This is a genomic window from Cohnella xylanilytica (genome assembly GCF_014212175.1).
GTDB classification, from domain to species: Bacteria; Bacillota; Bacilli; order Paenibacillales; family Paenibacillaceae; genus Cohnella; species Cohnella xylanilytica.
The window spans coordinates 1-56,991 of sequence record NZ_JACJVR010000063.1; the positions used below are offsets into that span (position 1 = coordinate 1).

Below are 56,991 nucleotides of genomic sequence, written 5' to 3' on the forward strand. Positions count from 1 at the left end.
ATTCAAAGCACCTGCGCCTGCAAGCGGGGTCTCCAATGCCGAAAAAATCGGCATTCAAAGCACCTGCGCCTGCGAGCGGGGTCTCCAATGCCGACGTCCCCTGCCCCAATTACTTGCATTACGCGGACTTGACCGTCTCCCGGACGATGGCCACGACCAGTTCGCTGACTTTGACCAGATCGTCGGCCTTGATCCGCTCCTTCGTCGTATGGATGTCCTTGTAGCCGACGGCGAGATTGACGGTCGGCACGCCTTTGCCGTTGAACACGTTGGCGTCGCTGCCGCCGCCGGACGAGAAGGCGCGCGGCTTCTCCCCGATCGCGGCGATCGCCGCCTTCGCGATTCTCACGACCTCGTCGTCCTCTCCGAAGCCGAAGCTCGGATAGACGATCCGGCTCTCGAACTCGACCGCCGCCCCGTATTCTTTCGCGGCCGCCTCCGCCGCTTCCCGCATCGAGGCGACCTGCCGGTCGAGCTTCTCCTGCGCGATGCTGCGAGCCTCGGCGTCGATCTTCACGTAATCGCAGACGACGTTCGTCGGTCCGCCGCCTTCGATCTTGCCGATGTTCGCCGTCGTCTCGTGATCGATGCGCCCGAGCTTCATAAGCGAGATCGCCTTGGAGGCGACCTCGATCGCGCTGATGCCGTCCTCCGGATTCACGCCCGCATGGGCGGACTTGCCGCGGACGACGATCGAGATCTTGGCTTGCGTCGGTGCGGCCGTGGCGATGTCGCCGATCTGGCCGTTGGAATCGAGCGCGAAGCCGAACTTGGCCTTCAGCCGGTCGGCGCTCATCGCCCTCGAGCCGACGAGCCCGGATTCCTCGCCGACGGTGATGACGAACTGGATCGGCCCGTGAGGGACGTTCTCCTCTTGCATAACCCGGATCGCTTCGAGCATGGCGGCGAGCCCGGCCTTGTCGTCGCTCCCGAGAATCGTCGTTCCGTCGCTTCGTATGTAGCCGTCGTCGTCCAGCCTCGGCCGAATGCCCCGGCCCGGGGTCACCGTGTCCATATGCGAGGTGAACAGGATGGGCGGAACGCCCTCGCACCCTGCCGTCGCCGGGAGCCACGCGAACAGGTTGCCCGCTCCGTGGCCCGTCGCCGCCGCCGCGTCGTCCTCGGTCACTTCCAGGCCGAGCGCTTCGAACTTGCCGCGCAGAACGACGCTGATCTCCCCCTCATGCCCGGTCTCGCTGTCGATCCGGACCAGCTCCATGAATTCGTTCAATATTCTCTCGCGCGCCGCCATACCGTTTCCTCCCCTGTCCGAAATGCGTTACAATAACCGTATAGGTCTTCCCATAACCCGATGAAGAAAAGGATGAATCCGATGAACAAACGCTGGTTCAAAATCGTCGTCTACGTCATGCTGTTCGCCATGATCGCTTCTACGATCCTTGCTTCGCTCGGCTCCCTTCTCGGCTGACGACGCCGTCGTAGCCGAATACGCGCGCGAAGTGCGGCAGCAGCCGTTCCCCGATGGTCTCGACGTCGAGCGTCTGCCCGGTCAGCGTCTCCAGCGAGGTGACGCCGTATTCCGTTATTCCGCACGGAATAATGCCTTGGAAGCCGTCCGCTTCCACGTTCTTCTTCACGTTCAGGGCGAAGCCGTGGCTTGTCACGAATCCTCGCCTCGTCCTCGCCCGGTTGAACTTCACTCCGATGGCGGCGATCTTCGCGTCGCCTACCCATACCCCCGTATACTCGGGCTTCCGGCCTCCGGCGATGCCGAATTCGGCCAGCAAGCCGATAATCGCTTCCTCCAGCGAGCGCAAGTAAGCGTGCAGGTCGAGACCCGCGGCGTCCAGGTAGATCAGCGGATACCCGACCAATTGTCCGGGACCGTGATACGTGATATCTCCGCCGCGATCGATCTGGTATACCCGGATGCCGCGCCGCTCCAGCTCCTCCGGCCCGTAGAGCAGATGCTCCGGATGACGGTCCGTCCCGATCGTGTAGGTGGGCGGATGCTCCAGAAGCAGAAGCGTGTCCGATCTCTCCTCCCGGCCGATCTCCAAGACGAGCTCCTTCTGCAGCTCCCATGCTTCCCCGTAATCGATTCTCGACAAGCGAACGGTCTCCAGCGTGCGGGTCATTCCCTCTCCTCCTCTAGTTGTTCCGGCCTCTCCCGTGATTCGTTCCTCTTGATTGTAGCTCACCTGCCCGGCAGCCGCAAACGCTAGGAGATCGGGCGCCGGAACGGATCCGCGTCCTAAGGCCTTCTCTTTCCTCCCGTTCTCTCTTGGATAAACCAAAGATAGAACGCCCGGGACAACCAGAAGGTAATCAACAGCGTGATCCAAGTCCAGTACCATTCCCAATGAATATAATCGATGAGGCGGGTCCGGTCCTCGATGAGCTTCTCGATGGCGGTCATCCAGCTCGGGAAGAACAGATACCACAGAATCCCGCGAACGATGCCCTTGGTCTGCGGATATCTCATATTGAACACGACGCAGATGGCGGGATAGATAAAAAACTCGAACGAAAAGCTGCTTCGGGTAGCGTAGGAAAACTCGCGAACGGGGTATTCGATCAAGCGGTACTGCGCGACGAGAAGTCCGAAGAACCAGGTCAGCATCTGCATATACAAAAAGACGACAAGCGCTTCCCGGATTTTCCGCCGAGGAGTCGAGAGAACGACGAGCGCGCCGGAGACGATCCAGACCGCGATCACGATGATTATTTCCTTGGTCATAGAAGAACGGAACCTCGATTGATTGGAGTAGCCACAGTATCGGCTATTTCGCAGTCTTACAATCGTCATTCCCTTGCGAAAAAAACCGCCCGAGGCCGGCGGCGATAGCGCGCCGTAAGCCTGGGCGGTCCGGTTGGTTCGATAGGACGAAGCGGCCGGTCGAGCCGGAACGTCAATACAGCTTCGTATCGAGATTGTAGCTCTCCAGGTTCTCCTTGACTCGCTGCAGGAACCGTCCGCAGATGACGCCGTCGAGAATCCGGTGGTCGAGCGACAGACAGATATTGACCATCGACCGCACGCCGATCATGTCGTTGATGACGACCGGCTTCTTCACGATCGATTCGAAGGTCATGATCGCCGCTTGCGGATAGTTGATGATCGGCTGGCTCAGAATGGAGCCGAACGCGCCCGTGTTGTTCACGGTGAACGTGCCGCCCTGCAGGTCGTTCAGCTTGATCTTGCCCTGACGCGTGCGGGTGGCCAGATCGTGGATCTCGTGCGCGAGGCCCGCGATGTTCTTCTGGTCCGCGTTCCGGATAACCGGCGTGATGACCGAGTCCTCGGTGCCGACGGCGAGCGACAGATTGATGTCGCGCTTGACGATGATCTTGTCGGTCGCCCACACGGAGTTCATGATCGGATAGTCCTTGATGGCGTTGACCGTCGCCTTGCACAAGAACGGCATATAGGTCAGGTTGATGCCTTCCCGGCGATTGAACTCTTCCTTGAGCCTGTTCCGCAGCAGCACGAGATTCGTCACGTCGACCTCGATCATCATCCAGCCGTGCGGAATCTCGCTGACGCTCTGACGCATCTTCGTCGCGATCGTGTTGCGCATCGGCGTCACGTCGATGAAGTACTCGCCGCGTCCCGGAAGCTCCTGCCCTTCGACCTCGACCGTCGGAATGCGCGGCGTCTCGGACAGGTGCAGCCCCGTCGAACGTACGGGCACTTTCGGGTCCATCGGCGTCTTCGGCGCTTCCCTCTCGGCCGCCGACGCGGCCGCGGGAGCCGGCGTCCCCGCGGCGGCGAAGCCCGCGGTTCCCGTCGCCGCCGCTTCCAGCACGTCCTTGCGCGTGATGCGTCCGCCCATGCCGGTGCCGCGCACGCGGCCGAGGTCGATGCTGTGCTCGGCGGCCAGCTTCTGGACCGCCGGCGAATAGCGGTGCCGCATCGGCGCGTTCGGGTCGAAGGCGGCGGGCAGGAGCGGCGCGGACGAACGTTCGGGCGCCGAAGAGACGCTAGCTGCCGGCGCCGCCCGCTCCGCTCCGGCGGATCCGATCGCTGAAGCGCCGCCGGCATGCCCGCCGGACGCGCCGGCTTCCGGCGGGCCGGCGTCGCCCGATGCTTCCGTCTCGATCAAGCACACCGCCGTGCCGACGTCGACGGTCTCCCCGGCTCCCACCAGAATCTTCACCAGCGTTCCCTTCGCCGTCGAAGGAAGCTCCGCGTTCACTTTATCCGTTATCAGTTCGCACAGCGGCTCGTACATGTCCACTTGATCGCCCGGCTCCTTGAGCCACCGATCGACGGTGGCCGACACGAGCGATTCCGCCAACTTGGGCAGGACGATCTCTATCGTTTGCTTAGGCATCGGCTTCTCTCCCTTCGGGCCGTTAATATCGGGCCAAGTCCAGCATGGCGGCCTTCAACTTGTCCTTGTTCAACATGAAGTGCTTCTCGCCCGGAGGATTGAATACCGTCGCCGGCACGTCCGGTCCGCATACGCGGCGGATCGGGGCGTCGAGATCGAACAGCAGCTCTTCCGAGATGATCGCCGCGACCTCCGCTCCGACTCCTCCCGTCTTGTTGTCTTCGTGAACGATCAGCACCTTCCCCGTCCGGGCGGCCGCCTCGAGAATCGCTTCCCGGTCGAGCGGCTGAATCGTGCGCAAGTCGAGGATATGGGCTTCGATTCCTTCTTCCCGCGACAGCTCGTCGGCCGCCTGCATCGCGAAGTGCAGCGGCATGCTGTAGCCGATGACGGTGATGTCGGAGCCTTCGCGCATGACGCTCGCCTTGCCGATCGGAACGGTGTACTCCCCTTCGGGCACTTCGTCCGCGATCAGGCGGTAGCACTTCTTGTTCTCGAAGAACAGGACGGGATCCGGGTCGCGGATCGCCGCGAGCAGCAGTCCCTTGGCGTCGTATGCCGTAGCCGGCGCGACGATCTTCAGTCCCGGCGTGCCGAAGAAGACGGATTCCGGGCACTGGGAATGATACAGGCCTCCGAACACCCCGGCTCCGATGGGAGCGCGGATGACGATCGGGCAATCCCAGTCGTTGTTCGAGCGGTAGCGGATCTTCGCCGCTTCGCTGATGATCTGGTTCGTGGCGGGGAACATGAAGTCGGAATACTGCATCTCGGCGACCGGGCGCATGCCCGCCATCGCCGCCCCGATGGCGACGCCGGCGATCGCGGACTCGGCCAGCGGCGTATCGAGGGAACGCATCTCGCCGAACTGCTGCTGCAGTCCCTTCGTCGCTCCGAAGACGCCGCCCTTCAGCCCGACGTCCTCGCCCAGGACGAACACCCGGCTATCCCTCTCCATCTCTTCCTTCATCGCGGTTCGGATCGCTTCGATATATTCAAGAACCGGCATTCTAGCGCACCTCCCCTGCTTCGTCCGTCTCCGCGTACACGTAGCGGAACGCGTCCTCCACGGACTGGAAGGGAGCGCGCTCGCCGTATTCGGTCGCTTCGTCGATCTCCTTGCGGATGCGGGCCAGAAGCTCCTGTTCCTTCTCGTCGTTCCACAAGCCGATGTCGGTCAAATACCGGCGGTACGCCGGGATGCCGTCCTTGGCGCGATGGTGCTCGACCTCTTCCTTCGTCCGGTACGCCAGGTCGTTGTCCGACGCGGAGTGCGGAGTGACGCGGTACGTCACCACTTCGATGAGGGTCGGTCCTTCCCCGGCGAGGGCGCGGTCGTGGGCTTCCTTGAACACGCGGTAAACCTCCAGCGGATCGTTCCCGTCCACTTGGAAGCCGGGGAAGCCGTAACCGAGCGCGCGGTCGCTGATGCGGCCGGCCGTCTGCTTCGAGAGCGGGACGGAGATCGCGTACCCGTTATTCTGGCAGACGAAGATGACGGGCAGCTTCATAACGCCGGCGAAGTTGCAGCCCTCGTGGAAGTCGCCCTGGTTGCTCGACCCTTCGCCGAAGGAGACGAGCGAGACGGAATTCTCTCCGCGCATCTTGGCGGCCAGCGCGAATCCGACGGCATGCGGCACCTGCGTCGTAACCGGGCTCGAACCCGTCACGATGCGCAGCCGCTTGCTTCCGAAGTGGCCCGGCAGCTGCCGGCCCGCGCTGTTCGGGTCCTCCGCCTTCCCGAAGAGCGCCAGCATCAGCTCCTTCACGGTCATTCCCACGGAGAGCACGAAGGCGTAATCGCGATAGTAAGGCAGGAACCAATCCCGCTCCGTGTCCATCGCGAAGGCCATGGCCACCTGGGACGGCTCCTGGTTGATGCCCGAGATGTTGAAGTTCACCTTGCCTGCTCTCTGCAGCAGCTGGCCGCGTTCGTCGTACTTGCGGGCGAGCTGCATCAATTCGTACATGCGGACGGCTTGTTCGTCCGTCAAGCCTAGCGCGGCGTGACGGGTATGGTTCTTCACGGAGCCCGATTGGGTCAAGGCGCGTCCCTCCTGGCTATGGTTTAGTGTTATAACCTGGTCTTAATACTTGAACTTAACGACTATTATACTCCGACCCGCGGCAAAAAGAAACGTCCAACCCGGGGACGAACGAACTTCTTCCCGGATTGGACTCCCTTCTATCGATTATCAGCCGTGGCCCGCCACGCCGTCCAGCGCCGCCATCACTTCCTGCAGCGCCTCCGACAGCGTCGGATGCGGATGGATCGCCCTGCCGATCTCCCACGGAACCGCGTCCAGCAGCTTCGCCAGGGAGGCCTCCGCGATCAGGTCGGTCGCCCGCGCGCCGACGAGGTGCACGCCGAGCAGGTCGCCCGTCGCCTTGTCGGCGACGACCTTCGCGAAGCCGTCCGGCTCCCCGTGCACGAGCGCCTTGCCCAGGACGCGCAGCGGAATCCGCGCCGTCTTCACGTCGAGCCCGCCCGCCTTCGCTCCCTCCTCCGTCCAGCCGATCGAGGCCGCTTCCGGACGGGAGTAGATGCAGCGCGGAATATCCCGGTCCGCCGCCCGGACGGTGCCGTCCGCCCGGCCGAGCAGATGGTCGACCGCCACCGCCGCTTCGTGCATCGCCGCGTGCGCAAGCTGAACGCCCCCGATGCAGTCGCCGATCGCGTAAATATGCGGTTCGCCGGTCTGCAGCGTGGCCGGATTCACCTTGACGAAGCCGCCTTCCGTCCGCACGTCCGTGTTCTCGAAGCCCATGCCTTCCACGTTGCCCTGCCGCCCGACGGACACGAGCATCCGCTCGGCGGACAGCGCCGCGGTGCCGCCCTTAACGGCGATCTCGACCCGGACGGCTCCTCCCTCTACCTTGCAGGAGCCGACGTCCAGCTTCGCGCCGACGTGAATCTCCACGCCGCGCTTCTTGAGCAGCTTGGCCAATTCGGCCGACACGTCCTTGTCTTCGCCCGGCACGAGCCGCTCCGCCGTCTCGACGAGCGTCACCTTCGTCCCGAAGTCGCTCAGCATCGACGCCCATTCGACGCCGATAACGCCGCCTCCGACGATGATCGCCGATGCCGGCAGAGCCGGCCATTCGAGCGCTTCGTCGCTCGTCGCGACGAATTCGCCGTCGTAAGGCAAGCCCTCCAGCCGGCGCGGCCGGGAGCCGGTGGCGATGATCAGACTGCGGGGAACGACCGTCTCCGACTCGCCGTCCGGCAGGTCCACCGCCACGGCTCCGCTGCGCGGAGAGAAGATCGTCGGCCCCATGATCCTTCCGTTCCCGCGAACGACCTGAATCCGGTGCTGCGCCATCAGCGCCTGCAGCCCTTTGTGCAGCTGCTCGACGATCGCGCTTTTGCGGTTCGCGACGCCTTCCCACTTCACGGAGATTCCCTGGCCGGGCACCTCGATTCCGTAGGAAGCCGCTTCGCGGATCGTCGCGAAGACTTCCGCGCTGCGCAGAAGCGACTTCGACGGAATGCAGCCTCTGTGCAGGCAAGTGCCTCCCAGCTTGTCCTTCTCGATGATCGCGACGGTCTTGCCGGCCTGAGCCGCCCTCACCGCCGCCGTATATCCTCCGGGTCCGCCGCCCAATACGGCGACATCCACCTCGATTGGCATGTTCGTCTTCCTCCGATCGTCGCACTTCACTGCTCGACTATGTACCTACGTTCTCTATTCTACCTTTTTTGGACCGTCTCAGGCAAAGTCCCTCGGCCCTTGAATCTTCCGTCCCGCCTCGTTCCCGGCTGCTTGCGATTTGCTGCATGATATGGACAGATTCCGCCAAAATCGGTATGATATAAGGAATGGAAGGAGGGCCGCTTTTGTGAAGCTTGTCATTTCCCGCCTGATCGCCATTCTTTTGCTTGTCATTCCAGGGCTGCTCGCGGCATACGGTTTTCTCCTTATGAAGGATGCCCTGTTCGATTATTTCGCGCAATTGGGCAACGTCGAATTGCCGACGCCCAAGTTCGCTTGGCTCGATTTCGCCCTCGGATTCGTCCTCTTCCTCGTCGGCGTCGGATTCATCGGAGGCTGGATCTTCTTCCGCGACCGCAAGCATAATTACTTGTCCTCCCGCTTCCGCCCCAAGAGGCCGAGGCCTCCCCGCGCCACGAACGGCAACGGAGGACCGGCCGAATAACGGAACAGACGGCGATCCCGCGCTTATTCGAACATCCTCCGCGATTCCGCCGGCCGGCGGAACGCGCCTATCCGCTACGAATCGAGATCCCTTCCCGCCGACGGCGAGAAGGGCTTTTTTGGCATGTCCGGGTTGCTTCCCGCCGCGCCCCCCTCCGCTCCGCGAATGCCGGAAGCCCCGGGATCGGCCGCCTTCCGGGCCGAACGGCGGTATTCCGAAGGGCTGCAGCCGAATAAGGTCCGGAACGATTTGCTAAAATAGCTGAAGTTGTCGAAGCCGGCTTCGGCCGCCGCTTCCCCGACGGTCCGGTCCGATTCGGCGAGCAGCGCCGCCGCGTGCCGAAGCCGGAAATGATGGACGTATTCGACCGGCGTCTTGCGCATGAACGACTTGAACATGCGGCTGAAGTGCCCTTCGCTCATGCCGGCTTCGGCCGCGAGCTCCCGGACGGTCAGCTTGCGGCCGAAGTGGGTCTCGATATAGGTGAGGGCGTCCTTCAGCCGCTCGATCGACCGCAGCTCCGCGGGAGAGGCCGTCTGGCGCGCGTTCCACTCGCCGGAGGACCAGATCTCGGCGAGCAGCAGATACAGCCCTCCCTTGACCCTCATCTGGCGGGCCGGGTCGTCCGAATGCTCCAATAAGACGAGCCGTTCGAGATGCTCGATCGCCGCCCCTCCCGCCGTTCGCCGGGTGATCGGATTGCTTAGCCCGATCCGTCCGCGGAGGAGCGGCTGCAGGAACCTCGACGAGATGCCGTCCCGCGCGTCGATCAGCCAGTCGAGATCGAACACGATCGCCCGGTACGAGCAAGCCTCCCCGTCTACCCCGAAGGCGCCGTGCAGCTCTCCGCCCGCGATATAGATCGCTTCTCCGGCCTGAAGCTCGTATTCGGCCAACCCGACGCGGAACAGCGCCCGGCCGCCGTCCACGAGCAGGAATTCCGCCTCCTCATGCCAGTGGCTCTCGAGAAGAGGGTCGCCCGTCTGCCCTTCCATGGAATAGAGGCCGACCGGGAAATCCGGCGTTCCGTGGCTGCGGTTCTCGCGAAGATGTCTTCTATCCATGAAATGGCCCTCCGAATATCAGAATCGTGTTAAATGTAAGCGTAATTCTGCAAGATATTCAACATCAGCATCATTATACTGATAGTGTATAGCGATTTTCGACCCTTGCCAAGAAAGGATGTCCGATTCCCATGAAATTCAGCGACGGCTATTGGATGACCCGAGAAGGTTACCAGCTTCTGAGCCCTTACGAAATTCACGACGTGCGCGTCGGCGCCGACTCCATCACCGTGTTCGCGACGCACCGCCATCTCGAGCACCGCGGCAACACCCTTAACGAACCGCTTATGACGATGGAGTTCTCTTCTCCGATGAAGGACGTCATCAAGGCGAAGTTCTACCATCATAAAGGGCGCAAGCGCTCCGGCCCGTCCTCGTTCCCGCTTCTGACGGAAGGCAGCGCGCCGGTCTCGATCGAGAACAACGACGAGTTCGTCAGCCTGACGAGCGGGGATACGACCGTCAAGATCACGAAGGCGCACCCCGTCTCCATCTCCTACACGTACAAGGGACGCGCGCTGACGGGCAGCGGCACCCGCCAGACGGCGTTCGTGAAGGCCGACGACGGCAACCATCACTTCCGCGAGCAGCTGAACCTGGCCGTCGGCGAGACGGTGTACGGCCTCGGCGAGCGGTTCTCCGCCTTCGTCAAGAACGGCCAAGTCGTCGACATCTGGAACCAGGACGGCGGGACGGCTTCCGAGCAGGCGTACAAGAACATCCCGTTCTACGTGACCAACCGCGGCTACGGCGTCTTCGTCAACCATCCGGAGCTCGTCTCGTTCGAGGTCGCTTCCGAGAAGGTGTCCAAGACGCAATTCAGCGTCGCGGGCGAGATGCTCGAATACTTCCTCATCGGCGGCGGCTCGATGAAGAACGTGCTGTCCAATTACACGGCGCTCACCGGCAAGCCCGCTCTCCCGCCGGCGTGGTCGTTCGGCCTGTGGCTGACCACCTCGTTCACGACGAACTACGACGAAGAGACGGTCAACAGCTTCATCGACGGCATGGCGCAGCGCGACCTGCCTCTCGCCGTCTTCCACTTCGACTGCTTCTGGATGAAGGAATACCAATGGTGCGACTTCGAGTGGGACGAGCGCGTCTTCCCCGACCCGAAGGGAATGCTGGAGCGTCTCAAGGCGAAGGGCTTGCACATCTGCGTCTGGATCAACCCGTATATCGCGCAGCGGTCCCCGCTGTTCGACGAAGGCATGGAGCACGGCTACCTGCTGAAGCGTCCGGACGGCAGCGTCTGGCAGTGGGACATGTGGCAATACGGCATGGGCATCGTCGACTTCACGAACCCGGCGGCCTGCAAGTGGTTCGGCGACAAGCTTCGCGTCCTCGTCGACATGGGCGTCGATTCGTTCAAGACCGACTTCGGCGAGCGCATTCCGACCGACGTCGTCTACTTCGACGGCTCCGACCCGATGCAGATGCACAACTACTACACGCAGCTGTACAACAAGGTCGTCTTCGAGGTTCTCGAAGAGAAGCGCGGCCGCGGCGAAGCCGCCCTGTTCGCCCGCTCCGCCACGGCCGGCGGCCAGCAGTTCCCGGTTCACTGGGGCGGCGACTGCGAAGCGACGTACGAATCGATGGCGGAGAGCCTCCGCGGCGGCTTGTCCCTCGGCCTGTCCGGCTTCGGATTCTGGAGCCACGACATCGGCGGCTTCGAGCAGAGCGCGACGCCGGACCTGTACAAGCGCTGGGTCGCGTTCGGCCTGCTGTCCAGCCACAGCCGTCTCCACGGCAGCACGTCGTACCGCGTGCCGTGGCTGTTCGACGAGGAAGCGGTCGACGTGCTTCGCCGCTTCACGAAGCTGAAGCTGCGCCTCATGCCGTACCTGTTCGCGCAGGCCGTCCAATCGACGCGGCTCGGCATCCCGATGATGCGCGCGATGGTGCTCGAATTCGGCGACGATCCGACCGCCGATTACCTCGACCGCCAGTACATGCTGGGCGATTCGCTGCTCGCGGCTCCGATTTTCAACGAGGAAGGCTCCTCTTCGTACTACCTGCCTAAGGGAACGTGGACCCACTTCCTGACCGGCGAGAAGGTCGAAGGCGGCGTCTGGCGCAACGAGCGTTACGACTACATGAGCCTGCCGCTGTTCGCCCGCGAGAACTCGCTGATCGCGGTCGGCGCCGAAGAGAACCGGCCCGATTACGAATACGCGGACGGCGTCTCCTTCCATCTGTTCGAGCTGCAGGACGGGGCTGCCGCCCGCGCCGAAGTTACCGATACGAAGGGCGCGGCGAAGCTGACCGCGACGGCCACGCGCACGGGCGGCGAGATCGTCTTCGCCACCGAAGGATCGTCGAGCGGCGTCCGCCTGCTGCTTCGCGGCATCGCCTCCGTCTCCTCCGTCGAAGGCGGAACGTACGAAGCCTCCCAAGACGGCATCGTCGTCGTTCCGGCTTCCGTCGGCTCCCAGGTCCGCATCAAGCTGTAAGGCTGCAGACTCTCTCTTAGCGAATAAAATGCAACGGCCCCGGGCCGCTTCCTTCGAAGAAGCGCCTAGGGCCGTTTTTTTCCAGGTTTGCGTCCTTCGCATTCAGACTTGCGATCGGGGCTTTAGAGTCGCTTACCTTTGGGGAGAGCGTGTCGCGTTTGCCGCGGCTCTCCGCGCTTCTTGCTCCGTGCATCTCCGCAGGCGCAAGCTCCCGCGGGCTCCTCTACGGATTCGACGGAGGCCGCTCTTCGGCCAGCGGCAGGCGAACGCGGAAGGTCGTCCGGAACGAATCGCTCTCCGCTTCGATCCGGCCTCCGTGCAATTCGACGAGGCTCTTGACGATCGCGAGCCCGAGACCCGAGCCTCCGCTGTTCTCGGAACGGGACTTGTCCACCCGGTAGAACCGGTCGAAGATGTGGGGCAGATCGGTCGAAGGAATCGGTTCCCCGTAATTGGACGCCTCCGCGATCGCCATCCCGTCTTCCTTCCGCACGGCGAAGTCGATCCTTCGGCCGTCCTTGCCGTACGCGATGGCGTTGGTCAGCAGGTTCTCGAAGACGCGGACGAGCTTGACCGGATCCCCCATGACGAACACTTCCGGCTCCTTCGCGTGAAGATAGCCCTCCATTTTCGCTTCCTCCAAGGAGATGCGGTGATGGACGAGCAGCTGGGCGATCATCTCGACCAGATTGAGCTTCACGGCATGAAGGGAGATCGTTCCGTGCCGCATTCGGGTATATTCGAACAGATCGTTGATGAGCAGGTGAAGCCGCTGCGACTTGTCGTAAGCGATCGAGACGTAATGGCGCAGCTCGACCTCGTCGCGGTAGCGGTCCTGCTCGATGAGCCCCAGGTAGCCGATGATGGAAGTGAGAGGCGTCCGCAGATCGTGGGAGACGTTCGTGACGAGCTCGTTCTTCGTCTGCTCCGCCTTCCTCTCCTCGTCCAGAGACCTCTTCAGGCGATCGACCAGGCGGTTCGTCTGGACGGCGATCTGGCCCCATTCGCTGTGCGGCCGGACCGGAACCTTGTCGTCGAAGTGGCCGTCCGCGATGTGGGCGATCGATCCGTACAAGCTCCCGACGTATTTGAAGTCCCGCCAGAAGAACGCGACCATGTAGACGATCGCGATCAGGAAGAAGCCGAGGTAGGCGAGAAGGGGTTCTCCGAACGCTCGGGCGAGAAGCCAGTAGACCTGGTACATGATCGGCCGAAGGAACGAATAGTTGCGGTACGCGCTCTGGAGCACGGCGTACACGACGAACAAGGTCACGAAGCCGAGGCCCGCGCTGAGCAGCATGCGCAGGACGAGACGCCGCACGAGCGAGAGAGCGAAGTTAGACGTCAATTTTGTAGCCGACCCCCCATACCGTCGAGATAAGCTTGTCCCCCGTCTCCTGCTCGAGCTTGTCCCTCAGCTTGCTGATATGAACCATGACCGTGTTGTTGGACTCGAAGTACTTCTCCTTCCACACCTGCTGGAAAATCTCCTCGGCGCTGAACACCCGGCCCGGACTGGCGGCCAGCAGATATAGGATGCCGAACTCGGTGGACGTCAGGCGGATCGGCTTCCCGTCGGCTTCGACGTGATGGGACCTCTTGTCGACGCGCAGCGGCCCGATCTCGAGAACGCCGTCGTCCGGCTCGTCGGAGGAGGTTCGGTTGTATTGGTAAGATCGGCGGAGCAGCGACTTGACGCGGGCGAGCAGCTCCAGCGGGTTGAACGGCTTGATCATGTAGTCGTCGGCCCCCGTCATGAGGCCGAAGATCTTGTCCATGTCCTCCGCCTTGGCGCTCACCATCAGAATCGGAATCTCGCGGTTGCGGCGAATGCGGCGGCAGGCTTCCAGCCCGTCCATGCGCGGCATCATGATGTCGAGCACGACCAGATCGTACGGTTCGCTGTCGAGCTTCGCCAGCGCCTCTTCCCCGTCGTGCGCGGTGGCCGTGTCGTAGCCTTCGTTCTTCAGGTAGATCTCGATGAGGCCGGCGATTTCGCGGTCGTCGTCGACGATGAGAATGCGGCGGTTCATGGGCAACACTCCTATGCGAATGCGAAGTTCTTCTCTTACTATAGCCGAGCGAACAGCGCTTGTCCCAGGGGGTTACGGAATCTTTAGGATGTTTAAGAAAAAGTTAAACAATCCCCCGGCCCGCCGCAACGAAGCGGACCGGAGCTTCCACGAAAAAAGAAAGGCCTCTCGGCCCTTCTCGCGGAATTCGACGGACGTATTCATTATCTCGATCTCGCGCGAGCCAGCAGATAAAGGAAATACGGCGCGCCGAGGACGGCCACCACGATGCCGGTCGGCATGCCCGACGTCCGGCTGACCGTATCGGCCGCCAGAACGAGCAGCGCTCCCGTCAGCGCGGTCGCCGGGACGAGCGCCTGATGCTTCGAGCCGACCAGATGCCGCGCCAGATGCGGAGCGACCAGGCCGACGAAGCTGATGCCGCCGCCGACCGCGACGCAGGAGCCCGCCAAGGCGACGGCGGCGACCAGAAGGGCGACCCGCTCCCGCTCCGTCCGCATGCCGAGTCCCGTCGCCAGGCTGTCGCCCAGGCTCAGGACGTTCAGCGTCTTGGCCTTGTACAGGACGAACGGAACGAGGACGACGACCCAGGGCAGGAAGGCGAGGACGAACTTCCAGCTCGTTCCGGTGATGCTGCCCACGAGCCAGTTCTGCACGAACTGGTATTGCTCCGGGTTGAGGCTCATCGTCAGGACGATCATCGCGGACGAGATGCCGGAGGCGAGCGCGATGCCGACGAGCGCGAGCCGGGTGGGCGACAGCCCCTCGCCCTTCTTGCGCGCAAGCAGATAGAGCAGCGCGGCGGTCGCGAGCGCCCCGATCAGGGCCAGGCACGGCAGCAGGAAGATCGAAGAGCCGAGCAGCTCCGGATACAAGGCGACGACGATGGCGATCATGAGCCCCGCCCCCGAGTTGATCCCGAGAATGCCGGGATCGGCCAGCGGATTGCGGGTGATCCCTTGCAGGACGCAGCCGGATATCGCCAGCCCCGCCCCGATCAGAATCGACAGGACGATCCGGGGAAGGCGAAGCTCGAACAGGATGAGCTCTTCCTTGTCCGTCCCGGCGCCGAACAGCGTCTTCGCCACCGACAGGGGCGACAGCCGGATGAAGCCGGAATTCATGCTGACGACGAAGACGACGACGACGAGGACGGCCAGAACCGCGATCAGCGTCCATGCGCGCGCCGCGCGGCGGCGTCCGGCCTTCCGCAGGAAGTCGTTAGCGGTCATGACATCTCCCTCCTCACCCGGCGCACGAGGAACAGGAAGAAGGGAACGCCGATCAGGGCGATCAAAGCGCCGACGGGCGTCTCCTGCGGGGGATTGATCATCCGCGCCGCGACGTCGGCCAGCACGAACAGCAGGCTGCCGAGGACGGCCGAGCACGGCAAGATCCACTTGTAATTCACGCCGACGAGGAACCTCGCGATATGCGGAACGACGAGGCCGAGGAAGCTGATCGCGCCGACCGTCGCCACCGAGGCGCCGGCGAGCACGAGCACGACGACGGCGCAGAGCAGCTTCGTCAGGCCGATGCGAACGCCGAGGCCGGACGCCGCTTCGTCCCCGAGGCTGAGCAGCGTGATCGACCGGGACAGCAGAAGCGCCCCGACGAGTCCCGCCAGAATCCACGGCGCGATCGAGCCGACCTGGAGGACGTTCGACCCTCCCGTTCCGCCGAACATCCAGAACGCGAGCTGCTGGCCGATCCGGTACTTGTAGGCGATGCCTTCGCTGAGCGCGTTCAGCAGCCCCATGACGGCCGCGCCGGCGAGGGCGAGCCGGACCGGGGTCATGCCGCCGCGCGACAGCGATCCGATGCCGAAGACGAGTCCCGCGCCCAAGGCGGCGCCCAGGAACGAGACGAGAATGAGCTGGTGGAAGTGCAAGCCGGGAACGAAAGCGAAGCAGATCGCGATCGCGAGGCCGGAGCCCGCGTTGATGCCGAGCAAGCCCGGGTCCGCCAGCGGGTTGCGCGTCATGCCCTGCATGATGGCGCCCGCGGCCGCCAGGGCGGCGCCGACGAGAGCGCACGTCAGCGCGCGGGGCAGGCGGAGCGACCGGACGATCTGATGCGCGTCCAGATCCGGGTTGAACCGGACGAGCGCCTCCCATACGGTCGATAAGCGAATGTCCTTGGCGCCGACGGCGACGGACAAGGCGATGCACAAGACGAGAGCCGCGAGTCCGCCGACGATGATGAGCGTCGCGGCCAGCGGTCTTGAACGCAGCTTGGGGGTTCCCTGCGCGATCGATTGCGAAGAGGGGGTCATCGGGACGATACCTTCTTTTCCGTTCCATCTTATTGAGAATGATTATCACAATTTCCCAAGTAGCATACCTTACTTTCGCTTCGGCTGTCAATGCCGGATCGCCGCTCGGCGCGCTTGCGCCAGGGCCTCGTCTCCCCTTCGCCCTTCGGGCCCCCTCGATAGTCGCCATTGCGGAATGAGCAGCTCCCCTATTTCTGTATTGACATCCGGAAGGCGCGTTTGCTATAGTCCCCATTGAGAATGATTATCGATATCGCAAAGAGAAGGGAACGGTTGCTCGCATGCACGCCAAATCGTCTATACTGTCATCCAAATTCAAATCCATATCCAAATGGCTGTCCCTCCCGCTTCTGCTCTTATTGAGCCTGACGGTCTCCGCTTGCGGCGGCAGCGCCTCCGACAACGAACCGTCCGCCTCCGCGTCGGCTTCGTCCTCGCCTTCCGCTTCCCCCGAGAGCCCCTCGCCTTCGGCCTCCGCGTCCGCCTCGTCCGACTCCGCCGCGGAAGGCTTCCGGATTTACAAGACGGATAAAGGCGACATACGGATTCCGGTCAAGCCTCAGCGCATCGTTACCGACTATTACGGCGGGGAACTGCTCTCCGTAGGCGCGAACGTCGTCGGCGTCGAGCCGACCGCCTTCGCCAACCCGTTCATCAAGGACCGGCTCAAGGACGCGAAGGACGTCGGCGCGGAAGTCGATCCCGAGAAGGCGCTGGCGCTCCAGCCCGACTTGATCGTCGTCATGTACGACGCCAATTACGAGGCTCTGTCCAAGGTCGCTCCGACGGTGCATATTCCGTACGGCACGGCGACCGACATCTACGAGACCGTCCGGTTGTTCGGCGATCTCGTCGGCGCCCCGGACAAGGGGGAGGCGTTCCTCGCCGACTTCGACAAGAAGGCGGCCGAAGGCCGGGAGAAGATCAAGGGCGTCGTCGACGAGAACGCGACGGTCGGCCTGTACGAGCTGACGGACAAGGGCGAGCTGTGGATCTTCGGCGACAACGCCGGCCGCGGCGGCCAGGCGGTCTATAACGCGCTGAAGCTGAAGCTGCCCGAGAAGGTAAAGGGGGACAACCAGACGGTCCAGATCTCGCTCGAGACGCTTCCGGACTACGCGGCGGACTACATGTTCCTGACGACCTACGATCCGGAGAAGAAGGGCGACCAGCTGGCGAAGCTCAAGGAATCCCCGATCTGGAAGAACGTCCCCGCCGTCCGCAACAACCGGGCGTTCTTCAACGACTTCGACACGTTCTACCGCTACGATCCGATCGCCGTCACGGCGCAGATCGACCTGTTCGTGGATATGCTGCTTCAAGCGGGCAAATAAACGAGCGCGGAACCAAAAGAACCGGGTTTCCCCTCGGGGAAGCCCGGTTCTTTGGTCTGCGGCCGCGCGTCTCTATGCGGTTCCGAACTGCGCCTGGTGCAGGCGGCTGTACAGGCCGCCCGCCTCCACGAGCTCCTCGTGCCGGCCCTGCTCGCTGACGCCGTCCTCCGTCACGACGACGATCCGGTCCGCGTTCTTGATCGTGGCCAGACGATGGGCGATGACGAGCGTCGTCCGTCCGGCGGACAACTCGGCGAGCGACTGCTGGATGGCGGCTTCCGTCTCCGTGTCGAGGGCGGAGGTCGCTTCGTCCAGAATCAGAATCGGCGGATTCTTCAGGAACATGCGGGCGATGGCGAGCCGCTGCTTCTGTCCTCCCGACAGCTTCACGCCTCTCTCGCCGATGATCGTGTCCATGCCTTCCGGCTGCGAACGGATGAAGTCCTCGAGTCGCGCCCGGCGGGCCGCCTCCCAGATCTCTTCCTCGCTAGCCCCCAGCTTGCCGTAGGCGATATTGTCCCGGATCGTGCCGGCGAACAGGAAGACGTCCTGCTGGACGATGCCGATCTGCCGGCGGAGCGATTCGAGCTTCAGGCCGCGAATATCCATGCCGTCGATCGAGATCGAGCCCTCGTCCACCTCGTAGAACCTCGGCAGCAGGCTGCACAGCGTCGTCTTGCCGGCTCCGGACGGTCCGACGAACGCGACCGTCTCCCCCGCCCGGATCGACAGGTTGATCTTGGACAGCGTCGGCGAGCCGGGCTCGTAGCCGAACGTGACATCCCGGTAACGGATATGGCCCTGCAGATGGCCGACGTCCTTCGCATTCGGCGAATCCTGGACGTCCGGCTCGGTCTCGAGCAGCTCGACGTAACGCCTGAACCCGGCGATTCCCTTCGGATAGCTCTCGACGATGGCGTTGATCTTCTCGATCGGCCGGAACAGGACGTTCACGAGCAGCAAGAAAGCGAGGAATTCCCCGTACTTGAGCTGGTCGTGAAGCACGAACCAGGCGCCGCTGATCATGACGAGCAAGGAGACGAGCCGCATCAGCATGTAGCTGAGCGAGGAGTTTTTGCCCATGATTTTGTAGGCGACCAGCTTGGCCATCCGGTAACGGAGATTGTTCTCGGCGAACAGCTTCTTCTCGAACTCTTCGTTGGAGAACGCCTGCACGACGCGGATGCCTCCGACGTTGTCCTCGACTCTCGCGTTAAAGTCGGCCATATCGGCGAACATCCGATGGAACGCCTTCGTCATCTTGCCGTTGAAGTAGACGGCGAGCGCGATCATGATCGGAACCGCCGCGAACGTGATGAGCGCCAGCTCGAGATGAAGGTTCGCCATGACGACGAAGGCGCCGACGAGCGTCATCGCCGCGATGAACAGGTCCTCGGGGCCGTGATGCGCGACCTCCCCGATCTCCATCAGGTCGTTCGTCATCCGGGAGACGAGATGGCCCGTCTTGTTGTTGTCGAAGAAGCGGAACGACAGCTTCTGGATATGATTGAACAGCTTCCGGCGCATGTCCGTCTCGATGTTGATGCCGAGCATATGGCCCCAGTAGTTAACGACGAACTGCATGAACGTGTTCACCAGGTACACCGCGAGCAGCCCGGCGCAGGCCCACAGGATGAGAGACCAATCCTTGCCCGGCAGCAGCTCGTCCACGACATGGTTGACGGCGATCGGGAATCCGAGCTCCAGCAGGGCGACGAAGACGGCGCAGCCGAAGTCGAGAATGAATAAACCGCGATAAGGCTTGTAATAAGAGAAGAAGCGGCGGATCAAAAAAAAGCACCTCCAAAATGCCGGTTGCGGCTCGGCCGGCTCGCGTCCGGCTCTGTCTATCTCCCATCATAGCGGCTTCCGGCGAAGGCGATCAATGCTTATTTTCGCGGGCGGACGCGCAAGAAGCCATCCCGGGCAAGGCGACGCCTTGCCGGAATGGCTTCCTTGGACGGCCGATTCCGATTACGGATTGGCCGTAGAGCTGGCGGACGGAGAAGCGGACGGGGAAGCCGAGGATGAGGCTTCCGGCGAAGACGACGCCGAAGCCGACGGAGCCGGAGTCTCGGACGCTTGGGTCGCGTCTTCCTTCGTCAGGTAGTTCTTGTAGCCGAGCTCCTTCTTCGCGTCGGCGATCCAGGCGGACGCGCCTTCGTTGACTTTCTCGTCCAGGTACTTATTCTTGACTTCCTGCTTCACTTCTTCGTAGGTCGGCACGACGGCTTCCTTGCGGTCGGTCACTTTAATGATATGGAAGCCGTTCGGGGATTCGACGACGCCGCTCATCTCGCCCTTCTTCAAGGCGAACGCGGCCGTCTCGAACTGCTCGTTCATCCGGCCCTTCGGGAAGAAGCCCAGGTCGCCGCCGCTGTCCTTGGAGCCCGGATCCTGCGACTTCTCCTTCGCGAGGGAGGCGAAGTCGGCGCCTTCCTTCAACTGCTTGAGCACCGCTTCCGCTTCCGCCTTCGTGTTCAGCAGAATATGGGACGCCTTCACTTCTTCCGGCGTGCCGAAGCTCTCTTTGTTCTTCTCGTAATACGCCTTCAATTGATCTTCCGTCGGCGCTTCCTTCTTCTCGAAGATGTAGCGCAGCTCGATGTTCGGCCGGACCTGCTCCTTGAACGTCTCGAGCGTCAGACCGCTGGATGCGAGCGCCTGCTCGAACATCTCGTCCGTCTCGAACCCGTTCTCCTTCTTGATCTGGTCGATATAGGCGGTGACGTCGGCGTCGCTGACCGTCTTGCCGGTCTTCTCGGCTTCGATGGAGATGAGGCGCATCGTCATCAATTGGTCGAGGGAAGAGCCGACTTGGGTCTCGCCCATCGTCTTGACCATCTCGTCGTACAATTCGGATTCCGTGATCTTCTTCCCGTTCAGCTCGCCCACGGCTTCGCTGCCAGAAGCGCCGCCGGACTCGCGAACGAGCACGACGACGAGAGCGACGATCGCGATGACCGCGATGGCCATCCACGGCCACGCCTTCATCGGCTTCGCCGGTTGAGCCGCCGCTGCCGCCGCCGCGGGACGGGCCGGCGCGGATTCGACGACGCCCTCGGCCTCGGCTTCCTCCACGGCTTCGGGCTTGTCCTCCCATTCCTCGGCCGGCTGGTTGTTGTGCGGATCCTTGTTCAATTCGCTCATTCTCTTAAAGTCCCCCTCTAATGAATTCGAACGCCATGGTCTGTCTTCGGCGCCGTTCGCGTCTTGCTTGTCTTAAAGCTCATTGTTCCACTATATCAAATTTTCAGCGGAATACCTTAATATAACTTAAAAAAAACGAAAAAGCGGAACGAGTCCGCTTGGAGGCTGTCGAAGGATAGACGACATCAGAGCACCGGGTGGGAGAGCGAACGCAGACCGACGATCCGGCATTCGACCGTGTCGCCCCGCGAGATCGGCACCGATCCCGGCGTGCCGGTCAGAATGACGTCGCCCGGAAGCAGCGTCATGACCCGGGAGACGAACGAGACGATGTACGAAGGCGGATAAAGCATCTTCGAGACGGAATTCCGATGGGCGACGGTTCCGTTCAGCCAAGTCTCGACGAACAGCTCTTCCGGAGCGGGAGCCTCGTCGGGCGTGACCAGCTGCGAGCCGAGACTGCAGAACGTGTCGAACGACTTCGCGCGGTACATGTACCTCGGATTGTCTGCGAGAATGTCGGCCGCCGTCATGTCCAGGGAGGCGGCATACCCGGCGATGGCGCGCTCCGCCTCCGCTTCGTCCGCGTCCTTGCACGCCGCGCCGATCACGACGGCCAGCTCGGCTTCGGCGGTCACGCGGGACGACTGCTTCGGAAGCCGGATCGGGCCGCCGGGGCCGACCAGGCTCGTATCCGGCTTGGCGAATAGGACCGGATCGGCGCCTTCGCGGTTGCCTCGCAGCTCTTCGAGCTTCTCCCGGTAATTCATGCCGACTCCGATTATTTTGCGAGGGCGGCGAACGAGCGGCGCAAGATCGGCTTCCTCGATAGGAATGGCCGGAAGCTCCGCGAGCCGGTCGGCTCCCCCTTGTTGGTACCAATCGCGAAGCCGATCCCACTCGCCGCGCTGCAGCCATTCCTCCGCGGTCAAGCTCCACGCTCCGCCTAACCGTTCGTTCACGGTTCGGATCGGAACGAAGCCGGCGGCGGATTCCAGAGCGGCCGTCTCCGTTCCGTTCCAACGAATCGATGCCGCCTTCATCGCCCTCCTCCTTCCCGCACCGCGAGCTTGTCTCGAACCCAGCGGAGCAGGCTCAGGTCGCGGCCTCTGCCGGCGATGAAGGACAACCCGAGCGGGTTGCCTCTGCCGGAGAAGACGGGAACCGTTGCTTGCGGCAGGCCGCTCAGTCCCGCTATGCAGGTCAGCATCATCGTGCGGGAACGCTGCAGCTCCGTCTGCTCGCCCGTCATGCGGAGCAGGGGCGCCTCCCCCGTGGCGGTCGGAACGACCAGCAGGGAATCGCTGCCCAGCCATTCGTCCAGCTTCCGGCCGACGGTCCGCTTCATCCCGTATAGGCGCTCCTTGTCGGAGGACGGCAGCCTGCTCGCCCATTGGAACCGTTCGGCGATGCCCGGGCCGAAGACCGGCTTCTCCGAACGGACCCACGGCCCGTGCTGCTCCCAGATCTCGATGCCCTGGATCGTTCGGAACGTCCGGGCCCACGCCTCCAAGCTTCCCTCGGGCAGCTCGGCGGACTCGGGCTTCATCCCCGGCGCGATGGAGGCGAGCTCCCGCAGCAGCGCCTGCCGAACGCCCGGCTCCGCCAGCTCCCAAGCCTCGGAGGGCAGGTACAGCCGGCAGGCAGCGCCGCTGCCGGATTCCGATTCCGATTCGGATTCGGATTCTATCCCGTTCTCGAGCAGAATTCGGCCGACGCGTAGCAGCGTCTCCGCGTCCCGGCTCATCCAGCCCACCGTATCGAAGCTTGGCGCGAGCGGAATGACGCCTTCCGCCGACACCGCCCCGTGGCCGGGACGGAAGCCGTATACCCCGCAGTAGGAGGCGGGAATGCGGACCGAGCCTCCCGTATCGGTGCCGAGCGCGAAGTCCGCGTCTCCGGCCGCCACCGCGACCGCCGAGCCGCTCGAGGAGCCGCCGGGAACGCGTCCGGACGCCCTCGGGTTGACCGGCGTCCCGTAATGGTGATTTTCTCCCTGGAGGCTGTACATCAGCTCGTCGGTAATCGTCGCGCCCCGAAGCCTCGCCCCTTGCTTCAGAAGCAGCCGCACGGCGCGGGCGTGGCGCTTCGCCGGACCGTGGGTCCTCCGCCAATCGGGATTGCCGGCGCTGCTCGTATGGCCCGCGACGTCGAACACGTCCTTCACCGCGAACGTGAGTCCCGACAGGCTTCCTTCCCCTTCCGGCTCGACCGTCAAGTCGGCTCTCACGTAAGCGTTATGGGCGTTCAAGGCGTTCATCATCCATCCCCCCTTTACCATCCGATCGCCGCGCCGTCGCAGCGCGGGTCCGTTCCTCCCGAACGGAAGCCGTTCCCGTCAATGCGAATCGCGTGCGCGTGGCCGACGATTCCGTCGTACTCCCCCGCGAGGCGTACGGCATGTCCGGCTTCCTCGAGTCTCTTAACCGCTTCCGCCGAGATCCGGCTCTCGAGCTTCAGCTCCTGCGTAGGCTCGCCCCACGTCCGTCCCCACACCCAGCGGGGCTCGGAGACGGCCGACTGCGGGTCCATGCCGAAGTCGACCATACGGGTGAGCAGCGCCGTCTGCGTCTGCGGCTGCCCTTCCCCGCCTTGCGTTCCGTACAGCAAGAACGGCTCGCCGTCCCGGAACGCCATGGCCGGCATCAGCGTGTGGAACGTCCGCTTGTCCGGCTCCAATCGGTTCGGATGGTTCGGATCGAGCGAGAAAAACGAGCCGCGATTTTGCAGCAGGATGCCGGTGTCCCCCGCCGTCGCCGCGGAGCCGTATTCGAAATACAGGCTCTGGATGAAGGATACCGCGTTGCCCTCTCCGTCGACGACCGCGGCATACGCCGTATCGCTGCCGACCGGCTCCGTCCGGGCGGGGAGAGCCCGCTTCCGGTCGATTCCGCCGGCCAGCTCCGCCGCGTATTCCTTCGATAGAAGGCGATCGAGCGGGATGTCGGCGAAGTCCGGGTCGGTCAAGTAACGGTCCCGGTCGGCGAAGCTTCGCTTGATCGCCTCGACGATCAGGTGATAGTATTCGAACGTTCCGTGGCCGGCGGCCTTCAGATCGAAGTTCTCGAGAATGTGCGCCGTCAGAATTCCGGTGAAGCCTTGGGAATTGGGCGGCGCCTGATACAGCTCGTGGCCGCGGTAGCTGCCGATTATCGGGGCCGTCCATTGCCCCCGGTAGTTCTCGAAGTCTTCCAAGGCGAGCAGACCGCCATGCTGAGCCGCGTACGCCGCGATCCGGCGCGCGACGTCGCCCCGGTAGAAGGCGTCTCTCCCCCCGGCCGCAAGCGCCCGCAGCGTCTCGCCAAGCTCCCTCTGCACGAGCGGGCTGCCGATGGCCGGAACGCGTCCTCCGGGCAAGTAGATGCCGGCCGTGATCGGCTCCCGTCGCAGCGTGTCCGCTCGCGCCGCGGTCGTCTCGTGAAGGTCCCGCGAGACCGGGCAGCCTTCGAGGGCGTAGCCGATCGCGGGCTCGAGAACGTCCGCCAGCGTCAGCCGCCCGTATTCGCTCAGGACGGCCGACCAGCCGTCCGCCATGCCGGGCACCGTCAGCGCGCTGCGGATTCCCCTGCGCGGAATTTCCGCTTCGTCCGCGAACCGATCCCTCGTCGCCAGCCGGCCCGAACGGCCGCTTGCGTTGTAGACGCGCACCGCGCGCTCTCCGCGTTCGTAGGTCAGCCAGAAGGCGTCTCCGCCGAGGCCGGTCATATGCGGATAGACGACGGCCAGGCAGGCGCTGACCGCGACGGCGGCGTCGAAGGCGTTGCCGCCCTTCTGAAGAATGCGGGCTCCCGCCGCGGTGGCCAGGTGGTGGGGGCTGACCACCATCGTTTTCGTTCCGGTAACCGGTTTGGCATGCAATCCGGATCTCCCCTCTCCGCCTTCGTCCGTCGGGAGTCGGCTGAAAATGTATCCCTAATGTAATCGACGTCCCGGAGAGGGTCAATCGATAAGGCAGCGTTTTGTATCGAACCCAATTGCAAGCGCTTGCATTGCATTCCGCGAACAAAAAACGGAGGATGACGAACACGGCTTGTTCTCGCTCCGGTTCGACCGGGCGGTCTGCCGGATGGTGTGCGCTTAGAGCGTCGCATTCGTTAAAAAATCCCCGTCTCGGCCGCTTGGCAGTGACGGGGATTGCTTATTTTCCTACGTCATTCTTCCTTCTTTCACGAGACTTTGTGTTCGATGCGCAGCTTATCGGCGACCATCGCGATGAATTCGCTGTTCGTCGGCTTCGACTTCGCGATATTGATCGTGTAGCCGAACAGGTGGCTGATGCTGTCGATGTTGCCGCGCGTCCAGGCGACCTCGATCGCATGGCGGATCGCGCGTTCGACGCGGGAAGGCGTCGTCTTGAACTTCTCGGCGATAGCCGGGTACAGCGTCTTCGTGATCGCGCCGAGAATCTCGATGTTGTTGTACACCATCGTGATCGCTTCGCGAAGGTATTGATAGCCCTTGATATGGGCCGGAACGCCGATCTCATGGATGATGCTCGTAATGTTGGCATCCAGATTCTTCGGCTTGCCGATCGGAACGATGTTCGAACGGCTGACGGAGCCCGTCGAAGAGATCGTCGGCGAGGAGGATGCCGACACTTGGGATCCGGCCAATTGGCGAATCCGGTTGGCCAGCACATCCATATCGAACGGCTTGAGTATGTAGTAGGAAGCCCCTAGTTGCACCGCCCGCTGAGTTATGTTCTCTTGACCGAAAGCGGTGAGCATGATGATCTTCGGCATCGGCGACAAGTTCAGCTCCCGCAGTTTCTCCAGTACGCCAAGGCCGTCCAGATGAGGCATGATGATATCGACGATCATCACATCCGGAACGAGCCTGTTCTCTTCCAACTGACGGATGACCTCTTCTCCGTTGTACGCCACTCCGATGACCGTCATGTCATCCTGTTCTTCAATATACTCGGACAACAAATTCGTAAATTCTCGGTTGTCGTCAGCCAGAAATACTTCGATCCGCTGCAAGGTCTGGTCCTCCCTTTCTGTACCGTAAGATGGGTTCAAGAAACGTCAGGCGTTCCTATGCTAACCGAATTCGACATAGGGATAGCAATTCCTTCTGTCGCAAAAATTAAAATCTTTATTTTTTTGAGGATATCGAATATAATTATTAATTTATGTCATTACACGCGCTTTTTCGCAGTATTTCGACAAATGTTCGGAAATTGAAATTGCTTCCCGTAAAAGCAAACACCCAAGGCGTTAAACCGCCTTAGATGTCGCTTCCTCCGGCTTCAGCATAATCCCCGCGTCCTGCAGCATCCATTCGATGAAGCAGCCGTATCCGGAAGTCGGATCGTTCACGAAGACGTGGGTGACGGCGCCGACCAGCTTGCCGTTCTGCAGAATCGGGCTGCCGCTCATCCCTTGCACGATGCCCCCGGTTCTCTCCAGAAGCTTCGGGTCCGTGATCCGAATGACCATTCCCTTCGTCGCCGGGCTCGTCTGCTTGGAGACGTGAACGATCTGGATGTTGAACCGTTCGACCTTCTGCCCGTTGACGACCGTCAGAATCTCGGCCGGACCTTCTTCCACTTCTTCGGAGAACGCCACCGGTACCGGATCTTGATGAAGCGCGTGCTCCGGAAGGCGATTCATCCGCCCGAAGATGCCGAACGGGGTATTCCGCTCCACGTTGCCCAGCGTCTTGCCTTCCTTGATGAAGGTCGCCCGCTTCTCCCCCGGTTCGCCGCTCTGGCTCTTCGAGATGGAGAGGACGTTGGATTGCAAAATCTGCCCGCTGCCGACGCTGATCGGAGTCTGCGTGTCCATATCGGTGATGACGTGGCCGAGTGCCCCGTAAACGCCTTGATCCGGCGCGTAGAACGTAAGGGTGCCGACACCGGCCGCGGAATCGCGAATGTATAATCCGAGCCGCCATGCCTGATCCTCTTGATCGAAGGCCGGAGACAGCTTCGTCTTGAACGTCATCTTGCCTCTTCTCACGTCCAGTTGGAGCGGCACTCCGGATTTGCCCGCTTCGTCCGCCAAGCTCGCGACCTTGGAGACGTCGTTCAGCGGTTTGCCGTTGATGGCTACGATCAAGTCCCCAAGCTTCAGCTTCGCGTCCTCGCCCGGAGATTGGCGGGTGTTCGGCCCCGTCTGCACGAGATGGTGGCCGACGACCATGATGCCTGCCGACTTCACCTTGACGCCGATCGTCTGTCCGCCAGGCACCACCTTCAGGTCGGGAACGACCTGCAGCTTGACCGTCTTGAACGGAATTTTGCCGAACAGCTTCAAGCGAAGCTCCGTCTCCCCGCTTCTCTTCGGCTGTATGGATACGGGCTCGTTCAGATTGACGGGGAACGTCGACCGAGTCGAGCCGTTGACCGCCGCCACGCTCGGGTCGAGCGTCCCTTGGGCGTGAACCGGCATCGCGAAGTGGAGATCCTTCGCTTGTCCCTGGAACAGCCGCAATTCGTTCGGAAAAGCCGCGTAATGCCTTAACGGAGCGGAGGTTACGGCAAGGCACATGAAAAGTACGAGAAGGATGCCGAAGCTGCGTCTAACCTTAGGCTTACGGTTCAACAATCCCACGCTCCCTTACAGTCTATCCCGGCGCCGACGAATCCGGCCCGGCAACGTACCTATAAGGTAACCGTGCCCCTCCCCTTTTATGTTGCCCACAAGCTTCCTTGAATACGGCTTTTTTCGCGCCGTTACGCGTTTTTTTGACGTTCGGCGAGCACCAGCATTTCCTGAGCGTGATGTCGGGTTTTTTCCGTTACTTCCACGCCTCCGAGCATGCGGGCGAGTTCTTCCACCCGGTCGGCGCCGACGAGCTCCCGGACGGAGGTCGACGTGCGGCCGTCCTCCCTCACCTGCTTGCGGATCTCGTACGGATGATCCGCCATGCAGGCGACCTGCGGCAGATGCGTGATGGCGAACACCTGGCAATGCGCCGACAGGCGCGACAGCTTCTCGGCGATCGCCTGCGCGGCCCGGCCGCTCACGCCCGTATCCACTTCGTCGAAGACGAGGACGGGAATCCGGTCGATGCGGGCGAAGATCGCCTTCAGCGCGAGCATGACGCGCGACATCTCGCCTCCCGACGCGATCTTGGCAAGCGGCTTCGGCGGTTCGCCCGGGTTGGTGGAGAGCAGGAATTCGGCGACGTCGGTTCCGGTCGGCGTCAACTGGGTCTTCTCCAGCTTCACCTCGAAGGCGGTCCGTTCCATCTGCAGGTCGCGCAGCTCGTTCACGATCGCCTGCGACAGGCTCTTCGCGGCGTCCCGGCGAATGCCGGACAGCACGTCGGCCAGCTCGACGAGCTCGCCCCGGACGATCCGCTCCTTCTCCGTAAGAGCCTTAAGCAGTTCTTCCCGATTGTCGAGCTTCTCCGTCTCCGCTTGAATTCGTTCTTTATAGGCCATAATATCGGCGACGGTCTCTCCGTACTTGCGCTTCAGCCCGTACAGCAGGTCGAGCCGCTCCTCGAGATAAGCCAGCCGCTCGGGATTGAATTCGATTCCTTCGCGGTAGCCCCGCAGCTGGAACACGACGTCCTCCGCCCCGTAATAGGCGGATTGCAGCTGCTCGAGCAGAGGCTGAACCGCGCCCGGGTCCACCTTCACGATCTCCTCGAGCTTCGAGATCGCGCGGGAGATCGCGGGCAGCCCCTTCGGCCCGTTCAGCAGCTCGTACGCTTCGGCGGCGGCCTCGGCCAGCTTCTCGGAGTGGGACAGCTTGCGCTTCTCTTCCTGAAGCGCTTCGTCTTCTCCCGGCTTCAGCCGAGCGTCGGCGATCTCCTCCAGCTGGTACCGGTACAGATCGAGCATCTGCACTTGCTGCCGGGACGTATCTTCAAGCTCCCTCCGTTCCCGTACGATCCGCAGATAAGCGTCGTATTTCTCTTGGTATTCCAGCTTCAAGCCGGCGATCACGTCGCCCGCGTACTGATCGAGCCATTCCAGATGGCGCTCGGTGCGCAGCAGCGACTGATGCTCGTGCTGGCCGTGAATGTTGACCAGGTGCTCGCCGACTTCGCGCAGCATGGTGAGCGTAACGCTCTGCCCGTTGATCCGGGAGGACGACTTCCCCTGCTGCGACAGCTCCCTGCGGATCACGAGCGCTTCCTCTTCTTCCGCGTGAATGCCCAGCCGGCGCAGCGTCTCCCAGACCGGGTGTCCCGAAGGCAAGTCGAATACCGCCTCGATGTCCGCCCGGTCGCAGCCGTGCCGGATCATGTCGGCGGAGCCCCTTCCTCCCGCGATCAGAGCCAGCGCGTCGATGACGATCGATTTGCCCGCGCCGGTCTCCCCGGTCAGCACGTGGAAGCCTTGATGGAATTCGACGGAAATATTCTCGATGACGGCCAAGTTCCGTATCGACAGCTCTTGAAGCATGAGTATCCTCCTTCGACGGCTATGACGATCGCGGCGTTACCGGATCATCTCGTGAATCCGATCGACCAGCAGAGAGCCTTGGTCCTTCGAGCGGCAGATGAGCAGCGTCGTGTCGTCTCCGCTGATCGAGCCCATGATCTCCGGCCAATCCATGCCGTCGATCAGCGACGCGATCGTATTGGCCGTGCCGGGAAGGCACTTCACGACGACCAGGTTGTCCGCCGCCTCGGCCTGCACGAAGTGATCGACAAGGGCGCGCTTCAGCTTGAGCGCCGGGTTGTACCGCTGATCGTGCGGCATCGAATATTTGTACCGGCCGTCCTCCAACGGGACCTTGATCAGCTGCATCTCCTTGATGTCGCGCGAGACGGTGGCCTGGGTGACGTGCACGCCTTCGCTGCGCAGCGCCTCCACCAGCTCCTCCTGCGTCTCGATCTCCCTCGAGCCGATCATTTCGCGGATTTTCCTCTGCCTTTGACCTTTCATCCGTTCTCATCCTCCACTTTGAATCGCACCGTCCGTACGAGTCGATCCTTCGGATCCGCAACGATGATTCCTTCGCATTCGGGGAACAGCAGCGCGTAAACGAGAAGCCGTTCCCTCAGTCCGCTGGCCGTCCATTCGAGCGGCATTCGGGACTTGTCCAGCTTCACCAAATAGTATTTATCTTCCTTGACGGCCAAATAATCGAAGAAGAGCCGCGTCGGCTGAAGAGGCCCTTCATCGATGGAGACGGCGAGCGGAATCCGGTGTTTGCCGGAGAGCACCTCGTACCCGTTCTCCTCGAGCAGATCCACCGTCTCGTCGGGCTCGACTCCGCCGGCCTTGGCCAGCTTGCGAATGCGATACCCCGGAGGCGCGTGCAGCCAATTGTCGAAGCGACGCCATATCCACCACAGGAGCAGACCTACGGCCACGAGAAAAACGATCCAATCTCCGAATTGAGCCACCCTCATCGCCTCCTTGCGGGACGCCGCGCTTGTGCGGGCGCCCTACACTAATTCGAGGCGGGAACGCCGATCTCCTCTCGGGTCGGCGCGAATGGGATTTCCGGCGTACGCTTCATGCCGGTTGCGGCTTAACGGTTACGATTCGAACTCGGGAGCGCCTTGGAAGTGCGCAGGTGTCATGCAGCGGGCGAATAGGCGTCGCCGACGTCGCGCGGCTCTTGCTCGCGGATCGTTCATCTAGCCGGATCGCATAAATCGTTGGATCGTAAAAAGAGCCGGATCGTAAAAAAACCGGAGCTCGCGGGGAGAAGCGAACCGTTATCGTGACGGCCGTTCTTCGGCAGCTCCGGGTGTCGGGACCCATGTCGTCGGGCGTCGGGTCAGCCGTTCCCGCGGAACGCGGAGGCGGCCTCCTGCACGACTTGTCGGGCGAGGCCCGATAATTGATCTTCGCCCATCGAGACCGGCTCGCCGCCCGCGGAACCGGAATCCCGATCGCGGAGCAGCCAATACGCCAGAAATTCGATGTTGCCTTCCCCTCCGGTAATCGGGGAGTACGTTAATCCTTGAAGCTCGAAGCCCAGTTCGCCGGCGAACCGCAGCACGTCGCGGACGACCGCTTCGTGGACGCCGGGATCGCGCACGACCCCGGACTTGCCGACCTGCTCCCGGCCCGCTTCGAATTGGGGCTTGATCAGGGCGACGGTCCCTCCACCCGGAACGAGCAGCGGCGCCAGCGCCGGCAGAATCAGCTTCAGCGAGATGAAGCTGACGTCGATCGTCGCGAAGCCCGGGCGGGGTCCGTCGAGCTGATCCGGCGTCACGTGGCGGAAGTTCGTCCTCTCCATGACGCGGACCCGCTCGTCCTGGCGCAGCGACCAGTCCAGCTGGTTGTAGCCGACGTCCAAGGCGTATACGAACGCCGCTCCGTTCTGAAGGGCGCAATCGGTGAAGCCGCCGGTCGAGGCTCCGATGTCGAGCATAACCGCTCCGGCGAGGTCGATGCCGAAGTGGCGGATCGCCTTCTCGAGCTTCAAGCCGCCCCGGCTGACGTAGGGGTGGGGGGCTCCCTTGACTGTAATGGCCGCGTCCCGCGGCACCTTCGTGCCGGGCTTGTCGACCTTCTCGGAGCCGATCAAGACGAGACCGGCCATAATGGCGGCCTTCGCCTTCTCCCGGCTCTCGTAATAGCCTTGCTCCACGAGCAGGACGTCGAGCCGTTCCTTCGAAGTCGCGTTCATTCCCGTCGTCACGTCGCCTTCTGCCGAACGCGCGCGACCTTGGAGCGCAGCTCTTGGACGACATTCTCCGCGGTCAAGCCCGCCTCGACGCGCTGCTCCTTGATGCTGGCGTGCTCGATGAACAGGTCCGGAATGCCGGCCAGGCTGACCGACATGTGGTGAATCTGGCGCTGGGCGTAAAATTCGAGCACCGCTCCGCCGAGACCGCCGGCGATGGCCGTCTCTTCCAGCACGAGCAGCGGGAGACGCTCTTCGGCCAGGCCGAGCAGCATCTCTTCGTCCAGCGGCTTCACGAAGCGGGCGTTCACGACCCGGATGCCGATCCCTTCGCGCTTGAGCAGCTCGGCCGCTTCCTCCGCCACCTGGACCATCGGTCCGATGGCGATAATGGCGGCGTAATCGCCTTCGCGAACGGTCTCCCACTGGCCGATCGGAATCGGCATCGGGTCTTCGTCCATCGGCACGCCGAGTCCGTTCACCCGCGGGTAACGGATCGCGATCGGGCCGTCGTCGTAATCGACGGCGGTTCTCATCATGCGCCGCAGCTCGTTCTCGTCCTTGGGCATCATCAGCACGATGTTCGGAATATGCCGCAGGAACGCGATATCGTACACGCCCTGGTGCGTCTCGCCGTCCGGGCCGACGAACCCCGCGCGGTCGATGGCGAAGATGACGTTGGCGTTATGCCGGCAGATGTCGTGCACGACCTGGTCGTACGCGCGCTGCAGGAAGGTCGAATAGACGGCGAATACCGGCTTCAGCCCTTCCATCGCGAGCGCCGCCGACATCGTGGCGGCATGCTGCTCGGCGATGCCGACGTCGAACATCCGGTCCGGGAACTTCTTCGCGAAGCCGAGAAGCCCGGAGCCGCCCGGCATCGCGGGCGTGATGGCGACGATTCTCTCGTCCTTCTCCGCGAGCTCGATCAAGGCGTTGCCGAACACTTCCGTGTACATCGGAGGCCCGACGGGCTTGACGACTTGCCCCGATTCGATCTTGTACGGGGTGATGCCGTGCCACTTGTGCGAGTCGGCTTCGGCCGGGGAATAGCCCTTGCCCTTCACCGTCAGCACGTGCACGAGCACGGGACCGTCCACCTTGTCCGCTTGACGGAACGTCTCGAGCAATTTATCGATATCGTGGCCGTCCACCGGCCCGAAGTACTTCAATCCGAATTCCTCGAACAGCATGCCGGGAACGACCAGGTACTTCAACCCGTCCTTGAACCGTTCGGCCGTCTTCGCCAGCTTGCCGCCTACCGCCGGAATCTTGCGCAGCAGCGATTCGAATTCTTCCTTGGCCTTGCGGTACGTCTTGTCGGAACGGACCTTGCCCAGGTAGTTGTGCAGGGCGCCGACGTTCGGGGCGATCGACATCTCGTTGTCGTTGAGCACGACCGTCAGCTTGCGCTTCTCGTGCCCGATATGGTTGAGCGCCTCCAGCGCCATGCCGCCCGTGAGCGCGCCGTCGCCGATGACCGCGACGACCTTGTTCGACTCGCCCTTCAGGTCGCGCGAGATCGCCATCCCGATGGCCGCCGACAAGGACGTGCTGCTGTGGCCGGCTTCCCAGACGTCATGCTCGCTCTCGGCCCGCTTGACGAAGCCGCACAGCCCGTTCTTCTGGCGCAGCGTGTCGAACCGGCCCATGCGGCCGGTCAGAATCTTATGCACGTAAGCCTGATGGCCGACGTCGAAGATGAACTTGTCCCGAGGGCTGTCGTACAAATAATGAAGAGCCAGAGTCAGCTCCACGACGCCCAGGTTGGGCGCCAGGTGACCTCCGGTTGCGGATAGTTTCTCGATTAGAAATTGACGGATCTCCTGTGCCAATAGCGGAAGATCGGATAAGGCAAGCTTCTTCAGATCCGCCGGACTGTCGATGCGATCGAGCAGCAATTAAGTTCCCCACTTTCCCCGATTCGGCGCTGGCGTCGCTTGGAACGTAGGTCCGAAACGAATGTTCGCCGTCTCCTTGAAGTTGGATATTACGCCTATTATAGCATATCCGGAATTCAAAGCCCAAGGGTTCGCCTTCCAAATTCGGCGAATATCGACGCGGCTCGATCCCTCGCGCGGCCGTGCGGCCTTGCCGCTGCGGACTTCGCCGGCCCCGGAGTCGCCTCCGCCGGCCGATGCCCGCCGCGATAGCGCAGCCTCGCAAGCAAAAAGGCATTCGGCCCATTCCCGCTTCGGTTCGCGCGCGAAGCGGCCATGCGCCGAATGCCTCTTCCGATCAATGATCCCGCCGCATGACGTACCGGGCGAGCCCCTCGAGCAGATCCGCCCGGGCCAGTCCGGCGGACGCGATCGCCCCGATCGCTTCCTCCGTCAACGCTTCGACGCGTCTGCGGCTCTCGTCCAGCCCGATCAGGTAAGGATAGGTCACCTTGCCCTGCCTCTCGTCGCTTCCCTGCGGCTTGCCCAGCTTCGCCTCGTCGCCGGTAACGTCCAGGATGTCGTCTTGGATCTGGAACGCGAGCCCGACGTTGCGGCCGTACAGACCGAGGGCGTCCAGCGCGCGGTCGTCCGCTTCGGCCGCATGGCCTCCGGCTCTAAGCGAGAACGCGATCAGGTCGCTCGTCTTGTGGAGGTGGATATTCTCCAGCTCCTCGAGCGACGTGATCCCTTGCTCGCCCAGCATGTCGTCGGCTTGTCCCCCGACCATGCCGGGGAAGCCCGCGTATCGCGCGAGCTCGGAGACGACGGCCAGCGCCCGCGCCGCCGGCACGCCTCGGCCGGCCGCCTGGGCGGCGACGTAGAAGGCGTGCGTCAACAAGCCGTCGCCCGCCAGAATCGCCATCGCTTCGCCGTACACCTTGTGGTTGGTCGGCCGGCCGCGGCGGAGATCGTCGTTGTCCATCGCCGGCAAGTCGTCATGGATAAGCGAATAGGTGTGCACCATCTCGACGGCGACGGCGAACGGAAGCGCCTTCTCGACCGCCTCTTCGCTGCCGGCGACGCTCTCGGCCGCCGCCATGACGAGAACCGGACGAAGCCGCTTCCCGCCGGCTTCCAAGGAATAGCGCGCAGCTTCCCGAAGCCGGGAAGGGATGCGCCAATCGGCGGGCAGGGCATCGCGCAGGGCCGCTTCCGCCCGTTCCCGCCGCATTCTAACGTAGCTGTCGATGTTCGCTAGCTGCATCACTCAGAAGGACTCTCCTTTATCCGTACCGGATTCGTCTCGCTGCGGGGCGAACGGCTTGCGCTGCACGCCGTTCTCGTCCTCCACCAGCATCTCGATCCTCCGCTCGACCTGCTCGAGCTTCTGGCCGCACAACCGGGAGAGCGCCATGCCTTCCTGGTACAGTTCGATCGCCGTCTCGAGCGGTACGTCCGAGCTCTCCAGACGGGATACGATTCTCTCCAGTCTCTCCATGGCCTCTTCGAACGAGATCGCGTTCTCGCCGTCTCCCAGGACCGGCTTGTCCGTCAACCCGTTCGCTTCCGAATTAGTTCCCATCCGAGATCTCCTCCCCATGCAATCCCCATACTTGGCAATCGAGCCTGCCGTCCGCGAGCCGCACCTTGATCAAGTCGCCGGGCTGCACTTCGCCGATGCTGCGGATCAGCTTCTTCTCCTCCTCGTCGTAGGCGAGGCTGTAGCCTCTCGCCATGACTTTGAGCGGGCTCAGCGCGTCCAGCTGCCGGACGAGCGCGCCGAAGCCCTTCTGCCGCTCGCGCAGCATGCCGCGCATCGCGAGATCGAGCCCGCGCGCGGCGGCTTCCGCCCGCTTGCGCGCGTAGGCCGCCTGCTCCGCGGGACTCGCCGCGGACAGGCGGCCGCCCAGCCGCGCGAGCCGTTCGCGCGCGCGGGCGTGGTGCCCTTCCGCGCGGTAGCGGAGCCGCTCGCGCAGGCGGTCGAGCTGTTCGGCCCGGGCGAGCAAGGCCCGCCGGGGCTGCGTGAAGAAGGGCGAGCGCGCCGAATGCTGCCAACGCTCGCGCTTCTTCGCGAGCAGCAGCCGCAGCGACTTGGCCATGCGCAGCTCCACCGCCTTGAGCCCCTGCCGCAGCTCGGCGGCGTGGGGCACGGCCAGCTCGGCCGCCGCCGTCGGCGTCGCGGCCCGCAGATCCGCCGCGAAGTCGGCGATCGTGAAGTCGGTCTCGTGGCCGACGGCCGAGATGACCGGGATGGCGGAGGCGCGAATCGCCCTCGCGACGGCCTCCTCGTTGAACGCCCACAGCTCCTCGAGCGAACCGCCGCCGCGTCCGACGATCAGCACGTCGACCTCGGCGAGCCGGTTCATCGACGCGATCGCCTTCACGATGGAAGGCGCCGCCCCCGTGCCCTGAACCGATACCGGATACAGGAACACCGGCACGGACGGATGCCTGCGCTGCAGCGTGATCAGAATGTCGCGCACCGCGGCCCCCGTCGGCGACGTAATGACGCCGATCGCCTTCGGATACCGCGGAATGGGACGTTTGACCGCTTCCGCGAACAGCCCTTCCGCCTCGAGCTTGCGCTTGAGCTGCTCGAAGGCGAGATACAGGCTGCCGACGCCGTCGGGCTGCATCGCCGTCACGTAGAATTGATACTGCCCGTCTCTCTCATAGACGGACACGCCTCCCCTGGCCAGCACCTTCATGCCGTCCTTGGGCATGAAGGGAAGTCGCTGGTTGTGGGAGGCGAACATGATGCTTTTCAGCCTGCCGCTCTCGTCCTTGAGCGTGAAATACATATGGCCGCTGGAATGCCGGGTAAAGTTCGAGATCTCCCCCCGAAGCCACACGTCCTGCAGCTTCGAATCTCCTTCCAGCTTCATCTTGATATACCGATTGACGTCGCGGATGCTCAGCACGCGTGCCGGTTCCATCTCTCCCGCCCCCGCTTCCGCTAGCCGATGCCGTGCGCCGTCTTCGCCGCCTTGAGCGTATTGGCCATCAGCATCGTGATGGTCATCGGGCCGACCCCGCCGGGCACCGGCGTGATCCAGCCGGCGACTTCGGCGACTTCGTCGTAATCGACGTCGCCGCACAGCTTGCCGGTGTCGAGCCGGTTGATCCCGACGTCGACGACGACCGCCCCGGGCTTGATCCAATCCTTCTTCACGAGCTTCGGAACGCCTACCGCCGCGACGACGATATCGGCCTCCCGGACCACTTCCGGCAGGTTCGGCGTGCGGGAATGCGCGATCGTGACCGTCGCGTTCTCGCGAAGCAGCAGAAGCGATACCGGCTTGCCGACGATGTTGCTTCGTCCGATGACGACCGCCTTCTTGCCGGCCGGCGAATTGCCGGTCCGCTTCAGCAGCTCGATGACGCCCGCCGGCGTGCACGGAAGCAAGGAATCGTCGCCGATCATCAGGTTGCCGACGCTGATCGGGTGGAAGCCGTCCACGTCCTTGGCGACCGAGATCGCGTCGATGACCGCCTTCTCCTCGATGTGCTTCGGAAGCGGCAGCTGCACGAGAATGCCGTTGATGTCGGCTTGTCCGTTGAGCCGTTCGATGAGGGCGAGAAGGTCCGCCTGGCTCGTCTCCGCCGGCAGACGGTGCACTTCGGAATAGAAGCCGAGGTCCTCGCACGCCTTCGCCTTGTTGCGGACGTACACTTGCGAAGCCGGGTCTTCCCCGACGAGCACGACGGCCAGGCCGGGACGGACGCCCTTCTCCCGCAAGGCCGCCACTTCGTTCTTGATCTCTTCGCGAATCGTATCGGATATCTGCTTGCCGTTGATGATCTGAGCGCTCATTCCGGTTCCCCCTCCCGATGGTTGGCTGCGCCTTCGCCCGCGGCCGGAGCTTTGCCGCGTTCGCGGATCATGCGGCCCAGGACGCCGTTGACGAACTTGCCGGACTCTTCCGTGCCGAAGTGCTTAGCCAGCTCGATCGCTTCGTTCACGACGACCTTCGGCGGAACTTCGGGCCGGAACTCCAGCTCGTAGGCGGCCAGCCGCAAAATCTGCAGGTCCACCCGGGACAGCCGGTCGACCTGCCAGCCGGTCAGGAACTCCTCCAGCAGCCGGTCGATCTCCTCGCGCTTCTCTTGCACGCCCGCCACCAGCTCGCGGGTGAACGAATCGATCGCCCCGAGTCCGCTGACGTCCGCTTCGATCTCGTTGTCGTGGCGCGCTTCTTCCATGACGGTATCGACGGCAATCTGGCCCTCGACCTCGTTCATCTCCATTTGGTACAGGCTCTGTACCGCTATCTCCCTAGCCAATCTGCGTTTCATGAATCCTCCGATCCAATGCCGTGTAATCAATGCGTTTAGCCGTCCCCCGCATGCCGAAGGATTCGGCCGTCGTCTCCGGCGGCCGGAAGGCCCGCCATAGGCCGTTCAAGGGCAGGAACCTCCGGTTACCGGGACCAAGGCCATCGATCGGTCAACCAGTCGGTCAGCCGGCTCCAATTCACGAGCGGCCCGCTCCGGTCGTCCTTCGCCTTCCCGATCCAGTAGCCGACCGCGACCAGCAGCGCGCAGAACAGCATATCCCAGAACCCGCTTAACAAGTAGATAAAAAAGAAAAAGAGTCCCGCGGCGACGCCGGTAGCCCGTCCCCCGTACGTATCCCACCACATTTTCCACATGGGCGGCAGTCCTCCCTATTCCACGCGGCTCTTGAACGTGGCGGGCGCTTGCGTCACGTTGGCGATATAGACCGAGACCTCGGCGACCGGGATGCCGGTCGTCTCCTCGATCTGCTCGGAGATCGTCTTCTGCATCTCTTCCGACAGGGTCGGAATCGGCGTCTCCCCGTCCACGAACGCGCGGATCGTGATTTGCAGGCCGGATTCGACGGCGCGCACCCTCGCCCGCAGGTCCTTCACTCCCCGCGTGCGCGAAGCGGCCTTGAGCGCGATGTTCTCGACCGTCTCGACGGAGATCCGAATGTCGCCGTGCTCCGTGCGCTGGTTAATGGACGGCGCGTTGCTGCCGCCGCGCGCGACGGAGACGATGAAGAAGCGAAGGCTGATCAGCAGCAGCACGACCGAGACGACGATGACCGTGCCTTGTACGGCCCGGCTGCCCCCCGTCGCATCGTCGACGACGTCCTTGAGGAAGCCGCTATCGAACCCTCCGCACGCCACGACGATCGCCACGACCGACGCCGCCCCGACCGCCAAACTGAATACGAACAAGAGCAACCTGTCCAACACTTTGATCAACGTGCGTCTCCTCCAGTCATGACAAACCAAATGACCCCCGACTTGCGAAAAGGCGCCCGACGGCCGTCCCCATGCACGAGAACGGCCACCATGGCGCCGGCATCCGCTAGCCGGAGGCAATGCGCGGCCAAGGAGTCGACCTTGGCGAGCGCGTTATCGGACACGCGTATGCGATTCGTCTTCTTCTGTTTTGTCAGCCTGCTTGAAGTGCACGTCGTGAATATGTACGTTCACTTCGACGACGTTCAGGCCCGTCATCGTCTCGATGGAGCGTTGAACGTTGCGCTGAATCTCCGCGGCGATCTCGGGAATGCGTCTGCCGTATTCCACGATGATATTGACGTCGACGGCGGCTTCCTTCTGGCCGACCTCGACCTTCACGCCCTTGGACAGATTCTTCCGTCCCAGCAATTCCGCGATCCCGGAGGAGATTCCTCCGCTCATGCCCGCGACGCCTTCCACCTCGACCGTCGCCAATCCGGCAATGACTTCGATAACCTCTGGAGCGATTTGAATGGTTCCCATCTCGGTCCGTTCGTAATCAGGCACCAATGTCTCCATTGCTCAAATCCACCTCCTTCATGCGATGAACGCCGCCGGTAGCGGCGTCCATATCACTATCCATACTATAGCATTGCCGAAGATTTATGACAAACCTTGTACTTCGTCCACGATTATTCCGCTTCGGCTTCTTCCGGGCGGTTGATATCGTGCTCCTCCAGGAACTTGATATCGAACGTGCCTTTGTTGAAAACCGGATGGTCGAGCAGCTTCAAATGGAACGGGATCGTCGTCTTGACGCCCTCGACCATGAACTCGTTCAGCGCCCGGCGTCCGCGGGCGATCGCTTCCGCCCGGGTCGGCGCCCAGACGATCAGCTTCGCGACCATGGAGTCGTAGTGCGGCGAGATCAGGTATTGGGGATACGCCCCGCTGTCCACCCGAACGCCCGGCCCTCCGGGCGGCAGGTAGAAGCCGATCCGGCCCGGCGACGGCATAAAGTTGCGGTCCGGGTCCTCCGCGTTGATGCGGAATTCGATCGCGGCGCCGTCGAACCTCACTTGCTCCTGCGTGAACGAGAGAGGCTCGCCCTCCGCGATGGAGATCATCTCCTTGATCAGGTCGATGCCCGTGACCATCTCGGTGACGGGATGCTCGACCTGAATGCGGGTGTTCATCTCCATGAAGTAGAATTGCCCGTCCGGCCCGAGCAGGAATTCGATCGTGCCCGCCCCGGAATAGTTGACGGCCTTCGCGGCGCGGACGGCCGCCTGGCCCATCCGCTCGCGAAGCGCGGGCGTCATGATCGGGCAAGGCGCTTCCTCGACCAGCTTCTGGCGCCGGCGCTGCACGGAGCAGTCGCGTTCGCCCAAGTGGCAGACGTTGCCGTGCTTGTCGGCGATGATCTGGATCTCGACGTGCTTCATGCCCGTCAAATATTTCTCGAGATAGACGCCGGAGTTGCCGAACGCCTTCTGGGCTTCCTGCTGCGCGGTCGTAATCTCGCGGACGAGCATCTCCTCGTCGTCCGCGAGCCGGATGCCGCGTCCTCCGCCGCCGGCCGTCGCCTTGATGATGACGGGGTAGCCGATGTCGCGGGCGACCCGCACCGCCTCTTCGATATCCTCGATGAGACCGTCGGAGCCCGGAATGACCGGAACGTCGGCCTGCTTCATCGTCTGCTTGGCGACGGACTTGTCGCCCATCCGGCTGATCGCGTCGGCGGAAGGGCCGATGAACGCGATGTTGCAAGTCTCGCAAATATCCGCGAAGTCGGCGTTCTCCGAGAGGAAGCCGTATCCGGGATGAATGGCGTCGCATTCGGTCAGAGTCGCGACGCTCATAATGTTCGTCAGGTTCAGGTAGCTGTCTTTGGAGGCCGTCGGCCCGATGCAATACGCTTCATCGGCCAGGCGGACGTGCAAAGATTCGCGGTCCGCTTCGGAGAATACCGCTACGGTCGAGATGCCGAGCTCGCGGCAGGCGCGAATGATGCGAACGGCGATCTCGCCGCGGTTGGCCACCAAGATCTTTTGAATTTTCAAGGCAAGAAATCCCCCTTTGATGTCGCCGGCGCTTCCTGTCGAACGCAGGATCGGCCGTTATTCCGGCTTGACGAGGAACAGCGGCTGGCCGAACTCGACCAATTGGCCGTTCTCGACGAGAATCTCGACGATCTCGCCCTTCACTTCCGCCTCGAGAGGATTCATCAGCTTCATCGCTTCCAGAATGCACACGACCGTCTTCTCGGTCACCTTATCGCCCGTGTGGACGAAGGCCGGCGCATCCGGAGACGGAGCGCGATAGAACGTTCCCACCATCGGGGAGACGATCTCGTGAAGCCCGGCGCGGCTGGCGGCGGCTGGCGCCGCGGCCGCCGGTTCGGCGGAAGAAGGCGCTTGCGCGGCCGCAGGCGCGGGAGCCGCCGCCGGGGCCGGCACGTAAGTATGCGAGATCGGGGCGGACTGCACGTTGACGACTTCCGTCTTGCCCGGCTTGCGGATCGCGAGTCTCGCGCCTTCGTTCTCGATCTCCAATTCGTGAATGGAAGTTTGATCCACCAATTTGATCAGTTCTTTGATTTCGCTCAATTTAAACATATTTTCGGACACTCCTTGGATTGGGGGTTCCCGTCTTCGGCCATGTAAGTTAAATCATGCTTGGCCTCGTATGACGGAACTATTATAACACAAGTGCGGGGTACGTCCACATATCGCTTTGCCTTCCTGTCTTTTCTCATTGCCATAGACGCGACCGAACATACTTCTATCGACAAATATAGACGAATCGCGAAAAAAATCTCTTGCATCGAAGCGCCGCTCGCCTCTCTCTTCTAATACCGCCCTGGCAGTTCCGGTGCGTCGGACTTCTTATCCCCTTCTCTCAGGCTTCCCGGGCTGCCAATCTTCCCTCGGACTTTCTTACCGACGTCACTCCCGACTCGCAACTTAGTCCCTTATCCCTCCGACTCAGGCCGATACGAGCCCCAACTCCGCCCCGTGCTCCCACAGTTGGTTCCGAGCTCCCGCTCCACCCTACGATTCCCCTGACGAAATAGCGTCTCCTATCCCTTTCTCTCAGGCTTCCCGGGTTGCCAATCTTCCCTCGCACTTCTGACCGACGCGCCCCCGATTCGCAACTTAGTGCTCTTATCCCTCCGACTCAGTCGATTACAAGCCCCGCTTTGCCCTGCACTTCCCCTGGCGAAAATAGCGTCTGCTATCCCTTTCTCTCAGGCTCCCCGGTTCCAATCTTCCCTCGCGCTATCTGATCCACGCACTCCCGTACGCAACTTAGTCCCTTATCCCTCCGACTCAGTCCGTTTAGAGCCCCCGCTCCCCCTGCGATTCCCCTGGCGAGATAGCGTCTCCTATCCCTTACTCTCAGGCTCCCCGGCTGCTAATCTTCACTTGCAATATCTGATCCACGCACCCCCGTACGCAACTAGCCTCTTATCCCTCCGACTCAGTCCGTTTCGAGCCCCCTGTTCAGCCCTACACTTCCCTGCCGAAAAAGAGCGTCTCTTATCCCTTCGACTCAGTCGATTACAAGCTCATGCTCCGCCCCGCTTCCCCCCGGCGATAACGTTCCTATCCCCATCTCTCTGTCATACTCGCTGCCATTTTCCCGACCCTTGTCAGACCGGCACACTCTAGACAAGCAACTTTGTCCTTTATCCCTTCAATGTTAGCTCGAGTACCTCATTTCCGGATCATTACCTGATCCGAAGGGATAGAGGCATATGCCCTTGATCTCGATAGTCGCTACCTGACCCGAAGGGATAGTGGTCTAAGGCTGCGTAATCCGATGGTCCACCCTGACTCGAAGGGATAATGGCGCGTGCCCCTTGAGCCCGATATGTCACTACCTGATCCGAAGGGATAGTGGTCTATGACTCCGCAATCCGATGGCCACCCCTGACTCGAAGGGATAATGGCATGTGCCCTTTGATCCCGTTAGCCACTACCTGATCCGAAGGGATAGAGGCCTGTGACTCTGACAATCCGATGATCACCCCTGACTCGAAGGGATACAGGCATCCGCTCCCTCGATCTGACTGGAGCTACCTGATCCAACGGGATAGCGGCATGGGAGTCTGCAATCCGATGGTCGCCACCTGACTCGAGGGGATAGCGGCATAGCGCGACGATATCGGAACACGTTCCTGAAGCGAAGGGATAGTGGCATAGGGGCAGCAGAACCAATCCCCCCTCCTGACGGGAGGGGATAGAGGCACGTGTACGCCGGAGCGGCAAAAGACGAGAAAAAGCAAGAGCCCGGTTGCCCGGGCCCTTTTTCCGAAAGATTATGGATTGGCGATGTATTGAACGGTGACGCGGTCCGGCGTAACGTTGAGCTCCTTCATCGCCGTCTCGACGATGTTGACCGCCTGGGTCTTGTCGAGCTTGTCGGCCTGGACGACGACCTTGAAGGTGTTGTTCTCTTCTTCGACCACGGCGTTGTCGTAATCGGCGAGTAGCTTCTCTTCGAGGCTCGAGATGCGCTGCTCGGTCGCGTCCATGCGGCTCAGCTCTTCGAACGCGGCGGCGGTCTCCTCTTGCGTATGCTTGCTCGTGTCCGCGATGATGCTGTTCAGCTCTTCCTCACGCTTGGAGTAGCTCTCCATCCGCTTCAGCTGGATCTCGTCGAAGTATGCGGCGCCGGTCTGGTTGGAGATCCCTTGAAGAACGGCTTCGTCCTCCGGCTTGGCGGAATCGTCCGTCGCGCTCGCATGCTCCGAATCCTCCTTGTCTCCGCTCGCGGTCGCTTCGTCGGACTGCTTGCCGTCCGCTTGCTTGCCGTCCGTCTGGTCCGATTCGCCGCCCTGCGCTTCCTTGTCGGTACCGGACTTCCCGTCCGTAGCCGCGGCGGCGCCTTCGTCCTGGCCGGACGTCTGGCCGTCCGTTCCGGTCGCGGTCCCCGCCGTTCCGTCGACTTCGGTGATCTCGAAGCCGTCCGCGTTGTTTTTGGCCGTCCCGGAAGTGTCCTCCACTTGGTTGTTCGCCTGCTGGTTGGCCGGCGTCACGTCTTCCGTGAACAAGTAATAGGCGGACAGAATGACCATCAAGCTAAGCATGGACACCAGCCAAATCGTTTGCCTCTTGTTATTCATAAACGCATAACCTCCCGAATCGAGTTGGTATGTTCGATCATTGCTTGCGCGGAACGACGGAGATCCGGTGAATCGGCACGTCGAGTCCCCGGGCGACCGCTTCGGCGATCAGCTTGTGCACGGTGCCGTTCTCCGCTCCCTTCGCCACGATGAGGACGCCGCGAACTTTGGGCTTCACCTTCTTGACGACGATCGGAGATTGTCCCCCCGACACTTCGTAGAGCACCACCTGGCCTTCCCGGTTGACCTCGGTTATATGTCTCTTCGCTCCGTTGCGGTCGGTCTCGTCCGTAATCTGCTGCGTCATCTTCTCGTTGAGCTGAACGACCGTCTCTTCCGTCGAGTCGATGCTGACCATGACGTCCGCCGTCCCGACGCCGACGACGTTCTCGAGCATCTGCTTCAGCTTGCTCTCCAGCGACGATTCGATGTCCACGAACGGATCCTTGGCGTCGCCGCCGCCGTTCAGGAACGTCGTCTGCTGATCCGGCGCGTCTTCGTCCCTCGGCGGGGACAGTCCCGGATCCCGGGTCGGATCCATCGTCTTGACGTTGAGGAAGGAGGAGATCAGCAGCAGGGCGGCGCCGATCAGCCCGATCAGCACCAGCCACCGGAACGCCTTGACGCGGCGCGGTCCCCCGGGCCCTCCTCCGATGAACGACTCCAGCTGCTGCAGCCACTTGGCCATGGACTCCCTCCTTACCCTCTCTTATCCGTCTCGCCCGGCGCCTCCACCCATACCCGAACCCGGTCCGCCTCGATCCCGAACCGGGTCGAGACGAGGGCGGCGACCCGGCTCGCCAAGGCGGCGTCGGCCGCCGCCGGTTCGTCGGCGGGAGACGCTTCCGCCGGCACGTCCGAAGGCGGCTGCCCCCGGGACGCTTCCGCGTCGACGGCGATGTCCACCGGGGCGATCGGCTCCACGTCGGCGATGGCTCTCCCGCCTTCTTCGGCGGAAGAGTCCGTAGCCTCTCCCGCCAGCACGAGCTTGACCTCCGACAGGACGTAGCCTCCGTTCGCGGCCGCACCGGAGCCGCCTTGCCCGCCGGCGACGGGTTCCGCCTCGATGTCGACCGACCGCACGGGGCCGAGCCCCGCTTCTTCGATCGAGCTCCGGATCTGGGCGGCGAGCCCCGCGGTCGCCAGCTTGACGGCCTGGCCGTTCCTCGCCTCGCCCAGCTTGCGGGCTTCCGCCTCGATCCGCTCCATCTCCGCCTTCGTCTCGGAGGACGTCCCGCCCGGCGACAGCCGAACGGATTCGAGCCCGGACGCCAGCCGGGTGCCGAAGTCGCCCTTGAACAGCTGGAGAACCGGGGACGCCACGGTCAGAAGGACGAGCAGCCCGGCGACTAGCCTTACGTATCGCTGCATCGTCCGGTTGGGGAGCAGAAGGTCGACGAGAGAGGCGAGCAAGACGACCGCGACGATCTGCTGCAGCCATCCCGACAAAGCCGACATCATCGAATTCCCTCCTCCAGCCTAAGCCCGTGCCTAGCGCATCATGATCGACGCGTTGCCCGCCGTCAGAATGATCGTGACCGCCAGGAAAAACATCATCCCGACCGAAGCGAGGGCGGCGAACACGTACACCAGCGTTTTCCCGATCGTCTGCAGGCATTGAACGATCGGCGTGTCCCCGAGCGGCTGCAGCACCGCGGCCGAGACGTTGTAGATAAGCGCCAGCGTCAGAATCTTGACCGCGGGGAACGCGCACAGGAACAACAGGATGACGACTCCCGCCAAGCCGACCGCGTTCTTGACGAGCAGGCTCGCCGACAGGACGGTGTCCGCCGCGTCGGAGAACATTCTGCCGACGACGGGCACGAAGTTGCCGGTCACGAACTTGGCCGTCTTCAGCGCGATGCCGTCCGCCACGGCGCCGGTCGCTCCTTGAACGGACAGCACGCCCAGGAACAGCGTGAGCAGCACCCCGAGCATCCCGACTCCGATCGTTCTCAGCAGGTTGGCGAGCTGAGTGACCTTGTAGCGTTCCGACAGCGTGCTGACCAAGTGGAGCACCGCCGAGAAGAAGAGCAGCGGGAAGACGATCAAGTGAATCAGAGTGCCGACCGTGTGGATCATGAACACGATCAGCGGGTGAAGGACCGCCACCGTCGTCACCCCGCCCGTGCTGGCGAGCAGCGTGAGAAGCAAGGGGACCATGGCGAGCATGAACTGGACCATGTTGCCGATCGCTTCGGCCGCGTACTGCGTCGCCGACCGGAAGCTGTTCACCGCGATGACGAGCAGCACCATGTAGGCGATGGAGTAGGCGACCTTGCTCACCGTATTGCGTTCGAACGCATTCTGCATCGTCTCGAGCAGCATCGTGAACACCGCGAGCAGCACGATCGTCACGACCAGCTTGCCGCTGTACAGCACCTCGTGGAGGAAAAACCGGGCCAAACCCGTGACGGCCGCCCCCGCATCCCACTTGTCCCCGTCGGGGAACATCAGCTGCCTAAGGCTTGGTGCCTTCCCGTCCGGGAAGTAGCCGCCGTATTCTCCCCTCAGCTTGTTCCAGTACTGTTCGATCTGGCTTAGGTCGACATCGCCCGCCTGCTGCCTGGCCAGTTCGTCCGCCAGCTCGGAAGCGCCTTGCGGGTCCGAAGGCTGCGCCCGCGTCGTCGATGAAGCGGCAGGCGCTTCGGCGAACGCGGAAGGCAGCTGGAGCATGGAGAGCAAGAAGGCCGACAGGAGCAGGATAAGAGGGGCCAAGCCCGATCCGCGAGCCGTCGGAAGAAGGAGGCGCAAGCGCATCTCCCCTCCCTTCCCCGGCCGCGCTTCAGGCCGGCAGCAAATTCAGTACCGTCTCGATAATGACTCCGATAATGGGAACCGCCATGACGAGAATGAGAATCTTGCCCGCGAACTCGATCTTGGAAGCGACGCTCTCCATCCCGGCGTCCCGGACGATCTGGGCTCCGAATTCGGCGACGTAGGCGATGCCGATGATCTTGAGCATCGTCTTCAGGTACACCGACGGGATGCCCGAGCGGTCGGCCAAGTCTTCCACCACCGAGACGACGCCGTCGATCTTGCCGATCAGCGCGAGGAAGATCGCGACTCCCACGAACGCGGAGATCAGGAACGCGAACATCGGCTTCTGCTCGCGGACGACCAGGATGAGCACGGTTGCGAGCAGCCCGATGCCGACGATCTGGAGAATTTCCACCGCACTCACCTGCCGCCTTCGATCCTGTCGTCACTGGAACAGAAAGATGGTCTTGATCTCCTGGAACAAGTCGTTGAGCAAGCGCACGACCATAAACAACACGACGACGAATCCGATTACGGTAACCCAATGCGCCATGTCTTCCTTGCCCATCTGCTTGAGCACGGTGTGGATCATGGCGACGATAATGCCGATGCCGGCGATCTGGAAAATCGTGCTGACGTCGATGTTCATCGAATCGGCCCCCTACTACACCATCAAGATGACGACCAGGGCGGCCCCCAGCACCCCCAGGCTCCGGCACAGCTTCTCGTATCTTTGCTGCTCCTCTCTTGCCGTCGCCTCTTCCGACTGAAGCTGCAGCGCGGCCAGACGGACGTGCTTCAGCTGATCCTCCTTGCCGCTGCCGCCGAGCGTCGCTCCCAGACGGAGCATCGCCTCCTTCTCCCCCGCCCGCATCGAAGTCGATGCCCAGCCCGCCGTCAGCGCCTTCTCCCAGACCTCGCCGACCGTCGAGCCCGATCCGGACCGGAGCTCGGCGGCGATGCCGGCGAACATGGCCGAGAGAGGCGGCGGAATCGCGAGCGACATCCGGTGCAGGGCGTCCGGGAGGGGCGTCTGCCCGTAGCCGATCTCGGTCTCGAGCCGCTGCAGCGCGTGCAGCAAGGAGCGGATCTGCTTCGGCCTCTCCGCGAACCGGGCCGCCTGCGCGAAGCCGATCATCGTTCCCGCGAACAGGACGAGAACCGCTCCGATCAGCTTAATCATGGCCGCCCACCTCGCCGCTCGCGCCGTCCGGCGACCGGATCAGGGGAAGCGGCCTCGCCTTGATCGCCGGTTCCGGAATGCCCCGCGGAACGAAGAGCGCTTCCTCCGCCGCCCTCGCGGACGGCTCCGGCGCGTCTCTCGGCGTCGCCCACGAGCGCAAGCCGCCGCGGCGCCTCGCTTCGTCCTCCGCCTCCTTCGCGCCGAATACCCGATGCTCGACGCGGCCCCCCGTCCGCGACAGCAGGACGTACGCGCCGAACATCCCGTCGCGTACGAGCTCCGACAGAACCGGACGGCGGAACACGTCCGCGAGATCGGAGGCGTGCGCCGAAGCCAGCACCCGGACCCCGGAATGCAGCGCCTCCCTCAGGGCGTCCGCGTCCTCGGGCCGGCCGATCTCGTCGACGACGACGACCTCGGGCGACATGGAGCGGACGAGCATCATCATCCCTTCCGCCTTCGGGCAGGCGTCGAGCACGTCGCAGCGCGGGCCGAGGTCGAATGTCGGCACGCCCCGCTCGCAGGCGGCGATCTCGGAGCGCTCGTCGACGATGCCGACCTTGCGCCCTCCCCACCCGATCGCGGCGGGATGATTCCACTCCCCGGAGCTGATCGCTCTCGCCAGATCGCGAAGCAGCGTCGTCTTGCCCTGCTGCGGAGGCGACACGATCAGCGTATGGCGGATCGTCCTCGCCTCCCTGTCCAGCAGCGCGGGAAGCAGCCTGGACGAGCTGCCGACGCGGGCTCTGGCGATCCGGACGTTGAACCCGGACACGTCCCGCAGATGCCGGACCGCTCCGCCTTCCAGCACGGTCCGGCCGGCCAGTCCGATCCGGTGGCCTCCCGCGACCGTCACGTAGCCTCTTCTTAACTCTTCCTCCACCGCGTATAGCGAATGATCCGTGATTTTCTCCAGGAAAGCCCGACAATCGTCCCGGTTCGGCCTGTAGCCGGCCCGGTGGTCGCTCGTCGCCGAACCGTCGCCGCCGACAAACGCGAACCGGCCTCCGTATCCGATCTCGAGCGGCCGGTTCTCCCGGATCCGGATCTCCTCCAACTGGCCCGTCACGGATTCCGGCAGCTTGGCCATCAGCTCCCGGATGCGGCCCGGCAGCCATTCGAACAATGCGATCGGCATCGGGATCCCCCCTTTCCCCGAGTCGTAGGTCTATAGCTGATTCATATGTATGCTTGGACGACCCGTTTATGCCTGCTTGGCCGAGATCGGACTTCTCCCGCTACTTCCGCAGGATCCCGATCAGCAGACAGGATACTCCGGCGGCCACCCACAAAAATCGCATGGGAGAGAGCTTGTCCGAGAGTCCGACCAAGCCGATCGTCGTCGTCGTGAGCAAGACCAGCGGGCCGACGAGCGCGAGCATCGAATTGACGACGAGAGCCTTCTGCACGTCGTTCAGCTTCAGCATGACGATCGCGGCCGTCAGCTCGAGACTGCCGGATACGATCCGCAGCACGGCCATGCTGAATACGGTTTTGTCCATGCGCCAACCCCCTTTCGGGCCAAAGTTTGTCCATGTCCTACTCTATGCTCCCATGGCGGACAACTTTCCCTTTTTCCGTTCGGAGCGCACTTTCCGCTCGAAGGGCACCCGCCTACGGCTTACCGCATATATTGCCTTTGCAAGCGTACCGGACGCCAAGGACGGTAGGCTCAACCTTCACGCGAGGAGAGCAGCAGCATGGAGATCAATACCGATACAAGCTGGCCGCAAGCGCTTAAGGACCCCAGCGACCGCCGCGCGGGCAAACCCCGGTCCTCCGGCATGACGATGGTCATCGACAAAGGGCTCGGGGCTCTGGCGTTCGCCGACCTGTTGGCCGCGTCCGGGGATTCGATCGACTTCGTCAAATTCGGGTTCGGCACGTCGACCTTGTACCCGATGCCCGTTCTGCGAGACAAAATCGCGTTGGCGCAAAAGCACGGGATCGCCGTCTTTCCGGGAGGGACCCTGCTGGAGGCGGCGGTCCGGCTCGACGTCGAGAGGGACTTCTGGAACGTCGTGCTCGAGCTAGGCTTCGACGGCGTGGAAATCTCGGACGGGACGATCGAGCTCAGCCGCCGCAAGCGCGACAATCTGATCCGGGAAGCGACTCAGCGGGGACTTAGGGCGTTCACCGAGTACGGCAAAAAAACGCCCGGCTCCCGGATCGTGCTGGACGATCTTCGCCGGACGATCGACGCGGATTGCGCGTGCGGGGCGGAGCTGGTCACGGTGGAAGCGCGGGAATCCGGAGTCGGCGTCGGCCTCTACGACGAGAAGGGCAGCTGCCGCGAAGACGAGCTGCGTCTGCTGCAGCAAGCGGTGCCCGAGGCGAACCGGCTCATGTGGGAGGCGCCCCAGAAGGACCAGCAGGTGGCGCTGCTTACGATTCTCGGGCCGGAGGCGAACCTCGGCAATATCGCTCCGCAGGAAGTCATGTCCCTCGAAGCGATGCGGCGGGGACTTCGTTCCGACACGTTCAGCCTTCACCGGGTCGTCTCGCATTATATGATCTGAGTGCCGGACCTGCCGGCCTCGCGAACCCGAACGGCCCTCCGCAATCGTTCTAAGCGGAGGGCTCGTTCCATATCGTTAGATAGAGGGGATTCGTCCTTCGCATCTCGCCGGAATCGGCTTCGACCTGGGAGGCTGGCACTCATGAACGGGGATTTGGTACTTGTCGCGCTTATCATCATCGGACTGATCGGACGATCTCCCATCATTACGACCGCCGCCTGCTTGCTGCTCATCGTCAAGCTGATTCACCTGGAGCGCTACTTGCCCTCGATCGAACGGCGGGGGTTGGAATTCGGCCTCCTGTTCCTTACCCTGGCCGTGCTCGTTCCGTTCGCGTCCGGGAAGGTTCAGGTGAAGGACGTGCTCGGCGCCTTCACGAGCTGGACAGGCTGGGTCGCTCTGATCGGAGGAGCGGCGGCCACTTATCTGAACGGCAAAGGCCTGGAGATGCTGAAGGTCGATCCGCAGCTCATCGTCGGCCTGGTCATCGGCTCGATCGCCGGCATCGTGCTGCTGCGCGGCATCCCCGTCGGCCCGCTCATGGCGGCCGGGATCACGGCGTTTATTTTGAAAATCCTGCAGCTGTTCACGGATCGTTAATACGATCATGCCTCCCGAAAACGACAAGAACGCCCCGGAGGGCGTTCTTGCGCGTCATAACGGCAGAAAAGCTACTTCATCTCGATATCGATGCGGTTCTCTTCCTTCTTCCAATCGACCTTCGAGCCCAACGATTCGCTGACGAAGCGAAGCGGCAGATAGGATACCCCTCCGATGCCGAACGGATCGTTCGCCAGCTTCACCGGCTTGCCGTTCAGCGTTATGGAAGAGGATTTGAAATCGACGAGAATGATCGTATCCCCCGAAGCGGAGCCACCGGCGCCCGATTGCCGCTCGACGGCGGCGACTTTGCCGTTCTCGTCCCACGAGATCTTGGCTCCCAGCTTCTCGAACACGGAGCGCAGCGGAACGAACGTCTGCCCGGAGCGGACGATGACGCCGTTCGACAGCCGTGCCGTCTCCCCGTTCACCGTGACGGCGACCGGCGGCTGGACGGGAACCGGCGTCAGGTGTTCGAATTCCAGGTCCCCGTAGCCGAGCTGACCTGCCTTGTTGACTCCCCATCCCCATAGAGTTCCGTCCGTCTTCTGATAAATCAAGTGCCGCTTCGATGCGAGAACCGAGCCGACGTCGGCCGAGAGAAGCTTGAATTCCGGCGCGGCCGGCATGTCGGACCGTTCGATGGACGTCGCGTACAGCTTCCCGTCTTCGCTCAACGCGACGAGGGACCGTTCCACCGCGTACGCCGTCTTGACGCGCGGGAGGCCCTTCAATTGGACGGGCGTCGTCCGGTTATGAAGCACGGTGCTATCCGTCCACCCCGTGATCGTCGCTCCCCAGAACCAGAGCTTGCCTTCCGCGTCGATCGCCAGGTTCGTGTTCGTATTCGTCCACACCGACCGGATTCCGCTTAAGCCCGGAACGCGAACCGCCGCGTCGCCGTTCCACGAAGGAGCGGTCCCCGTATTGTCGATCGGCCAGGCCAGCACGGTTCCGTCCTTCTTGAGCACCAGCTGCGATTGAACGGAGGAAGCCGGGCCCGCGGAAGGGATCGGCACGAAGCGGTCGAACGCGTAGTCCGCGTTTTTCCAGACCGTGCCGTCCCGCTTGAGGAACACCCATTGGGCTTGGCCGTCGCGGTTACGGCCGTCGTAGTAATAGGTGAGATCGGCCACGTCTCCGATTCCGGTCACGGGGGCGAAGCGCGTCATGTCCGGCCCGCGATCCTTCATCTCGGCCCGGAAGACGTTCCCCTCGGCGTCTACGGCTAACGTGCCGTAATACGTATAGCGAACCGCGACGGGCCTCGTCAACCCTTCGACCTTCTCGACCTTGGCCCCGTCCGCGGAGTCCGTCTTCTCCCAGTGCCAGACGGATCCGTCCTTCTTCACGACAAGACTGCCTTCGAGAACCGTCTCGACGTCCGATAATCCGGCGATTTGGGTAGGGGCCGACCGGCCGTCGCCCCACGTCCAATAGGTCCCGTCGCTTTTGACGAGCGAGCTCGCGCCGTACCCCGCGATTCCGCCATGATCGGCAACGGATGGCAGGAATAGGCTCTCATCGGCGAGAGCGGCCGCAGGCGAGATCGAAGCGAGGGACAAGCTGGCGAAGACGGCTAATGCAAGGCGGCGTTTGTTCATGAATATCTCCTTTATCGATGCGTTTGATGGATTAGGATTCCATTCATTAGACGTTCCCGGCGCGAAAAAAGTTGTTACCGTCCGCTAGCCGAACGTCCCGCTGCGGGATCGGCCGGGAAACGCGAACAAGGGATCCCCCGACACGGAAGGGATCCCTTGATTCGAAGCTCGCGACCGGCCGCGATTAACGGCGATCCTGAGGGCCGCCGACGAAGGCGGCTTCCGCCGTGTCGAGGCCGTAGGCCGTATGCAGGGCGCGGACGACGTCCTGCAGCGGCTCGGCGGCGATGACGCAGGAGCACTTGATCTCCGACGTGCTGACCATCTTGATGGAGACGCCTTGCTTGGAGATGACGTCGAACATCTTGGCGGCCACGCCGGGGTTCGACACCATGCCCGCTCCGACGATGGATACCTTGACGAGGCCTTCCTCGTAGGAGGTCTCGTCGTAGGAGACGGCGCTTCGGATATTCTCGATGACGTTCATCGCCTTCGCGCGGTCGGACAGCGAGACGGTGAACGAGAAGTCGGCCTTGCCGTTCTGAACGCCGCTCTGGACGATGATGTCGACGTCGATTCCTTCCTCGGCCAGCGCCCCGAACACGTTGGCGAGCACGCCCGGAACGTCCTCCACCCCGAGAATGCTGATCCGTGCCACGTTCTTGTCGAATGCGATGCCGCTGACGACGACTCCTTGTTCCATTGCCGCTTCCTCCCTCACGAGCGTTCCTTCATTATCGGTAAAGCTAGAACGGACGACGAGATGCACCTTGTTGTGCTTCGCGTATTCGACGGCGCGCGGGTGCAGCACCGCCGCGCCCAGGTGCGCCAGCTCCAGCATCTCGTCGTACGAGATGACGTCGAGCTTGCGGGCGCACTTGACGACGCGCGGGTCCGTCGAATAGACGCCGTCCACGTCGGTGTAGATCTCGCACACGTCCGCCTTGACGGCCGCGGCCAGGGCGACGGCCGTCGTGTCCGAGCCGCCGCGGCCGAGCGTCGTGATCTCCCCGTCTTCGGTCATACCCTGGAAGCCGGCGACGATGACGATGTTGCCTTGATCCAGCGCGGAGAACAGCCGGGTCGGCGTAATCTCCGAGATGCGGGCTTTGCCGTGAACCGCTTCGGTCACGATGCCCGCCTGCCAGCCGGTGAACGACTTCGCCGGGTGGCCGAGCTTATGAATAGTCATGGCGAGCAGCGCCACGGAGATCTGTTCGCCCGTCGTAAGCAGCATATCCATCTCTCTCGCGGGCGGCTCCGCGTTCAATTCCAACGACTTGTCGATCAGATCGTCCGTCGTGTCTCCCATCGCGGACACGACCACGATCACCTTGTGGCCCTGCAGCTTCTTGTCTACGATACGCTGCGCCACGCGTTGCATCCGTTCCGTCGTTCCAACGGAACTGCCGCCGAATTTCATTACGATTAACGACAACGCGGTTTCACTCCCCGATATTACTTCTGCATACAGCATTATATTATAGCACAAGTCAAAGGGCCCAGATATGAAAAAAATCCTTGCTCGCACGATTATTCGTGCGCGCAAGGATCCGTCGCGAGTCGATTAAGCGCGGGAGACGTACTTGCCTTCGCGGGTATCGATCGTCAGCACGTCGCCTTCGTTGATGAACAGCGGAACCTGAACGTTCAGGCCGGTCTCGAGCTTCGCGTTCTTCGTGGCGCCCGTCGCGGTGTTGCCCTTGATGCCGGGCTCCGTCTCGACGACCTTCAGGTCGACGCTGTTCGGCAGGTTGATGCCGATGATCTCGCCTTGGTAGCTGGCGATGTTCACGTTCATGTTCTCGATCAGGAAGTTGATCTCCCACTCGAGCTGCTTCTTGTCCAGCGTGAACTGGTCGTACGTCTCGTTGTCCATGAACGTATACTCGCTGCCGGAGTTGTACAGGTATTGGACCTGACGGTTCTCGACGTGGGCGCGGACGACGTTCTCGCCCGCGCGGAACGTCTTCTCGATGACGTTGCCGTTGCGCAAGTTCTTCATCTTCGTGCGCACGAACGCGGCTCCCTTGCCCGGCTTCACGTGCTGGAAGTCGACGACGGAGCATAGGTCTCCGTCCACTTCGATGGTAAGGCCTGTCTTCAGATCGTTAACGGAAATCACTGCGAAAATTCCCTCCTGTGGAAACGTGGCTCTCCTAATCCAGAACGATGAGTTCCTTCGGAGAACGAGTAAGTATTTTAATCCCGTCATCCGTCAATACGACGTCGTCTTCGATGCGAACGCCCCCGAAGCCGGGGAGATAAATGCCGGGTTCGACCGTGACCGTCATGCCGGGGGTTAAAATCGTCTCTTCGGTTCTGGACAGCCGCGGCGCCTCGTGGATCTCCATGCCGAGCCCGTGACCTGTCCCATGGCCGAAATATTCACCATAACCATACCTTGTAATGACGTCTCTCGTCAAGGCGTCCCCTTCGCGTCCCGACAGCCCGGGCCGCAGGTGCTTCAGCGCGTGCAGCTGAGCCTCGAGAACGATGCCGTAAATCTCGCGATGCTTGTCGGTGGGCGTTCCGACGAAGACGGTACGGGTAATATCGGAGCAGTACCCCTTGTAATAAGCCCCGTAATCGAGCTTGACGAACTCGTCATGACCGACGATCCTCTCGCTCGCCACCCCGTGGGGCAGCGCGGAACGCTCGCCGGACGCCACGATCGTGTCGAACGACGTGCCGGTCGCGCCTTGCTTGCGCATGAAGAACTCCAGCTCGAGCGCGATGTCCGTCTCGCGGACGCCGGGCTTGATGAACGATAGAATGTGCTCGAACGCGCGGTCCGCCACGTCGACCGCTTCCTGCATGATCGCAAGCTCCCGCTCGTCCTTGATCATGCGGATCTTCTCGACGGCCCCGCCGGACGTCTTCAGCTCGATCCCGCCCAGCTTCTCCTTCAGCGACAGGTATGTCGCATAGTTGACGTCCTTCTCCTCGAACAACAGCGTCGATACGCCCCACTTCCGCAGCAGAGCCGCGGCGTCCCCGAACATATCCGTTCCGTGCTCGACGACGTCGAATCCGGCCGCCTGCTGGGGAGCCTGCTCCCGGTATCGGAAGTCCGTCAGCAGCGCCGCTTCGCCCGCGGAGACGAGCACGATGCCCGACGAGCCGGTGAAGCCGGTCAAGTACCGGCGGTTGACGGCGTTCGTCACCAGCATCGCTTCTCCGCCCAGCTTCGCGAGCGCTTCCCTCAGCTTCGTAACCCTGCCGTTCGGCATGTTCCTTCCCCTCCTTCGGTTATGGCCTCGCTCCGGCCGCCTCGAGGTGCCGGCACAAGGCGATCAGCCCGAGCTCGTAGCCGAGCGGCCCGAAGCCCGCGATCTGTCCGACGCATACCGCCGCCGTCACGGAGACGTGCCGGAACGCTTCGCGCTTGTGAATGTTGGACAGATGCACTTCCACGACCGGCAGGCCGACCGCGGCCAGACCGTCCCGGAGCGCGTAGCTCGTATGGGTGAACGCGCCCGGATTGATCAGGATTCCGTCGTCCCGTCCGTAGGCGGCGTGAATCTCGTCGAGCAGCGCGCCTTCGTGATTGGATTGATAAAACCGCAGCCGGACTCCCAGCTTCTCGGCGACCGCCGCCAGTTCGGCCTCGATCTCCTTCAGCGTCTTCGCCCCGTACACGCCGGGCTCGCGAACGCCGAGCATGTTCAGGTTCGGTCCGTTCAATACCAGAATGCTGGCCATGTCCCGTTCTCCTCCGCCATGGATCCTTCTCTTCCCGCTCCGCGGCCTTAAGGAGCCGCATCTTCCGGAAATGATCGCCAAATCATTGTATCACAGGGCGCGGCGGATCGACCAGTTCACGGGGAGGGCTGCGGCTTGCCGGCGGCCGACAGCCTCTTGACGAGCGGCTCCCGGGCGGCTTCGTCGTGGTATTCGAACGCGATGCTGTAGCCGATGAACATCCCCCAGATCAAGTAGAGGCACAGCTCGGTCACGATGCTGTTCCAGCCGAGCAGCCGGGGAGCTTCGACGGCTCCCGTCGGCGGGCCGACGACGAAGAGCAGCAGCGCCCACCAGGCGGCTCCGAAGAAGAGGCCCGGCCAGGGCCCGCGAAGCCGGCCGAGCGCGAGCCAATAGATCAGGGCCGCGACGACGGACATGGCGATGAACAGCGCGAGGCCGATCCACTGCCACCCGGCGCTTCCCAGCGCGCTTCGGCGGACGAACGGGTCGGCCAGGAACGCTTGCGGGATCTTCGTGAAGTTGATGCCGGTCGCGAACCAGCGGATAAATCCGAGGAAGACGCCGGCGAAAAACCCGACGATCGCCGAGTAGGCGGCGGGATGGATCGACTCCCCCCGTCTTCTCTTCGCCCCTTCTTCGCCGCCGTCGCTTCCGCGGCGGCCTGCGGACTCCTCTTTTTCTCCCGGCACGGCTATCCCTCCGTTCTTCGATCGCATGCGAGTTAGTATGAGCCTCGCCCGTTCCGATTAATCGCCGCTGGATGCGGGCTCAGGGGTTTCCGGTGGCGCCCGCCGCGTGAATCCTGTAAAATAAGGGTAGCTTGGGGCAAGAGCGTCCCAGAGTTTATGCGACTGAGAAGGTGATAAGCTTGGCACAACAACCAAACGCGGCTTACGGAGGACAGGCCGTAATCGAAGGCGTCATGTTCGCGGGACGCCACGTGAACGTGACGGCCGTTCGCAGGAAGAACCAGGAGATCGCTTTCTTCGAGGTACCGCGGCAGTCGAATCCGAATATTCTGAAGTGGTTGAAGAAGATACCGTTCGTTCGCGGCATCGTCGGCATCGTC

56 protein-coding genes (1 of these 56 only partly in view) are annotated in these 56,991 nt (G+C 62.8%); 7 read left to right on the plus strand and 49 right to left on the minus strand.

The features are described 5' to 3' along the window. Positions 1–118: 118 nt before the first annotated feature. Positions 119–1,252, minus strand: a complete 1,134-nt coding sequence (locus H7B90_RS16100; RefSeq protein WP_185136919.1) for a M20/M25/M40 family metallo-hydrolase — start codon at positions 1,250–1,252, stop codon at positions 119–121. Between the two features lie 81 nt (positions 1,253–1,333). On the opposite strand from H7B90_RS16100, the gene prli42 reads away from it, so the two are divergent. Continuing rightward, positions 1,334–1,429, plus strand: coding sequence for a stressosome-associated protein Prli42 (gene prli42, locus H7B90_RS16105; RefSeq protein WP_185136920.1), 96 nt, complete (start codon positions 1,334–1,336; stop codon positions 1,427–1,429). Here the strand turns inward: prli42 and lipB are convergent. The 6 genes from lipB to lpdA form a co-directional block, all read right to left on the minus strand. Then, entirely contained in the window at positions 1,392–2,099 is a 708-nt protein-coding gene (gene lipB / locus H7B90_RS16110; protein WP_185136921.1) for a lipoyl(octanoyl) transferase LipB, read from the minus strand. The two genes, prli42 and lipB, sit on opposite strands and share 38 nt — an antisense overlap. Before the next feature lie 116 nt (positions 2,100–2,215). Continuing rightward, complete coding sequence (locus H7B90_RS16115) at positions 2,216–2,701, minus strand: CBO0543 family protein (protein ID WP_185136922.1); 486 nt, start codon at positions 2,699–2,701, stop codon at positions 2,216–2,218. A 172-nt stretch (positions 2,702–2,873) separates the two neighbouring features. Then, positions 2,874–4,298, minus strand: a complete 1,425-nt coding sequence (locus H7B90_RS16120) for a dihydrolipoamide acetyltransferase family protein (RefSeq protein ID WP_185136923.1) — start codon at positions 4,296–4,298, stop codon at positions 2,874–2,876. 22 nt (positions 4,299–4,320) lie between these two features. Next, the gene (locus H7B90_RS16125) at positions 4,321–5,307 is read right to left on the minus strand and encodes an alpha-ketoacid dehydrogenase subunit beta (RefSeq protein WP_185136924.1); all 987 of its coding nucleotides are present in this window, start codon (positions 5,305–5,307) and stop codon (positions 4,321–4,323) included. 1 nt (position 5,308) lies between these two features. Next, positions 5,309–6,343 (minus strand): thiamine pyrophosphate-dependent dehydrogenase E1 component subunit alpha, encoded by a 1,035-nt coding sequence (locus tag H7B90_RS16130; protein ID WP_281421303.1) that lies wholly within the window; start codon positions 6,341–6,343, stop codon positions 5,309–5,311. Between the two features lie 150 nt (positions 6,344–6,493). Further along, complete coding sequence (gene lpdA / locus H7B90_RS16135; RefSeq protein ID WP_185136925.1) at positions 6,494–7,930, minus strand: dihydrolipoyl dehydrogenase; 1,437 nt, start codon at positions 7,928–7,930, stop codon at positions 6,494–6,496. Positions 7,931–8,138: 208 nt separating this feature from the next. Between lpdA and H7B90_RS16140 the strand changes: the two genes are divergently transcribed. Continuing rightward, complete coding sequence (locus tag H7B90_RS16140) at positions 8,139–8,456, plus strand: DUF2627 domain-containing protein (RefSeq protein WP_185136926.1); 318 nt, start codon at positions 8,139–8,141, stop codon at positions 8,454–8,456. Positions 8,457–8,530: 74 nt separating this feature from the next. Here the strand turns inward: H7B90_RS16140 and H7B90_RS16145 are convergent, their stop codons facing one another. Continuing rightward, complete coding sequence (locus H7B90_RS16145; protein ID WP_185136927.1) at positions 8,531–9,520, minus strand: AraC family transcriptional regulator; 990 nt, start codon at positions 9,518–9,520, stop codon at positions 8,531–8,533. Between the two features lie 131 nt (positions 9,521–9,651). On the opposite strand from H7B90_RS16145, the gene yicI reads away from it, so the two are divergent. Further along, positions 9,652–11,976, plus strand: a complete 2,325-nt coding sequence (gene yicI, locus H7B90_RS16150; RefSeq protein WP_185136928.1) for an alpha-xylosidase — start codon at positions 9,652–9,654, stop codon at positions 11,974–11,976. Between the two features lie 223 nt (positions 11,977–12,199). Here the strand turns inward: yicI and H7B90_RS16155 are convergent, their stop codons facing one another. From H7B90_RS16155 to H7B90_RS16170, 4 genes are all read right to left on the minus strand, one after another. Continuing rightward, entirely contained in the window at positions 12,200–13,324 is a 1,125-nt protein-coding gene (locus tag H7B90_RS16155) for a sensor histidine kinase (protein ID WP_246578478.1), read from the minus strand. Next, positions 13,314–14,009 (minus strand): response regulator transcription factor, encoded by a 696-nt coding sequence (locus tag H7B90_RS16160; RefSeq protein ID WP_185136929.1) that lies wholly within the window; start codon positions 14,007–14,009, stop codon positions 13,314–13,316. The genes H7B90_RS16155 and H7B90_RS16160 overlap by 11 nt, the downstream gene beginning before the upstream one ends. Before the next feature lie 203 nt (positions 14,010–14,212). Further along, positions 14,213–15,241 (minus strand): FecCD family ABC transporter permease, encoded by a 1,029-nt coding sequence (locus H7B90_RS16165; protein WP_185136930.1) that lies wholly within the window; start codon positions 15,239–15,241, stop codon positions 14,213–14,215. Next, positions 15,238–16,284, minus strand: coding sequence for a FecCD family ABC transporter permease (locus H7B90_RS16170; RefSeq protein WP_185136931.1), 1,047 nt, complete (start codon positions 16,282–16,284; stop codon positions 15,238–15,240). The genes H7B90_RS16165 and H7B90_RS16170 overlap by 4 nt, the downstream gene beginning before the upstream one ends. Positions 16,285–16,565: 281 nt before the next feature. Here H7B90_RS16170 and H7B90_RS16175 point away from each other — a divergent pair, with 281 nt between their 5' ends. Next, on the plus strand, positions 16,566–17,618 hold the full coding sequence (locus H7B90_RS16175) for an ABC transporter substrate-binding protein (protein WP_185136932.1): 1,053 nt from the start codon (positions 16,566–16,568) through the stop codon (positions 17,616–17,618). Positions 17,619–17,690: 72 nt separating this feature from the next. Here H7B90_RS16175 and H7B90_RS16180 read toward each other — a convergent pair whose 3' ends face one another. The 31 genes from H7B90_RS16180 to H7B90_RS16330 all read right to left on the minus strand — a co-directional run bounded on the left by H7B90_RS16180 (position 17,691) and on the right by H7B90_RS16330 (position 48,993). Continuing rightward, positions 17,691–19,409, minus strand: coding sequence for an ABC transporter ATP-binding protein (locus H7B90_RS16180; RefSeq protein ID WP_185136933.1), 1,719 nt, complete (start codon positions 19,407–19,409; stop codon positions 17,691–17,693). Positions 19,410–19,592: 183 nt separating this feature from the next. Further along, the gene (locus H7B90_RS16185) at positions 19,593–20,768 is read right to left on the minus strand and encodes a peptidylprolyl isomerase (protein ID WP_185136934.1); all 1,176 of its coding nucleotides are present in this window, start codon (positions 20,766–20,768) and stop codon (positions 19,593–19,595) included. Between the two features lie 185 nt (positions 20,769–20,953). Next, on the minus strand, positions 20,954–21,811 hold the full coding sequence (locus H7B90_RS16190; RefSeq protein WP_185136935.1) for a fumarylacetoacetate hydrolase family protein: 858 nt from the start codon (positions 21,809–21,811) through the stop codon (positions 20,954–20,956). Beyond that, positions 21,808–23,028, minus strand: a complete 1,221-nt coding sequence (locus tag H7B90_RS16195) for an amidase (RefSeq protein WP_185136936.1) — start codon at positions 23,026–23,028, stop codon at positions 21,808–21,810. The genes H7B90_RS16190 and H7B90_RS16195 overlap by 4 nt, the downstream gene beginning before the upstream one ends. A 14-nt stretch (positions 23,029–23,042) precedes the next feature. After that, positions 23,043–24,593: a gamma-glutamyltransferase gene (gene ggt / locus H7B90_RS16200; protein ID WP_185136979.1), complete on the minus strand. Its 1,551-nt coding sequence runs from the start codon at positions 24,591–24,593 to the stop codon at positions 23,043–23,045. A 341-nt stretch (positions 24,594–24,934) separates the two neighbouring features. After that, positions 24,935–25,750, minus strand: a complete 816-nt coding sequence (gene spo0A / locus H7B90_RS16205; RefSeq protein WP_185136937.1) for a sporulation transcription factor Spo0A — start codon at positions 25,748–25,750, stop codon at positions 24,935–24,937. A gap of 237 nt (positions 25,751–25,987) precedes the next feature. Then, entirely contained in the window at positions 25,988–27,316 is a 1,329-nt protein-coding gene (gene spoIVB, locus H7B90_RS16210) for a SpoIVB peptidase (protein WP_185136938.1), read from the minus strand. Between the two features lie 131 nt (positions 27,317–27,447). Beyond that, entirely contained in the window at positions 27,448–29,133 is a 1,686-nt protein-coding gene (gene recN, locus H7B90_RS16215) for a DNA repair protein RecN (RefSeq protein ID WP_185136939.1), read from the minus strand. A 36-nt stretch (positions 29,134–29,169) separates the two neighbouring features. Further along, the gene (gene ahrC / locus H7B90_RS16220; protein WP_185136940.1) at positions 29,170–29,619 is read right to left on the minus strand and encodes a transcriptional regulator AhrC/ArgR; all 450 of its coding nucleotides are present in this window, start codon (positions 29,617–29,619) and stop codon (positions 29,170–29,172) included. Continuing rightward, the gene (locus H7B90_RS16225; protein ID WP_185136941.1) at positions 29,616–30,083 is read right to left on the minus strand and encodes a hypothetical protein; all 468 of its coding nucleotides are present in this window, start codon (positions 30,081–30,083) and stop codon (positions 29,616–29,618) included. Before H7B90_RS16225 ends, ahrC begins: the two co-directional genes overlap by 4 nt. 380 nt (positions 30,084–30,463) lie before the next feature. Continuing rightward, complete coding sequence (locus H7B90_RS16230) at positions 30,464–31,324, minus strand: TlyA family RNA methyltransferase (RefSeq protein WP_185136980.1); 861 nt, start codon at positions 31,322–31,324, stop codon at positions 30,464–30,466. An 8-nt stretch (positions 31,325–31,332) separates the two neighbouring features. Then, on the minus strand, positions 31,333–33,222 hold the full coding sequence (gene dxs / locus H7B90_RS16235) for a 1-deoxy-D-xylulose-5-phosphate synthase (RefSeq protein WP_185136942.1): 1,890 nt from the start codon (positions 33,220–33,222) through the stop codon (positions 31,333–31,335). A 337-nt stretch (positions 33,223–33,559) separates the two neighbouring features. Next, on the minus strand, positions 33,560–34,468 hold the full coding sequence (locus H7B90_RS16240) for a polyprenyl synthetase family protein (RefSeq protein ID WP_185136981.1): 909 nt from the start codon (positions 34,466–34,468) through the stop codon (positions 33,560–33,562). Positions 34,469–34,471: 3 nt separating this feature from the next. Then, a complete protein-coding gene (xseB, locus tag H7B90_RS16245) occupies positions 34,472–34,786 on the minus strand; it encodes an exodeoxyribonuclease VII small subunit (RefSeq protein WP_185136943.1) in 315 nt (104 codons plus the stop codon). Next, complete coding sequence (gene xseA, locus H7B90_RS16250) at positions 34,776–36,140, minus strand: exodeoxyribonuclease VII large subunit (protein ID WP_185136944.1); 1,365 nt, start codon at positions 36,138–36,140, stop codon at positions 34,776–34,778. Before xseA ends, xseB begins: the two co-directional genes overlap by 11 nt. Before the next feature lie 20 nt (positions 36,141–36,160). Continuing rightward, a complete protein-coding gene (gene folD / locus H7B90_RS16255) occupies positions 36,161–37,018 on the minus strand; it encodes a bifunctional methylenetetrahydrofolate dehydrogenase/methenyltetrahydrofolate cyclohydrolase FolD (protein ID WP_185136945.1) in 858 nt (285 codons plus the stop codon). Then, the gene (gene nusB, locus H7B90_RS16260; RefSeq protein ID WP_185136946.1) at positions 37,015–37,500 is read right to left on the minus strand and encodes a transcription antitermination factor NusB; all 486 of its coding nucleotides are present in this window, start codon (positions 37,498–37,500) and stop codon (positions 37,015–37,017) included. Before nusB ends, folD begins: the two co-directional genes overlap by 4 nt. A 125-nt stretch (positions 37,501–37,625) precedes the next feature. Then, positions 37,626–37,856: a DUF2273 domain-containing protein gene (locus tag H7B90_RS16265; protein ID WP_185136947.1), complete on the minus strand. Its 231-nt coding sequence runs from the start codon at positions 37,854–37,856 to the stop codon at positions 37,626–37,628. 15 nt (positions 37,857–37,871) lie between these two features. Beyond that, positions 37,872–38,435 (minus strand): alkaline shock response membrane anchor protein AmaP, encoded by a 564-nt coding sequence (amaP, locus tag H7B90_RS16270; RefSeq protein WP_185136948.1) that lies wholly within the window; start codon positions 38,433–38,435, stop codon positions 37,872–37,874. 153 nt (positions 38,436–38,588) lie between these two features. Then, positions 38,589–38,996: an Asp23/Gls24 family envelope stress response protein gene (locus H7B90_RS16275; RefSeq protein WP_185136949.1), complete on the minus strand. Its 408-nt coding sequence runs from the start codon at positions 38,994–38,996 to the stop codon at positions 38,589–38,591. A gap of 113 nt (positions 38,997–39,109) precedes the next feature. After that, positions 39,110–40,480 carry an acetyl-CoA carboxylase biotin carboxylase subunit gene (accC, locus tag H7B90_RS16280; RefSeq protein WP_185136950.1) on the minus strand — a complete coding sequence of 457 codons (1,371 nt, stop codon included), beginning with the start codon at positions 40,478–40,480 and terminating at the stop codon, positions 39,110–39,112. 57 nt (positions 40,481–40,537) lie between these two features. Next, entirely contained in the window at positions 40,538–41,035 is a 498-nt protein-coding gene (gene accB, locus H7B90_RS16285) for an acetyl-CoA carboxylase biotin carboxyl carrier protein (protein ID WP_185136951.1), read from the minus strand. A gap of 1,706 nt (positions 41,036–42,741) precedes the next feature. Continuing rightward, positions 42,742–43,548 carry a SpoIIIAH-like family protein gene (locus H7B90_RS16290; protein ID WP_185136952.1) on the minus strand — a complete coding sequence of 269 codons (807 nt, stop codon included), beginning with the start codon at positions 43,546–43,548 and terminating at the stop codon, positions 42,742–42,744. 37 nt (positions 43,549–43,585) lie between these two features. After that, positions 43,586–44,236, minus strand: a complete 651-nt coding sequence (spoIIIAG, locus tag H7B90_RS16295) for a stage III sporulation protein AG (protein WP_185136953.1) — start codon at positions 44,234–44,236, stop codon at positions 43,586–43,588. Between the two features lie 11 nt (positions 44,237–44,247). Then, positions 44,248–45,009 (minus strand): stage III sporulation protein AF, encoded by a 762-nt coding sequence (spoIIIAF, locus tag H7B90_RS16300; protein WP_185136954.1) that lies wholly within the window; start codon positions 45,007–45,009, stop codon positions 44,248–44,250. A 30-nt stretch (positions 45,010–45,039) separates the two neighbouring features. Next, a complete protein-coding gene (spoIIIAE, locus tag H7B90_RS16305) occupies positions 45,040–46,308 on the minus strand; it encodes a stage III sporulation protein AE (RefSeq protein ID WP_260411076.1) in 1,269 nt (422 codons plus the stop codon). Positions 46,309–46,333: 25 nt separating this feature from the next. Continuing rightward, positions 46,334–46,723, minus strand: a complete 390-nt coding sequence (gene spoIIIAD / locus H7B90_RS16310) for a stage III sporulation protein AD (protein ID WP_185136983.1) — start codon at positions 46,721–46,723, stop codon at positions 46,334–46,336. A 30-nt stretch (positions 46,724–46,753) separates the two neighbouring features. Beyond that, positions 46,754–46,957 carry a stage III sporulation protein AC gene (gene spoIIIAC / locus H7B90_RS16315; RefSeq protein WP_019007235.1) on the minus strand — a complete coding sequence of 68 codons (204 nt, stop codon included), beginning with the start codon at positions 46,955–46,957 and terminating at the stop codon, positions 46,754–46,756. Between the two features lie 15 nt (positions 46,958–46,972). Next, a complete protein-coding gene (gene spoIIIAB / locus H7B90_RS16320) occupies positions 46,973–47,491 on the minus strand; it encodes a stage III sporulation protein SpoIIIAB (RefSeq protein ID WP_185136955.1) in 519 nt (172 codons plus the stop codon). Then, positions 47,484–48,629: a stage III sporulation protein AA gene (gene spoIIIAA, locus H7B90_RS16325; protein WP_185136956.1), complete on the minus strand. Its 1,146-nt coding sequence runs from the start codon at positions 48,627–48,629 to the stop codon at positions 47,484–47,486. Before spoIIIAA ends, spoIIIAB begins: the two co-directional genes overlap by 8 nt. Positions 48,630–48,729: 100 nt before the next feature. Continuing rightward, positions 48,730–48,993: a YqhV family protein gene (locus H7B90_RS16330; protein ID WP_185136957.1), complete on the minus strand. Its 264-nt coding sequence runs from the start codon at positions 48,991–48,993 to the stop codon at positions 48,730–48,732. A 198-nt stretch (positions 48,994–49,191) separates the two neighbouring features. Between H7B90_RS16330 and comA the strand changes: the two genes are divergently transcribed. Together comA and H7B90_RS16340 are read left to right on the plus strand one after the other, a co-directional pair. Beyond that, entirely contained in the window at positions 49,192–50,010 is an 819-nt protein-coding gene (gene comA, locus H7B90_RS16335; protein WP_185136958.1) for a phosphosulfolactate synthase, read from the plus strand. A 141-nt stretch (positions 50,011–50,151) separates the two neighbouring features. Beyond that, positions 50,152–50,610: a DUF441 domain-containing protein gene (locus H7B90_RS16340; RefSeq protein ID WP_185136959.1), complete on the plus strand. Its 459-nt coding sequence runs from the start codon at positions 50,152–50,154 to the stop codon at positions 50,608–50,610. A gap of 71 nt (positions 50,611–50,681) precedes the next feature. Here the strand turns inward: H7B90_RS16340 and H7B90_RS16345 are convergent, their stop codons facing one another. The 6 genes from H7B90_RS16345 to H7B90_RS16370 all read right to left on the minus strand — a co-directional run bounded on the left by H7B90_RS16345 (position 50,682) and on the right by H7B90_RS16370 (position 56,611). Then, positions 50,682–52,214 (minus strand): stalk domain-containing protein, encoded by a 1,533-nt coding sequence (locus H7B90_RS16345; RefSeq protein WP_185136960.1) that lies wholly within the window; start codon positions 52,212–52,214, stop codon positions 50,682–50,684. A 184-nt stretch (positions 52,215–52,398) separates the two neighbouring features. Next, positions 52,399–53,652 carry an aspartate kinase gene (locus H7B90_RS16350; RefSeq protein WP_185136961.1) on the minus strand — a complete coding sequence of 418 codons (1,254 nt, stop codon included), beginning with the start codon at positions 53,650–53,652 and terminating at the stop codon, positions 52,399–52,401. Positions 53,653–53,781: 129 nt separating this feature from the next. Next, complete coding sequence (gene efp, locus H7B90_RS16355; RefSeq protein WP_185136962.1) at positions 53,782–54,339, minus strand: elongation factor P; 558 nt, start codon at positions 54,337–54,339, stop codon at positions 53,782–53,784. A 34-nt stretch (positions 54,340–54,373) separates the two neighbouring features. Continuing rightward, positions 54,374–55,447: a M24 family metallopeptidase gene (locus H7B90_RS16360; RefSeq protein WP_185136963.1), complete on the minus strand. Its 1,074-nt coding sequence runs from the start codon at positions 55,445–55,447 to the stop codon at positions 54,374–54,376. Positions 55,448–55,466: 19 nt separating this feature from the next. Continuing rightward, entirely contained in the window at positions 55,467–55,919 is a 453-nt protein-coding gene (gene aroQ, locus H7B90_RS16365; protein WP_185136964.1) for a type II 3-dehydroquinate dehydratase, read from the minus strand. Between the two features lie 116 nt (positions 55,920–56,035). Then, positions 56,036–56,611 carry a YqhR family membrane protein gene (locus tag H7B90_RS16370; protein WP_185136965.1) on the minus strand — a complete coding sequence of 192 codons (576 nt, stop codon included), beginning with the start codon at positions 56,609–56,611 and terminating at the stop codon, positions 56,036–56,038. A gap of 179 nt (positions 56,612–56,790) precedes the next feature. On the opposite strand from H7B90_RS16370, the gene H7B90_RS16375 reads away from it, so the two are divergent. Then, positions 56,791–56,991 carry the 5' end (the start) of a DUF1385 domain-containing protein gene (locus H7B90_RS16375; RefSeq protein ID WP_246578480.1) on the plus strand. Its footprint extends 744 nt past the window's final position, so 201 of the gene's 945 nt are visible here — the first part of the coding sequence; the start codon lies at positions 56,791–56,793; its stop codon lies off the right edge, out of view.

What these genes read in the sequence shown, in the direction of transcription:
- H7B90_RS16100 (WP_185136919.1), bottom strand. Translation starts at nt 1,252, where the DNA reads ATGGCGGCGCGCGAGAGAATATTGAACGAATTCATGGAGCTGGTCCGG.
- prli42 (WP_185136920.1), top strand. Translation starts at nt 1,334, where the DNA reads ATGAACAAACGCTGGTTCAAAATCGTCGTCTACGTCATGCTGTTCGCC.
- lipB (WP_185136921.1), bottom strand. Translation starts at nt 2,099, where the DNA reads ATGACCCGCACGCTGGAGACCGTTCGCTTGTCGAGAATCGATTACGGG.
- H7B90_RS16115 (WP_185136922.1), bottom strand. Translation starts at nt 2,701, where the DNA reads ATGACCAAGGAAATAATCATCGTGATCGCGGTCTGGATCGTCTCCGGC.
- H7B90_RS16120 (WP_185136923.1), bottom strand. Translation starts at nt 4,298, where the DNA reads ATGCCTAAGCAAACGATAGAGATCGTCCTGCCCAAGTTGGCGGAATCG.
- H7B90_RS16125 (WP_185136924.1), bottom strand. Translation starts at nt 5,307, where the DNA reads ATGCCGGTTCTTGAATATATCGAAGCGATCCGAACCGCGATGAAGGAA.
- lpdA (WP_185136925.1), bottom strand. Translation starts at nt 7,930, where the DNA reads ATGCCAATCGAGGTGGATGTCGCCGTATTGGGCGGCGGACCCGGAGGA.
- H7B90_RS16145 (WP_185136927.1), bottom strand. Translation starts at nt 9,520, where the DNA reads ATGGATAGAAGACATCTTCGCGAGAACCGCAGCCACGGAACGCCGGAT.
- yicI (WP_185136928.1), top strand. Translation starts at nt 9,652, where the DNA reads ATGAAATTCAGCGACGGCTATTGGATGACCCGAGAAGGTTACCAGCTT.
- H7B90_RS16160 (WP_185136929.1), bottom strand. Translation starts at nt 14,009, where the DNA reads ATGAACCGCCGCATTCTCATCGTCGACGACGACCGCGAAATCGCCGGC.
- H7B90_RS16165 (WP_185136930.1), bottom strand. Translation starts at nt 15,241, where the DNA reads ATGACCGCTAACGACTTCCTGCGGAAGGCCGGACGCCGCCGCGCGGCG.
- H7B90_RS16170 (WP_185136931.1), bottom strand. Translation starts at nt 16,284, where the DNA reads ATGACCCCCTCTTCGCAATCGATCGCGCAGGGAACCCCCAAGCTGCGT.
- H7B90_RS16175 (WP_185136932.1), top strand. Translation starts at nt 16,566, where the DNA reads ATGCACGCCAAATCGTCTATACTGTCATCCAAATTCAAATCCATATCC.
- H7B90_RS16185 (WP_185136934.1), bottom strand. Translation starts at nt 20,768, where the DNA reads ATGAGCGAATTGAACAAGGATCCGCACAACAACCAGCCGGCCGAGGAA.
- H7B90_RS16190 (WP_185136935.1), bottom strand. Translation starts at nt 21,811, where the DNA reads ATGAAGGCGGCATCGATTCGTTGGAACGGAACGGAGACGGCCGCTCTG.
- H7B90_RS16195 (WP_185136936.1), bottom strand. Translation starts at nt 23,028, where the DNA reads ATGAACGCCTTGAACGCCCATAACGCTTACGTGAGAGCCGACTTGACG.
- ggt (WP_185136979.1), bottom strand. Translation starts at nt 24,593, where the DNA reads ATGGTGGTCAGCCCCCACCACCTGGCCACCGCGGCGGGAGCCCGCATT.
- recN (WP_185136939.1), bottom strand. Translation starts at nt 29,133, where the DNA reads ATGCTTCAAGAGCTGTCGATACGGAACTTGGCCGTCATCGAGAATATT.
- ahrC (WP_185136940.1), bottom strand. Translation starts at nt 29,619, where the DNA reads ATGAAAGGTCAAAGGCAGAGGAAAATCCGCGAAATGATCGGCTCGAGG.
- H7B90_RS16230 (WP_185136980.1), bottom strand. Translation starts at nt 31,324, where the DNA reads ATGAACGCGACTTCGAAGGAACGGCTCGACGTCCTGCTCGTGGAGCAA.
- H7B90_RS16240 (WP_185136981.1), bottom strand. Translation starts at nt 34,468, where the DNA reads ATGCAGCTAGCGAACATCGACAGCTACGTTAGAATGCGGCGGGAACGG.
- xseB (WP_185136943.1), bottom strand. Translation starts at nt 34,786, where the DNA reads ATGGGAACTAATTCGGAAGCGAACGGGTTGACGGACAAGCCGGTCCTG.
- xseA (WP_185136944.1), bottom strand. Translation starts at nt 36,140, where the DNA reads ATGGAACCGGCACGCGTGCTGAGCATCCGCGACGTCAATCGGTATATC.
- folD (WP_185136945.1), bottom strand. Translation starts at nt 37,018, where the DNA reads ATGAGCGCTCAGATCATCAACGGCAAGCAGATATCCGATACGATTCGC.
- nusB (WP_185136946.1), bottom strand. Translation starts at nt 37,500, where the DNA reads ATGAAACGCAGATTGGCTAGGGAGATAGCGGTACAGAGCCTGTACCAA.
- H7B90_RS16265 (WP_185136947.1), bottom strand. Translation starts at nt 37,856, where the DNA reads ATGTGGAAAATGTGGTGGGATACGTACGGGGGACGGGCTACCGGCGTC.
- H7B90_RS16275 (WP_185136949.1), bottom strand. Translation starts at nt 38,996, where the DNA reads ATGGAGACATTGGTGCCTGATTACGAACGGACCGAGATGGGAACCATT.
- accB (WP_185136951.1), bottom strand. Translation starts at nt 41,035, where the DNA reads ATGTTTAAATTGAGCGAAATCAAAGAACTGATCAAATTGGTGGATCAA.
- H7B90_RS16290 (WP_185136952.1), bottom strand. Translation starts at nt 43,548, where the DNA reads ATGAATAACAAGAGGCAAACGATTTGGCTGGTGTCCATGCTTAGCTTG.
- spoIIIAG (WP_185136953.1), bottom strand. Translation starts at nt 44,236, where the DNA reads ATGGCCAAGTGGCTGCAGCAGCTGGAGTCGTTCATCGGAGGAGGGCCC.
- spoIIIAF (WP_185136954.1), bottom strand. Translation starts at nt 45,009, where the DNA reads ATGATGTCGGCTTTGTCGGGATGGCTGCAGCAGATCGTCGCGGTCGTC.
- spoIIIAE (WP_260411076.1), bottom strand. Translation starts at nt 46,308, where the DNA reads ATGCGCTTGCGCCTCCTTCTTCCGACGGCTCGCGGATCGGGCTTGGCC.
- spoIIIAC (WP_019007235.1), bottom strand. Translation starts at nt 46,957, where the DNA reads ATGAACATCGACGTCAGCACGATTTTCCAGATCGCCGGCATCGGCATT.
- spoIIIAB (WP_185136955.1), bottom strand. Translation starts at nt 47,491, where the DNA reads ATGATTAAGCTGATCGGAGCGGTTCTCGTCCTGTTCGCGGGAACGATG.
- spoIIIAA (WP_185136956.1), bottom strand. Translation starts at nt 48,629, where the DNA reads ATGCCGATCGCATTGTTCGAATGGCTGCCGGGCCGCATCCGGGAGCTG.
- H7B90_RS16330 (WP_185136957.1), bottom strand. Translation starts at nt 48,993, where the DNA reads ATGGACAAAACCGTATTCAGCATGGCCGTGCTGCGGATCGTATCCGGC.
- comA (WP_185136958.1), top strand. Translation starts at nt 49,192, where the DNA reads ATGGAGATCAATACCGATACAAGCTGGCCGCAAGCGCTTAAGGACCCC.
- H7B90_RS16340 (WP_185136959.1), top strand. Translation starts at nt 50,152, where the DNA reads ATGAACGGGGATTTGGTACTTGTCGCGCTTATCATCATCGGACTGATC.
- H7B90_RS16345 (WP_185136960.1), bottom strand. Translation starts at nt 52,214, where the DNA reads ATGAACAAACGCCGCCTTGCATTAGCCGTCTTCGCCAGCTTGTCCCTC.
- H7B90_RS16360 (WP_185136963.1), bottom strand. Translation starts at nt 55,447, where the DNA reads ATGCCGAACGGCAGGGTTACGAAGCTGAGGGAAGCGCTCGCGAAGCTG.
- aroQ (WP_185136964.1), bottom strand. Translation starts at nt 55,919, where the DNA reads ATGGCCAGCATTCTGGTATTGAACGGACCGAACCTGAACATGCTCGGC.